This is a genomic window from Corynebacterium spheniscorum, from assembly GCF_900113445.1.
Taxonomy (GTDB): domain Bacteria; phylum Actinomycetota; class Actinomycetes; order Mycobacteriales; family Mycobacteriaceae; genus Corynebacterium; species Corynebacterium spheniscorum.
This window is the reverse complement of record NZ_FOPJ01000001.1, coordinates 173015-230685: the sequence shown is the minus strand read 5'-3', so window position 1 is coordinate 230685 and position 57671 is coordinate 173015. Positions and strand designations below refer to the sequence as shown.

Here is a 57671-nt window from a genome sequence, read left to right as displayed (position 1 = left end):
CTTCTACTACAGCTTCGGCTACAAACCTGATCTCTTTAACCCCGTCGCCACTGATTCCCTCAGCTTCGATCGCTACCAGGAAGCTCTCTCCATCCCGGTGGTCAACGCCCTGATCAACACCTTGGAGATTTCTATCTCCGGAACCCTCGCCTGCCTACTCATTGCACTGCCCTTCGCGTATTGGCTGGCCACCAAGGTTTCCCCGCGGCGCCGCAACCTGCTCTTAGCGCTGGTGATGGTGCCTTTTTGGACTAACTTCTTGGTCCGCACCTTGGGCTGGCAAATTATGCTCGCCCCGGAGGGTTTCCTTTCGGATCTTCTGCTGCACCTACATGTCCTCGAGCAGCCTTTGGGGATTCTTTATAGCCGCGCAGCGGTGCAGCTCGGTGTTATTTATAACTATTTGCCGCTGATGATTTTGCCGCTCTATGTGGCCTTGGAATCAACAGGTTCTCAGCTTCGGGAAGCTTCCCGAGATCTGGGGGCGGGGCGGGTGCGCACCTTCATGGATGTCACTCTTCCGCTGGCTATGCCCGGCGTTATCTCCGGTTGCCTCCTGGTGTTCATTCCCCTCAATGGTGACTATGTCACGGCCAGTGTCTTAGGCGGTGCCCGCGGAACAATGGTCGGGCAGCTCATTGCCCAACAATTCACCACCGCCCAGAACTGGGCTTTGGGTTCAGCTTTAGCTGTGATCCTTATTCTCACCACCGTCTTGGTGGTGTTGCTAGGTGCCGTGTTATTAAAGCTTGCTAGCTGGCTTTATCATCGCTTCAGCGATATTCACTTGGAGGTGTCCGCCTCATGAAATCCTCACTTAGTGATTGGCTTCTGCGTCTCTGGAGCCTGGTGGTGTTTATCTTCCTTTTCGCCCCGATTGCGGTCATCGTGGTGTATTCCTTCAACTCTGGTCGCGTCTTGGCGCATTGGGAGGGCTTCGGGTTTCAGGCCTATATCCAGGCCAGTAATAACACCATCATCAAGCATTCGGTCGTTGTGTCTCTGGAAGTCGCCTTATGTTCCGCGCTGCTGAGTACCTTCTTGGGTACTCTCGGCGGGATCGCGTTGGCGCTTCGCCAACGCGGTTGGGCGATGGCGCTGAGCACCCTTCTAGCTCTCACCATGATCACCCCAGAGATCGTGGACGGCATCGCTTTCCTGCCGTGGTTCGTCACCTTGGGCGTGGATGTCGGTATCACTCCTTTGAATAAGGGTCTGCTGCGTTTAACTTTGGCGCACACCATGTTTTCTTTGGCGGTGGTCACCTTCATTGTGCGGGCCCGCATGGCTGGGGTGGATCGGCGTTTGAATGAGGCTGCCGCTGACTTGGGTGCGCACCCTTGGCAAGTCTTCCGGGATATCACGCTGCCGATCGCGGCTCCTGGAATTGTGGCTGGGGCGCTCATGGCTTTTACTTTGAGCTTGGATAATACGATTCTTTCCAGCTTCGTCCAGCAGCCTGGCTATACCCCCTGGCCGGTCTATATTTTTGCGGCGGTGAAGGTCGCACTGCGCTCCGAGATAGCGGCAATGTCCACGGTGATGTTGATCCTCACCCTCATCGCGATTGCTTTGGTGGGCTTCGTGCTGCGCCGCGCTGGCACCTCCATGATCGATACGTTGACCAAGCATTAATTCGGGTTAATTAGCACAGAAGGGGCCTTGCTTAAATGCAAGGCCCCTTCTTTTGTGAGCGTTTAGCTGATCACGACGATCAGGTCGCCGCCTTCAACCTTGGTCGGTACGACGAACGCCTGGCGTTCAATCTTGCCGTCCTTGGTGGCGGTGATGGTGGCTTCCATCTTCATTGCTTCAATAACTGCAACGGGGTCACCAGCTTTAACTTCTTCACCGGGCTCAGCGGTGATATTCACAACGCCGGAGAAGGGCGCTGCGACGTGGCCATCATTATTCGGATCAGCTTTCTCCGCGGAAGCGAAGGTGGATTCCACGGAGTGGTCGCGGACCTTCATCGGACGGATCTGGCCGTTGACGTTCAGGACAACGCGGCGCATCCCCTTGTCATCCGGTTCACCAACAGCATCCAAACGAACCACCATGGGGGTTTCATTGTTGCCGAAGCGGACCACGTACTCTTCGCCTTCCTTCAGGCCATAGAAGAACACGCTATCGGCCAGGTGCGAGGTGTCGCCGAAGATCCGGAGGTGCTCAGCGAATTCCTCAGCCTGCTTCGGGAAGAGCAGGCGATCCAGGGCCTTGCGGCGCTCCTTGTGGTCCTCAGACTCCAACTTCTCAGCTTCTTCCGCCGGAACTTCCACCAGCGCATGGTTGGATTCCTTACGACCAGCCAGAGCCTTCTCGCGCAGCAGCGGCCAGCCACCGGGAGGAGTACCCAGTTCACCGCGGAGGAAGGAGATCACCGAATCCGGGATGTCATACTTCTGCGGATCATTAGCGAAGTCCTCAGGGCTCACACCGGCACCAACCAGGTGCAGCGCCAGGTCGCCAACCACCTTGGAGCTGGGGGTCACCTTGGTCGGGCGGCCCAGCATTTCGTTAACCGCTGCGTAGTAATCTTCGATGAGTTCAAAGCGATCTGCTAACCCGAGAGCGGCGGCTTGGGTACGCAGGTTCGACAACTGTCCACCCGGGATCTCGTGACGGTACACACGGCCCGTGGGCCCGGGTACGCCAGATTCAAAGGGCGCGTACATTTGACGCACTGCTTCCCAATAAGGCTCAAGGTCACCCACAGCCTGCAGCGACAGGCCAGTGTCGCGTTCCGTGTTAGCGAAGGCCGCAACAATAGCCGAGAGCGAAGGTTGGCTGGTGGTGCCGGCTAGCGGTGCAGAGGCACCATCAACCGCATCAGCACCAGCTTCGGCAGCCGCCAGGTAGGTAGCCAATTGGCCGCCAGCGGTGTCGTGGGTGTGGACGTGGACCGGCAGGTCAAATTCCTTGCGCAGCGCGCTGACCAGCTTGGCAGCAGCAGCCGGACGCAGCAGACCAGCCATATCCTTAATCGCCAGGATATGAGCACCGGTGCCCACGATTTCCTCAGCGAGCTTGAGGTAGTAGTCCAGGGTGTAGAGATCTTCCTTCGGATCCAGCAGGTTGCCGGAGTAGGCCATCGCCACCTCAGCGACCGTGGTGTTGGTTTCCAGCACCGCGTCAATCGCGGGGCGCATCTGCTCGACATCATTTAAGGCATCGAAGATGCGGAAGATATCAATACCGGAATCCGCAGCTTCTTGCACGAATGCGCGGGTCACCGTCTCCGGGTAAGGGGTGTAGCCCACCGTGTTGCGACCACGCAGCAGCATCTGAATGTTCACATTCGGCATGGCGTCGCGCAGGTAGTCCAAACGCTCCCAGGGATCCTCATGGAGGAAGCGCATAGCTACGTCATAGGTGGCGCCGCCCCAGGCCTCAACGGAGAAGAGCTCCGGGGTGAGTCGACCAACGTGGCGAGCAGCCGCGTAGAGAGCAGAGGTACGCACGCGGGTAGCCAGCAGCGACTGGTGAGCATCACGGAAGGTGGTGTCCGTAACTGCGAGGGCCTTTTGTTTACGCAGTTCCTCAGCGAACTTCTTCGGGCCGAGTTCCAACAGCTTATCGCGCGAACCCTTGGGCAGCGGATCATCGCAAAGTGCGGGGAGTTTATCAACGGGGCGCAGATCGGTGGGGCGCTCACCATTGGGCTTATTCACCGTCACATCGGCGATGTAGTTCAGCAGGCGGCCGGGTTCATCATCGGCACCCGGTGCGGCCAGCAACCAGGGGTGGTTGTCGATGAAGGCGGTGGAGATGCGGTTATGGATGAAGTCATCCTCGCGCAGCAGGGCCCGCAGGAAACCGATATTGGTGGCCACACCAGAGACCGTGAATTCCGCTAGCGCACGCTGCGCGCGGGTCACGGCACCTTCGAAGGTCGAGCCACGGCAGGTCATCTTGACCAGCATGGAGTCGAAATTCGGGGAGATTTCACCACCGAGGGTGGCAGCACCATCAAGGCGCACACCAGCGCCGCCCGGCGAACGGTAAGCGGTGATGGTACCGGTATCGGGGCGGAACCCATTTGAGGGATCTTCGGTGGTGATGCGGCACTGCAGCGCAGCACCGAAGCATTCGATGGCGTCCTGGGTAAGACCCAGTTCCTTCAAGGTGGCGCCAGCGGCAATACGCAGCTGAGACTTCACCAGGTCAACCGAGGTGACTTCTTCGGTGACGGTGTGTTCCACCTGGATACGGGGGTTCATCTCGATGAAGACGTGGTTGCCAGCTTCATCAACGAGGAACTCCACGGTGCCAGCACCCTGGTAGCCGATGGAGCGGCAGAACTTCACAGCATCATTACAAATGGTCTCGCGCAGTTCCGGATCCAAATGCTGAGCCGGTGCGATTTCCACAACCTTCTGGTGGCGACGCTGCAGGGAGCAATCACGCTCATAGAGGTGGATGACATCGCCGGTGGCATCACCGAGGATCTGCACCTCAATGTGCTGCGGGTTAATCACGGCACGTTCGATGTAGACATGACCATCACCGAAGGCGGCGGCTGCTTCGCGGGAAGCTTCGGCAGCCAGTTGGCGAACGTCTTCGGGCTTCTCGACGAAACGCATGCCGCGTCCGCCACCACCAGCGACTGCCTTCACGAAGATCGGGAAGGTGAATTCCTTGGATATCTCGGCGAGTTCATCCGGATCATCCGAGGGCTTCGAGTCACCCAGGGTGGGCAGGCCGGCAGCCTTAGCTGCTTCAACCGCGCGGGATTTATCGCCGGTTAGCTCAAGGGTTTCGGGGGTGGGGCCAATGAAAGTGATCCCGGCTTCCGCGCAACGGCGGGCCAGTTCAGCGTTCTCAGAAAGAAAGCCATACCCCGGGTAGATCGCGTCCGCGCCCGACTTTTGGGCTGCCCGGATGATCTCATCGATATCCAGGTAAGCCTTAACCGGGGATCCTTCGGTACCGATGCGCACAGCTTCGGATGCGAAAGAGCGGTGGAACGAGGAGCGGTCCTCTTTGGGGTACACGGCAACGGTCGCGGCGCCGGTTTCATATGCAGCACGGAAAGCCCGTACTGCGATTTCGCCGCGGTTCGCTACTAATACCTTCCGGAAGGCGGGCAGGGACGTAGATTCCACGATGGGTGGGTCCTTTCGGTACGTCGGGAGTCAGCGCGAGAAAAGCTCGCCCGATACCCTCCAATCCTACCCCGCGACCTAAGCGCGAAATGATCTTTGGAATGGGATATCGTGCGAGCTAAACCCTATTTCGGGGGTGAGTTATGACTCACTTCCCTGAAGTTGACCTAGTTCGGGAAATCTGCAGGTCAGATCTTATTCCCGAGGGGCCAAATGACGACCCATCGGGAGGTGGAGGCTGCTTAGTCGATGGACTTTGCGGGTACGGAACGCTCGTCATGACCGTTGTAAGCGGACAGCGGGCGGATGAGAGAGTTGTTCTCGTTCTGCTCGATGATGTGAGCGGTCCAACCGGTGATGCGGGACATCACGAAGATCGGGGTGAAGAACTGAACTTCGAAGCCCAGCAGGTGGTAAGCGGGGCCGGAGGGGAAGTCCAGGTTCGGCATGATCTTGATGGAGGTGTTCTCGTACATGGTCTTGGCCATGATCTCGTACATCTCCACCCACTTCTGACCATCGTGGGCTTCAGCCAGCTCACGGAAAGCAGCTTCCATGGTGGGAACGCGGGAGTCACCCTTCTTGTAGACGCGGTGACCGAAGCCCATGACGAGCTCCTTGTTAGCCAGCTTGTCGAGGATGTACTTCTCAGCGTTCTCCGGCTCACCAGCTTCGATCATCTGGTGCATAACAGCTTCGTTAGCGCCACCGTGGAGGGGGCCCTTCAGAGCGCCGATAGCACCGCAGACTGCGGAGTAGGTGTCGGACATGGTGGAGGTGATCACGCGAGCGGTGAAGGTGGAGGCGTTGAAGGAGTGCTCAGCGTAGAGGATGAGCGACTTGTCGAAGGCCTCGATGTCAGCGCGGTTGTGGATCGGGGAATCTTCGCCGTCTCCGAACACCATGTAGAGGAAGTTCTCGGAGAAGCCCATCTTGGTGGAGGGCTCCTTGTAGCCTTCACCGCGACGACGGCGGATGTCCAGGGCCACGATGGTGGGCAGCTTGGCCATCAGCTCGAGCGAGGTGCGACGGATGTGGTCGGAGTCCTTGGTGTAGGCCTCCGGGTCCTGGGCGCCGATGTAGGAAACGGCGCTGCGAAGGACGTCCATTGGGTGGCAGCTCAGCGGCATGGACTGAACGAGGTCGATCAGACCACGGTCGATGTGGCGGAGAGCCTTCTCACGGACGGAGAAACGGCGGAGTTCATCGCTGGTCGGCAGTTCGCCGTTCCAAAGGAGGTAGGCAACTTCTTCGAAGCTGCAATAGCGGGCAAGCTCCTGGACCGGGTAGCCCCGATAGGTCAGGGAGTTGGACTCCGGCATGACCTTGGAAACACCGGTGTAGTCAGCAACGACACCAGCCAGACCCTTGTAAATCTTCTGCTCAGACATAGGCTTAACTCAGTCCTTTCTAGGATTCGTAATTTTCGCGGGAGTAGGTGAACACCTTCTGATCAAAGGCGTTGTATTCCGCATAACGAAGGAATTCGTAGAGACGGGAACGGTGTTGCATGCGGTCCAACCAGCTGGTTTGGGTACCGGTCTCAGCAATGTCACCGAGGGCGTCTTCCACTTGCCCCATCGCAATGCGCAGCGTGGTCACCGGGTAGATGACGGCGTTGTAGCCGATATCTTCCAGGGTTTGTGCGCTGAGGAGTTCGGTCTTGCCGAACTCAGTCATATTGGCCAGCAGCGGAACATCCGTTGCGGCACGGAACTTCTCGAAGTCCTCCGGCTTGTGGAGAGCTTCGGTGAAGATCAGGTCGGCACCAGCGTCGGCGTAGGCCTTTGCGCGCTCGATAGCTGCGTCAATGCCTTCGACACCGGCGGCGTCAGTACGGGCGCAGATGACGAAGTTCTCATCGCGGCGCTCGTTCACGGCTGCCTTGATTCGGCGCACCATGAGGTCAGTGGGAACGACTTCCTTGCCGTCCAAATGGCCGCAGCGCTTGGGGTTGACTTGGTCTTCGAAGTGACAGCCGGCGATTCCGGCATCTTCGAATTCGCTGACGGTGCGCGCGGCGGACATTGGTTCGCCGAAGCCGGTGTCAGCATCAACCAGCACCGGAAGGTCGGTGGCGCGCGCAATCTGGCGCGAGCGCAGGGCAACCTCGGTGAGCGTAGTCAGGCCGATGTCAGGCAAAGCCAGGTCGGCGGCCACCACGGCTCCGGAGACGTAGACGCCTTCGAAGCCTGCGTCTTGAATCATCCGGGCGACCAAGGGTGAGAAAGCACCGGGGAGGCGGGCGATCTTATTCGAGGTCAGTGCCTCCCGAAGATTCTTGCGGCGTTCGTTCGGGGTGACAGTGGAGGCATATAAGCCGGGCATTACAGGAGTCCCTCCGGGGTTTCGGGGGCCTTCGCGAGGACATCTTCTTCAAGGGTGATGTTCAGCTCGTTCAGGTCGTTCAGGTTGGCGAGGTTCTCGCAGGCTTCGAGGAAGCGGTCCTGTTCCTTCTCGGACACGACGCCCTCAGCCAGGGTGCGGAACTTCTTGATGTACTGTTCGCGGGCGAACGGGCGAGCACCGTAGGGGTGTGCGTCCGCCACAGCGATTTCGTCTTCGATGACCGAGCCGTCCTTCATGGTGATAACAGCGCGGGCGCCGAAGGCCTTCTCCTTGGGGTCGGTGGAGTGGTAACGGCGGGTCCACTCTGGATCCTCGACCGTGGAGATCTTGTGCCAGAGCTCGATGGTCTCCGGACGGTGTGCGCGCTCCGGGGAGTAGGAACGCTCGTGGTGCCACTCGCCATCCTCCAGGGCCACCGCGAAGATATACATGATGGAGTGGTCCAGGGTCTCGCGCGATGCGTCCGGATCGAACTTCTGCGGGTCGTTGGAGCCGGTGCCGATCACATAGTGAGTGTGGTGGCTGGTGTGCAGCACGATGGACTCGATGTCATTGAAGTCCTTGATTTCTTCGCGCATGCGGCGAGCCAGGTCGATCGGGGCCTGGGACTGGTACTCAGCGGAGTGTTCCTTGGTGAAGGTGTCCAGGATGGCGCGCTTTTCTTCACCTTCGGCCGGCAGCGGCACGGTGTAGGTGTGGTCCGGACCGGAGAGCAGCCAAGCAATGACGCCGTCTTCCCCTTCCCAGATCGGGGCCGGAGCACCTTCGCCGCGCATGGCACGGTCGACAGCCTCAATGCCCATTTTGCCGGCGAAGGCCGGGGCGAAGGCCTTCCAGGAGGAAATCTGGCCCTTACGGGACTGGCGGGTGGCGGTGGTGGTGTGCAGCGCCTGGCCAATGGCCTGGTAGATGGTGTCAACGTCGAGTTTCAGCAAGGTGCCGATGCCGGCGGCGACGGAGGGCCCCAGGTGAGCAACGTGGTCGATCTTGTGTTCGTGGAGACAGATGCCGCGAACCAGGTCAACCTGGATTTCATAGCCGGTGGCGATACCGCGGATCAGGTCGTGACCATTGGAGCCCTTGTGTTGGGCAGCCGCCAGGATAGCCGGGATATTATCGCCGGGGTGAGAGTACTCAGCGGCGAGGAAGGTGTCGTGGAAGTCCAGTTCGCGGACAGCGGTGCCGTTGGCCAAAGCAGCCCATTCGGCGGAGAAGCGTCCGGGGATACCGAACACAGCGGCGCCACCCTTGGTGACGGGGTGAGCCTCAGCCTGGCGGCGGGCCACAGTCACGGGACGGCGGAGAACGGAAGCCGCAGACACCGAAGCATTGTCGATGATGCGGTTGATGATCATTTCTTCGGTGTCGGCCGGAACCTCCACCGGGTCAGCGGCGACCCGAGCGATCTTATAGGCGAGGTGCTCCTCGTAGGGGAAGTCCTCGGCAGAACGGTAGGTACGTACCTGATGCTCGATCATGGTGGCTGCGTCACTCCTTGAAGTGGTGGATTGAGTTGGATCTCATATTAAGTGGAAACCTGTGTCCCGAACCACAGTGTAGCATGTGTAAAAATGCGTCCTTATCTATGATTTTCTGTTAAAGTTGTGGAACTGCCAGCTCAGCACGATCAAGTAACGGGGATTAAAGATGAAAAAGCTTTATGCGGGGGCGAGGATTCGCACGCTTCGCAGGTCGCTTTCGCTAACGCAAGTGGAGATGGCCCGCCGAATTGGGGTGTCGACTAGCTACCTCAATCAATTGGAAAATGACCAGCGCCCCATTACCGCTACTGTGCTTATGTCTTTGAGCACCACCTTCGATGTTGATGCTGGTTATTTCTCACCTGAGCATGATGCTCGTACGGTTGCGGCTTTGACGGCTGCTTTTACCTCCGTTGGGCACCCTGATATTCCCACTGCTGAGATTGCGGATTTAGCTGCCCGCTACCCTGACCTATCGCAGGCATTAATCGACATTGCCCATAACCGCACACTCGCGGAACACCCTGAGAGCCCTTATGAGCGTGTCCGTGACTACTTTTATGAAGCCCGCAACCATATACCCGCTCTCGATAATGCAGCAGAAAAGTTTGCTGCTGGGTTGGGAGGACCCCAACTACGCCTGACCAGGATTGCGACCGTGTTGGACCACAACCACGGGGTGTCGGTGCGTTATCGCCGGCACACCCACGGGCCGCGGCGCGTATTTCATGCGGAGAATCGCGAATTGCATTTGCGCACAGATTTATCGGAGGCACAATTGTGCTTCGAATTGTCTTTGCAGCATTGTTTTTTGGCGCACAGGGAGCTCTTGGATCAGCTCTGTGCACCTTTAAGAGATGAGCAGTCCCGCACGATCGCGCGGCTAGGTTTGGCGCAATATTACGCTGCTGCGGTGACGATGCCCTATGGGGAGATTCTGCAGGTCGCAGAGGATACCTCCTATGATATTGACCGAATTGCCGCGCATTTTGGTACGGGTTTCGAAACCACCTGTCACCGCCTGTCGACGCTGCAGCGACCGGGGCATTCTGGGGTGCCCTTCTTCTTTGTGCGCACTGACCGTGCGGGGAATATTTCGAAGCGTCAGTCCGCTACTAGCTTCCACTTCTCGCGCACCGGTGGTTCTTGCCCGCTGTGGGTGATTCACCGTGCCTTTGAAACCCCGGGGCGGGTGACTCGGCAGGTCACTACCATGCCGGATGGGCGGAGTTATTTGTGGGTGGCACGCACGGTGCGCGGCACCTCTCATGGGTTTGGTATTCCCCCGAAGGAATTCGCCATTGGTTTAGGATGCGACTTGGATCAGGCGGAGCGACTGATTTATGCGCGTGGCCTGGATTTAACCCCCGATGCTGCTACCCCGATTGGGCCGGACTGCCACACCTGCCCGCGCGAGCATTGCCCGCAGCGAGCATTCCCCCAGGTGGGGCGTCCGATCCAATTGAACCTCGATGTTACGTCCGAGGAGTCCTACCGCACAGCGCGTTGAAAGCTGCAGGAGCTAGGAGAGGTCGTCGTGATCGACGAGTTGACGAGCGGCTTCGGTGATGGATCCGGAAAGCGATGGATACACAGCGAAGGTGTCAGCAAGATCCGTGACGGTCAGTCCATTAGATACCGCCACTGCGATGGGCAGGATCAACTCGGAGGCTGTCGGTGCCACGATAACGCCACCAATAACCAGACCGGAGTTGGCGCGGCAGAAGAGCTTGACGAAGCCGTGGCGCAGCGAGCGCATCTTGGCGCGCGGGTTGGTTTCCAGTGGCAGGGTGATGGTGCGGGCCGGGAGGTTACGCTCCTCGATCTCTGCTTGGGTGATACCCACGGCAGCAATCTCAGGGCGAGTGAACACGGCGGTAGCAACGGTCTTCAAGCGCAGCGGGGAGACACCTTCGCCGAGTGCGTGATACATAGCGATGCGGCCCTGCATGGCGGCGACGGAAGCCAGCGGGAAGAGGTCGGTGCAGTCACCGGCGGCATAAACGCCACTGATATTGGTGCGGGAAACGCGGTCCACGTGGATATGGCCAGAAGGAGTGGTTTCCACGCCAACAGCCTCCAGGCGCAGATTCTTGGTGTTGGGGATGGAGCCGACCGTCATCAGCGCATGGGAGCCAAATATTTCGCGACCATCGGCGGTCTTCACGCACACGCCACCATCTTCGGTGCGGGTAACGGTGTTCACGCGAGCATGCTTTTCAAGGGATACGCCGCGCTCTGCCAGCACCGTCTCCAGCACATCGGCAGCATCAGCGTCATCGTGCGGAAGAATCCGGTCACGGGAAGCAACCATGGTGACCTTCACGCCCAACTCAGCGAAAGCAGACACGAATTCGGCGCCGGTAACGCCGGAACCTACCACGATCAAATGTTCGGGGAGCTCCTGGAGGTCATAGACCTGCTGCCAGGTGAGAATGCGTTCACCATCGGGCTGTGCGCCCGGCAGAATGCGCGGGGTGGCGCCGGTGGCGATAAGAACTAGGTCACATTCGACGATCTCATCCGGCACATCTTCGTTATGGGAAACACGCACATAGTGGGTGGTCTGCTTGGTCTGATAATCGTCAAATTGGGCGCGCCCGTCGATAATACGCACGCCTTCTTTTTCTAGCCGCGCACGAATATCACCGGACTGTGCGGTGGCCAAGGCCTTCACGCGGGCATTAAGAGCATCGAGGTGCAGCACCGCATCGCCGATGCCCTGTTCGAGGCCCATGTCATCGGCACGGCGGATATCGGTGCGGATACCGGTTCCGGCGATAAAGGACTTCGAGGGCACACAGTCATAAATAACGGCGGAGCCGCCGAGGCCTTGATCTTCCACCAGGGTGATAGTGGCGCCGTATTTTGCTCCAGCAAGGGCTGCTTCATAACCAGCGGGGCCGCCGCCGATAATCAGAATTCTTTTGGTCACAGGAGTGTTCCTTCTATATGGGCTGTGTGTCTTATGGGTGAGTAAATCTCTAGTTCACTGGGGCATGCATAAAGCGCGCTTCAGGCGCATAGAGCATGACCAGTTGCGCACTCAGGGCGCAAGGCATACCCCCCTACCTTATCCCGAGCCGGGCTGCGGAATCTAAGCGCGGGGTGGGCTCTGGGGGCGTTGATGGGGAAGCTTCTAGGAAACTTCTGGCGATGCACCGAACCTATGGGAGCAAAACGTGGTGTTAAGGGGTTTTGCTAGCCGGTGACGTGGGAGAAACGTTCGGCGATGGCACCGAAAAGGCGGATGCCGACCCTGAGGGAACGTTCGTCAATCACCAGGTCAGCTTGGTGGAGGTCGTGCTCAACTCCGTGGCCATCCCAGCACCCCAAGCGGGCCATGGAGCCTGGTACGTGTTCGAGGTACCAGGAAAAGTCTTCGCCACCGGAAGATTGCGGGGCCTGGACTACTGCGTGCGGGTCGATGGTGGCGGCTGATTCGGCAAGTAAGGCGGTGGCCACATCATCATTGACGACCGGGGGCACGCCGCGAAGGTAGTCGAGGCTGACGGTACAGCCGGTGGGGGCAACGATTTCGGAGACTAACTCCTCGATCATGGGTTGAATGATGCGCCAGATCCCAATATCGGCAGTGCGTAGCGTGCCGGAGACACTGCCCTTTTCCGGGATGGCATTAGGGGCGTGCCCGGCATTGATCGTTCCGAAGACCAACACCGTGCCGGTACGTGGATCGACCCGACGCGAGAGCAGCCCCGGTAATTCGGTGACGATCTTGCTTAAGGCATAGACCACATCGGCGCTTAGATGCGGGCGCGAAGTATGCCCACCAGGGCCATTGACATGGATGGTGACGAGGTCTGTTGCTGAGGTGATGGCACCAGCGCGTACGCCAACTAGCCCGACTTTGAGCTTTGGTTCAGCATGTACGGCAAAAAGCGCGCGCACATCTTTCAGGGCACCCCAGGAGATGACTTCACTAGCGCCGCCGTCGAGAACTTCTTCGGCTGGTTGGAAGATAATACGGATGCCGTGGGGCAGGTCGAGTTCATGCAGTGCACAGGCAAGCCCTAAGCCGATGGCGGTGTGCACGTCATGCCCGCAAGCGTGCATGACTCCGGGATGTTTGGAGGCGAACTCTAGCCCGGTGACTTCCGTGATGGGAAGGGCGTCGATGTCGCAACGAAATCCCAGGCGGGGGCCTTGTGGTCCGACATCCACCATCAGCCCGGTGCCGGGGAATCGTTGGGGTTGCAGACCGCGGGAGCTTAATACCTCGCAGAGGTAATCCGTGGTCGCATATTCCATATGCGAGAGTTCCGGATATTGGTGGAGATGGCGTCGCCATGCAATGACGTCGTCATAGTGGCGATTAAGCCAGGCATCAACCCCAGCTGAGATCCCTGCCATGCCTAGCGCCTACCCTTCCCCAATCGGTCTTGTGAAGATGTATGTGATTCTCAGGGAAGTGTAGTCGCCGGCCTTGCGGCTCGGAGTTCAGGGGTTGCTAGGCGGCAAAGATTGGTGACTTTACCGGCACTTGCGTCACCCCCTCTTAAGGCAGCTTCCGCTGGAAGACGCTAGAAGGCTTCCAGCCCAAAGCGCGGATCGAAACGCGGATAGTTCCGCGGGTCGTTGTGCCCCTGCTCCGGGGTATTCGCTTTGCGACGGCGCTCGATCATGTCGGTTAAGCGATCGATCTCTTCGTTGCGAAGGTCCCAGGCATGCATCGGCATGAAGCGTTGGATGAAGTCGGAGGAATCGCCCAGGATCAGCCCAGCGCCGCTGGGGTGATTCCGATCGAAGCGCCGGATGCCCTCCGGGGCCAGAGGCCACAGACCATTCATTCCAATGCCGTGGTCCGTGGCGATCCGTTCGACGAAGAAGTCGACATTCGGGATCAGACCTGCGGGTGGGACCCGCAGGGCCACGGAGAGCCGGTAGATCGTCGAGAGCATCGGGTCCGCTGGGCGCCCCACGTTGCCTTCATTGCGCTCCATGTTAGAGATTGCATTGCGGCTCATATGGCTGCGCTGAGCGAGCTCATCTTGACTGAGGCCGCGGAAGCCTCGAAGTAATTTCAGGTTTCGGGCAAACAAGGCCCCATAACTACGCCACACGATATTGCTCGGATTGAGGAAAATGTCGTCTTCGTTTCCGTACCCACTGTTGGTCATGACAAATATGCTGTCCACTCAGATCATTTTTGTCCGCACACCACAGTGGGCAAAGTTGAGACCTCTCCGAGAATCGCTATAAATCGATGTTTCGTGGGCCGTACAAACGGTCCCCGGCATCGCCTAGACCTGGGACAATATAGGCATCAGCATTCAAACTAGGATCTATCGATGCAGTGATCAATCTCACGGGCAATCCGGAGGCTTTGAGAGCTTCGACCCCCGGTTTTGCGGACACCATGCATACTGCAGTGATGTCTGTGGCTCCCCTTTCGCATAGCAATCGGATGGCATGCAGAAGAGATCCACCGGTAGCCAACATGGGGTCGACAATGAACACGGCTCGCCCGGAGAGGTCTTGAGGCAACGCCTCCAAGTAGGGCACCGGTTCGTGGGTTTCTTCATTACGCGCCAGGCCGATGAAGCCAACTTGAGCGTCTGGGATCATCGAGAGCGCGGGGTCGATCATGCCCAGCCCGGCGCGAATCACCGGCACAATAATCGGCGGGTTTGCCAAGCGGGTGCCCTCCGCGGTGGCCACCGGAGTGACGCAATCAAAATGCTTCACCGGCAGGTCCCGACAGGCTTCATAAATGAGCATGGCGCCCAGGTCAGCCGCAGCAGCCCGAAACGCGGCATTATCGCTGCGCTCGTCCCTCATGAGGGTCAAGCGAGAGGCAACCAATGGGTGGTCGATAACGGTGATTTCCATGGTGTTCATCCTAGCGCCCCGGAACCACCATCGGCCTTGTCAACGTCCAAGCAATTATGAACCTCGAGATTGACCTCACACATGCCCGCCAACTGGCGGCCGACCTTCTGCAGGCTGCGGAATCTGATTGCCGCACGCATTATGCCCAGGGCGATACTCCGGGCACCGAACGCTTCCATGCCGCCTTAGCCGCAGCGATGAGCGCTTGCCAGCAGGGCTCCCGGGAAGTGTTAGAAGCCGCTGCTGGCTTAGCCGATTCTTCTTTGCTGTCGATCGCAGCCATGGAGGAAGCCGATGAGCTATTAGCTAGGGAGTTGCATCGCGCATGACCACAACCTTGCCGAATGTGCATTTACCGCCGCTTCCTGACCTGGGCGCAGCCCGCCCCCTAGCCCACTACTTCGGTGCGAATGCCGAAACTATTTTGGGTTTAGCGGAGGTTGAGAACTTTCGCCGCATAGCTGTCTCACAGCTGGTCAAAGATGCCCAAGGCATTATCGACTCTCACCTCGGTATGCTCGCCGAGGTTGCGCAGGATGTTCTCCAAGTAGCCCGGGGCCTTATGCCACTCCTTCACTCCTTCGCTCCTGGGGTGGCTTCTCTGGCGCATCAATTACTTGATCAGCTCTCAGCTCAGGTCGCGGAGTTTTCTAGTCAAGAACAACACATGCTTGCCGCCAAGCTTGAGCCACTAGCCCGCGAATTGGATGAGCTTTCTGGGGATCACCAGTTCCCAGAGGCAGCTCCGGATGCGTTGTCCACGCAGTTTCCTGGTTCTTCCTCTGGGTCTGCTCAAGGCCAGCAGGCAGTGGCTGCTGCGCTCAGCATGGTCGGCACTCCCTATGTATGGGGCGGCACCGGTGCTGGAGGTTTTGATTGTTCGGGGCTTACCCAGTGGGCGTGGCGCCAAGCAGGGGTGGAGTTACCGCGCTTAGCGGAACACCAAACGGTGGGGCGCGCGGTGTCGGTAGAAGAGCTCCAACCGGGTGATCTGGTGGTCTGGGATGGCCATGTCGCGATGTTCGCTGGGAATGGTCAAATCGTTGAAGCAGGTGATCCGGTGCAAACCAATCCACTGCGCACCTCGAATATGGGGATGGCCTTTAAGGGCTTCTATCGACCAACAGGATGACCCATAGGGTGATCAGGTGAGATAGAATTTGCCGCCATGAGCAACCAAGGCATCCTTCCCGTCAAAATTTCGCTGACCGAAGGCGATTTTTATACCCTCTGGGCACCAAAGTGGAAGGAACATGGCGCCGAATGGCAGGCCTTCCTTGGCGATGGTGAAGGGCTGTGCTGTTTCCGCTCCCCCGCTGATCTCCTGACCTTCTTGGAGTCGGATACCGAGCATGACCTCAAGGACCACCCAAAGTGGGGTGCTTTTAGTGCCCGCAAGGAAGACCGCGTAGTGCCTGATGAGAAGGGCTACTTCGATATCATCGGCGCCCCTGGTTTCCTCGCTGATCGCCCCTCGCATGCAAATGTGAGCGCCTTGGATCGCGTCTTCTCCATTACCCGCAGCTTGGGTGAGGTCACCGGCGCGCAAGCCGTTGCCGTTTTCTTTGCCACGCACTCGGTGCTGAATAACGTCAAGCGCGGCTCCGATCACTACATCGGTGAGCACGGCATGTCCGAGTGGTCTGGGGTTGGCCGCGCGGTGCTTGCCAATTGGCAAAAGATCGTTGACGCCTTGGACCCGCAGGTCCGCATGATTGATGTTGATGAGGCCACATCCAAACGCAATGAGGCCCGTATTGATGAAGCTGTGACCGCTGCCGAAGCTGCCCGGAAGGCAGCAGAGGAACGCCGCGCCAAGGAAGCTGAAGAGGTCGACCCCTACGATGCTTCCGCGTGGGGCCAAGCCGGTATTGACCCCATCAAGATCACCATCGATGGCCGTACCGTCTACACGCTGCGTACCTTCGTTGAAGGCAGCCCGGTGTTCCTGGGACGCTTTGGTGAAATCTTCACCTTCAATAACAAGAAGTCGCTGGTGCGTTGGATGATGTCCAATGACGAGCACGACATGGCCACCCTTGCCACCTGGCCGGACCTGGTAGCTAAGGCCAACGCCGGTGAGCTTGAGGTAACGGTCCACGATGACAACGTTTATTCCTATCGTGGGCTCGCCGAAGACATCGCCAAGGGCCCTGCTGCCGTGGATACCGAACAAATGTCGCGCGGCTATGAGCTCTTCGCAGATGCCGCGGACTGGGCGGCTGATGATTCCTTGAACTCCTTCCTGCTGGCTAATCCGCGCATGCAGGATTACATCTCCTACATGCTGGGCGCTACGGAAACCTCGGGTTATGTTCCCAGCGCCCCCTATACCGACCATGTCAACGGTTGGACCGCTCTCGAGGAGATGCTGACGAAGCGTTTCTCGAAGATTTAGGCTTCGATTTCCGCGCAGCCCCACCCTTAGGCCCAGGCTTCTTCTTAGGAGGCTTGGGCCTCATTTCCATGCGTGTGCGCGTTGATCTCCATTCCCGGCCCCAGCGTGGACGCTTCGCAGGGGCTGCCAGCGGCCCGCAGGGTTGGGTGCTCACCATGCGGCCATTGGGATAGAACCACTGGCAGGTACCGCGGTGATGCATAAATACCCGGATGCGGCCATCACTTTTTTGGTTATGGTGCTTGCGGCATAGGCATTGCAGGTTGCTGGCGGTAGTCACCCCACCGAGGTCATATTCAATGACATGGTCGAGGTCGCACTCTTCTGCTGATACCTGGCATCCCGGCGCGCGGCAGGTGCCATCACGGCCTCGCACATAGGCGGCCTGCTCCGGGGTGGGGTCATAGGCCTCACGCACTGCGCTATCGGCGCCGCGTAGATCCAGGGTGTGGGTGATGCGATCCTTCCACAAAAGCTGGCTGGATTTCTTCATAAACCCAGCGCCATGCAGGTATTCCGGTTCGCCGTGCTGCGGTCCCCACAAGGTGAGCACAATTTTTGCTTTGGTTTGTTTCCGCGCCAGCATCAGCAAAGCTTCTTTGGCGCTTACTTCTTCTTTTCTGGCCACGCTCTGAATAATCTTATGCAGCTCGTGTGCTTCATCATGGGTCAAACTGATATTGATCCGCCCCGAACCATCCGCATTGGCACGAACCCTCACAGCATCAGTTTCCGGCGCCGGCTTTTCCTCCTCCTGCTTCTCCAACACCTCCGGGCACAGGTCCAGCAGCTGAGCGCGAATGAAGTTCTTAATCGCGGTTTCCCCAGGCAACACTTGCCGCTTCTCCGTGGCGGTAAAGAACTCACAGAGCAGCGGATCGAGGCGCTCCAGGATCTCCTTGGGCACCCCAGCTAGCCCGGCATGCACAAAGGAAAGACGCTCCATATTCAGGTGCCCGCGGGCGCGTACCTGGTGCAGTAATTGCGGTAGCTCTTCCAAGGTCGCTGCGGCATGTAAGTATCTGCGCGTGCGCCCCAGGGTTTCCGCAGTCATGGTGGCAGCGATCTGCAGCACGGTGTCGATGTCATTGTCGTCTTTGGGTAAAAGCCCCCGCCACATTTCAAGCGCGGCGAGGTTTATTCCGCGCACATGCTCGGCATAGGGGTTATCTGACCCTAGGCAAGCCCATTCCGGGTGATCTAAAAACTCCCGAATTTCGGCTGCGAGACGATCAAAAGCGGAATAGTCTCGTCTCATAACGTGCACCCCCTCAGGTTCTTATGAGCATTCTTCAACTTCGAACAAGTGCCCACATCTTAAAGCCCGCCACGGGTCACAACCCCACCATAAACCGAACACTTATTCGCTCGCGACTCTTACTTAATCGCCACATACTGCATGAATCTCTCGGGTCGCTGCGCACTTTAAAGCAAGGGTGGCCTACACTGTCGACTCATTATGCGAATCAACGCCACCCGCACCCCACTGCCGGCCACGCTATGCGCTACTGCCCTGCTTGTTAGCGGCACGCCTGCCGTGGCACAGGAAGAAACCACGCCGACTCATCCCGCGGAAGAGACCGCAATCGTGCGTGAGGAAGCCCCCAACACGGATAATTGTCCCAACTCGCTTGAGCCGCCACAGGCGCGGACAACCTCAGAAAACCCGCAACCCGGGCAGGCCTCCCCCGCCCCGCTCCCGATCTCGGATAAAGCTCAGCCTTGCGGAATGTCGATCCCCGCGGGCTTTGAGGTCCCGGAAAATCAGACGGCTTCTGCGTGGCTCATTTTTGATATTGATTCCGGGGAGATTATTGCGCAAAAAGATCCGCATGGGCGTTATCGGCCGGCGAGCATCATTAAGGTTTTATTGGCTACGTTGGCGATCGATGAACTTGATTTAACAAAAACTATTGAAGGCACCGAAGAGGATGCTGCGATTGAAGGTTCCTTGGTGGGGATTGGTCCCGGCGGGAAATACACCAATGAGGAATTGCTTCATGGATTGCTCTTAGCCAGCGGAAATGATGCCGCGCATGCGTTGGCGCGGCAATTGGGAAGCGATGAAGAAGTACTGGCGAAGATTAATGCTTTGGCGAAGGAATTAGGGGCTGAAGATACTCGGGTGGCGTCATATTCGGGGTTGGATAAACCGGGTATGGCGACCTCTGCGCATGATTTAGCGCTGTTTTATCGGCATGCGTGGGAGAAACCCGAGTTCGCGAAAATTGTGAACACGGATCATATTAAGTTCCCAGGGTATGGCGAATATGAAGGTTATGAGGTGTGGAATGATAACCACCTCTTCCTCAATGATCCGGATGGAATTGGTGGGAAAACCGGTTATACCGACGACGCTAATCACACTTTTGTGGGCGCGTTGGATCGCGATGGGCGGCGCCTGGCCGTTGTGTTGCTGGACACCACGGTCGATAAAGCGCGTCCTTGGGAGCAAGCGCAGGCCTTCCTGCATGAGGCATATAAGGTGCCGGCGGGCGCGGGGATCGGGAGCTTGCTGCCGGTCGAGACCGTGACTTCGACGGCACCCACGACGAGCTCTGCGGCGCCCACAACCACGGCTGCCGCGCCGATTCAGCCTGCCCAACGCGAGTCGCGCAAGTGGATCCCTTATGTAATTGTGGCGGCAGTGGTTGCGCTATTTGCCCTGGTGTTGGCGTTGAGCACTAACCTTTCTGGACGACCTCAGCGTCGGCGAAACGGTCGTGGAGGCCGCGGCCGTCGGCGCTAAAGGCCAAAGATAAACCAAGCACCAAAAAGATCGGGCCGGCGAAGAGCGTACCCAGCCACGGGAGCCCAACAATGAAACGCCAGAAATTGCGTTTGAAGGATTCCGCGGGGGTGAGTTTGGCGCCGGTTTCGGCATTTCTTACCTCATAGCCGAAGAAGCGCTTGGCGAGCGTGCCGCCGAAGTACACCTCGCAGCCCACGAAGTATGCCAGCGCAGCTACGGCACCGACTACTGGTTCTGCTGAGCCGGAGGCCACCAATGAGGTGAAAAGCGTGATGAAGAAGATGTCGATCACCAGCATGATGCCGCGCAGTATCAGTGGTGCTGTGGTGCGGTCGCGGGCGGTTTCGAAATTGGTATAGGGCCCAGGACCTGGGATGGGGGCAGGATAAGGTGCCTGATAGCTAGCCGCATAGGGGTTTATGGGGAAGGGATCAGGTTCCTGTTCGGGTTCTTTGAATTGCACCCGCGGGGCGCCTTCCCACTCTGGTTCTTGGGTTGCTTCCATGACGCGGAAAAGGCGCTCGTGGGAGGGGACCTCCCAGTCATTTGGCCAGCGATCGAAATTAGCCAGGTATTCCACCTGGTTCCAGCTATGCGTATGGCCTAAGTGCTGGTCATAAATCGCACGGCGGGACTCATTGGTGAGCACCGAGTTCGCAATATAAAGCTTCTCGCGCATGCCGCCGCGATCTGGGTAGTGGTTGCGGTCTAGGGCAGCATCCATCTCACAGATCAGGGTGCCAAGATCCTTGGATGGGGCATCCTGGGGGACGTCCAGCCAACGATAAAGGTTAAAACCTGCGGCCGATGACATAGCGCGGGCCACGCTCCTTTGGGACTACGCGGTGAGTAAGAAATGTACTTCTAGGCTAAAGAAGGTGCCCGCCAGATACATCAGGATTCACCCTGATTTCTTCCCTTGCAGGGGGCCTCAAGAGGTGCTGTGTTTAACGGCCCGACACCAGGGTCTTAAGATCCTGCACCAAACCGGCCTTCGGGGCGGCGGCGCGCACGCGGATCACAGCTGGTGGCGGTGCCGGCAGCTTGGTCTTCTGCAGGGATTCCTCCGTGGTGGCGGCCCAGGCGGAGCAATACAGCACCACGCGCCACACCAAGTACATGACCACCATCAGCGCAATGATCGGACCGAAGGTCGCGCCGGCGGGGTTGGAAAGGGCGTTGGAAGCGAAGACCGAACCCAGTTGCTTGATGAGCTCGAAGGCAACGGCACCAATCAGTGCGGCCTTGGCGGCGGACTTCAGCGGCACCTTGGTGCGCGGTAAGAACTTAATCAACCAGAACATCACCAGATAGTTGGCCAAAATACCGACGGCGAGGGCCACTAAGAAGGTGATCAAACGGATCCCCGGAACATGATCCAAGCCGACCATCACCAGCAGCTTTTGGGTTAGTCCGGAGGCACCGATGGCGGTAACGGCGAAGGCCACGATCATGGAAAGCAGCAGGCCGATCAGGCCCAGCAGGTCCATGGCCTTCTTCTTTAGGAAGTTGCCTTCGGTGGGGTCTAAACGCCACATCTTGGACACGCCATAGCGCAGGTTATTCATCCACCCTAAGCCAGACCAGAGGGTGGTCAGCGCACCGATACCGGCGACGGCGCTGCGCTGTTCGATGGCGGTATCGAGGACTTCATTAATAACGTCCTGGAGTTTGCCATCAACGCTGCCCGCAATCTGGTCTTGGATGGACTGCAGGGTTTCTGGGCGGGAAGCCAGGAAGAAACCGACGGCGGCGAAGACCAACATAAGGATGGGGAAGATCGCCAACACAGAGAAGTAGGTAATGCCGGCAGCGTATTGGTTGCCGCCCATGGTGCTATAGCGTTCCTGCATCAGCATCACATGGTCGAACCATCCCCACTTGTCGCGGAGCTTATCCACGAATCCGGGATCATCAGCAGTGGTGCGCTCAATCCCGTATTCGTCGGTGCGTTTGCGGTCAGATTGGGTACTGGTGGCCACGAGGGGCGCCTACCTTTCTGCGTGGTGATGAGGGAGGTCGCGAAGATTCCCCGAATAATCCCCGGGGAAAATAGATTCCCAGGGATTATGTCATATTTTTTATGAATAGGTGGGTTTAGCGCTTGCGCGGCAAGAAGCCAACCAGATCATAAACGCGGGCCAGGGTCGCCTCCGCGATCTCGGAGGCACGGTCCGCGCCGAGGCTAAGAACGCGTTCCAGCTCGGCCCGATCAGACATATAGTCCTGATAGCGGGCGCGCAGCGGGGTGGTGAAAGCCTCTAGAGCTTCGGCGGTGTCATTCTTTAATGCGCCATAGCCTTGGCCGGCGTAGCCAGCAACCAGCTCCTCGATTGGGGTGCCGCTGAAGGCCGATTGGATGACCAGGAGGTTGGAGACGCCAGGCTTGTTTTCTGGGTCATAGCGAATTTCGCCATCATTATCGGTCACGGCGCTGCGGATGCGCTTGGCGGACACCTTCGGGTCATCTAGCAGGTTGATCAAACCCTTGGGATTATCGCCAGATTTACTCATCTTGGCGGTGGGGTTTTGAAGATCATAGATCTTCGAAGCGCCTTCTGGAATGAAACCTTCGGGCACCACGAAGGTCTTACCGAAGCGTTTATTAAAGCGCTCTGCCAAGGTGCGGGTGAGTTCGAGGTGCTGACGTTGATCGGCACCAACGGGAACCAGCTGCGGGCGGTAGAGCAAAATATCGGCGGCCATCAACATGGGGTAGCCGAAGAGGCCAGCGGAGGTGCGGTCGGCGCCTTGCTTAGCGGACTTGTCTTTAAATTGGGTCATCCGCGAGGCTTCACCAAAGCCGGTGAGGCAGGTGAGAACCCAGGTGAGTTCAGCGTGTGCGGGGACCTGAGACTGCACAAAGAGCGTGGACTTTTCTGGGTCGATGCCCAGGGCCAGGAGCTGCGCGGCACCGGCGAGGGTGCGGGCACGCAGCGCTTTCGGGTCCTGCTCGACGGTAATGGCGTGCAGGTCCGGGATGAAATAGAAGGCCTCGTAGTTGTCCTGCAGCGCGATCCATTGCTTCAAGGCACCCAGGTAGTTACCCAGGTGATAGGAATCAGCGGTGGGTTGGATGCCAGAGAGTACGCGCTGTCGATCGCGCTGTGATGCGGAAGCAGAATCTTGAGCAGTCATGTAGGACAGTCTAGAACTCTGCTAGCGGTTGAGTTTGCGGGAGGTCGGGGAGAAGTCGTCCAAGAGGTGGGCGATGCCCCACACAATCAGACCGCCGCCGACACCCATTCCGATGCCTCCAACCACGGCCATAATGTTATGTTCGCCGGCGATCCAGAAGCTCAGGGCGAAGATAACGACGCCGAGGATGAAGAAGAGTGCAGTTCGCAACATGTGGAATCAGGGGTGCTTTCTAGGTACGTGCTAGGGGGTCAGCGCTTAGTGCGCCCCTAAACCCTAGCAGTGTGTTTTCCTCCACGAACCAAAATTCTTGCACTCCCTCCCCCACTTCACCCCCCATAGGTCACATTTAACGGGGCATGGTCGGACCAACGTTCCTCCACACTGGGGGCTCGATCCACCCAAGTTTTTTGGGCGCGAGCCAGCATGCCCTTGGTGGCAGCTTGGTAGTCGATCCGCCAACCGGCGTTGTTATTAAAGGCTTGGCCTCGGTAGGTCCACCAGGTATAGGGGCCATCTTCTTCTGGATGCAGTCGGCGGGCCACATCGAACCACTGTGGCTCGGTGGTGGCTTGGCGGGGTGATCCGCCGGGGTAATCCACCGCGCCAAACCATTCCCCTACTCGTTCATCGAGTTGAGTTTCGGCGTCCGGGAAGGTGCCAAAAATGGAATCCATGAATGCCCGCTCATCGGGGAGGAATCCGGACTTCTTTTGGTTGGTTTTCCAATTCTTAATGTCTTGTTGGCGGTGGCAGATATTCCAATCCCCACCAATCACCATGTATTCGCGCTGAGCTGCCTCATTGAGCACCTCGGTGAATTCATCCAAGAAGCGATACTTTTCATCTTGCTTTTCGGTTCCAGCGGAGCCGGAAGGCAAATATAAAGAAGCTACGCGAACCCCGTCGTAGGTTCCTTCAATCCAGCGCCCTGAATCCTGGAAATTTCCGAAACCAATGGTCACATCCTCCAAGGGTTTGCGCGAAAGAATGCCGACCCCGGCGCGCCCCTTAGCCGCCGCGGGGGCTCCCACATAGTGCCATTGCTTCTCGAGAGCGGGGGCTAGGGCTTCGAGGGTTTGGTCCAAGGTGGCGCGAACTTCCTGCAGCAACACCACATCGCTGGGGGTCTGGTCTAGCCAGGCCAGCATGCCGGGGTTGTGTTCATTGCGCTCTTTAACGGCGGCGCGGATGCCATTGACGTTAACGGAAGTAATAGTCAGGGTCATGGGGCCCTAGCGTAGCAAGCGCGCTGGGATCCAGATGAGGATTGCGGCCAGAGCCAAACACGCACCTACCACCGCTGGGGCGGCATAGCCATAACCGGCGGCGATGACCGCGCCACCCAACGCCGCACCGCTGGCGTTGGCGATATTTAAAGCAGAGTGGTTCAAGGCGCCGGCTAGTGTCTTGGCTTCACCCGCGGCATCGATAAGCCGCACCTGTAGCGCGGGGACCAGTGCAGCGCCGAATACACCTAGTAGTGCGAAGAAAAAAATGGCGGTGGGTGCGGCCTTGGAGGCCAGGGTGAATCCCCCCAGAATGACTGCCAAAGCCGACAGGATTCCCAGGATCCCGAAATCGACGCTGAGATCCGCTAAGCGTCCGCCCAGCCAGTTGCCGAACACCGAGCACACCCCATAAATGCCCAACACCAGGGCCAAGGAGCTTTCCGGTACCCCGGCGCGGTCGGTCATGACCCAAGAGATATAGGTAAAGACAGCGAAGACACCACCGAAACCAATGGCGCCCATGGCAAGGGTGAACCAGACTTGTTTGCGTTTGAGGGCACCGATTTCTTGGCGCGGATCAGTTAACACCATCTGGGACATATGCGGCATGACCAACCAGAGCGCGGTCATGGTGCTCGCAGCGATGATGGAAACCAGGCCAAAAGCCACTGGCCATCCGAGATGGTGGCCCACTGCCTGGGTGACAGGTGTGCCGATAACTCGGGATATGGCATTACCTGCTGACACCATGGCGACTGCTCGTCCGCGGTGTTCCGGGGGTGCGATGGCAGCGGCACATAGTGCGGCGACTGCGTAGTAAGCACCGTGTGGGAAGCCGGCGAGGAAGCGACCGAGAACAATGGCCAGGTAGGACTGCGAGAGTCCGGCCACCAGGGACAAGATATCCCCTAAAGCGAGGGCACCCATCAATAAAATGAGGAGCTTTCGCCGTGGCATTCCGCCACTAAAGATGGTGATCAGCGGAGCGCCGATGACCACCCCCAAAGCGTATGCAGAGACGATCCGTCCGGCGGACTGTTCACTAATAAGGAGGGAGTCCGAGATCTCATTAAGTAAGCCGACCGGAAGAGATTCTGTTGTGCCGATACTGAAACCTCCGCAGGCTAGGACAATCATGACCAGCAGGCGGCGGCGTGAATCTAGAGCAGTTTGATCTGGAATGTGAAGCTTTCCCACGCTACGGAACCATAGTTCAATCAATAGAAATTTATGAGTTTTGCCAGGATCACCAAACATAACGGGGGTAACGGATTTCCTTTGGCGGTATCCTGGATAGCTGAACACATAAGCGCTACAACAGGAGTTATCTTGGCTAAAATTATCTGGACTCGTACCGACGAGGCCCCGCTACTCGCGACCTATTCCTTCAAGCCGATCGTTGAGGCCTTTGCCTCCACCGCTGGTATTGATGTGGAAACCCGCGATATTTCCCTCGCCGGTCGTATCCTGGCTCAGTTCCCGGAGAAGCTGAGCGATGAACAGCGTGTCGATGATGCCCTCGCTGAACTGGGCGAGCTGGCCAAGACGCCGGAAGCAAATATCATCAAGCTGCCGAATATCTCCGCTTCGGTGCCACAGCTGAAGGCCGCCGTCAAGGAATTGCAGGCCGCCGGCTATGACATCCCGGATTACCCGGATTCCCCGGAAACGGATGAAGAAAAGGATGCCCGTGCCCGCTTTGATGCGGTGAAAGGCTCCGCCGTGAACCCGGTGCTGCGTGAAGGCAACTCTGATCGCCGTGCTCCCGTTGCGGTGAAGAACTTCGCCAAGGCTCACCCGCACTCCATGGGTGAATGGACCAAGGATTCCAAGACCAATGTCGCCACCATGGATGACAACGACTTCCGCCACAATGAGAAGTCCGTCATCATGCCGGCTGCCGACACCTTGACTATTAAGCACATTGCTGCTGATGGCAGCGAAACTGTTCTCAAGGACGGTCTGAAGGTTCTGGAAGGCGAAGTTATCGACGGCACCGTTATGCGTGCCGCCGCACTGAAGTCCTTCCTGGCTGAGCAGGTTAAGCGCGCCAAGGAAGAAGGCGTGCTCTTCTCTGTTCACCTCAAAGCCACCATGATGAAGGTCTCCGACCCCATCATGTTCGGTTATGTGGTGCGCACCTACTTCGCTGATGTCTTTGAGAAGTACGGCGAAGAACTCGAAGCTGCTGGCCTGAATGGCGAGAACGGCCTCGGCGCTATTTACGCTGGCCTGGATGACCTGGACAATGGCGAAGAAATTCGCGCTGCCTTCGACAAGGCCCTGGAAGAGGGCCCGGATCTGGCTATGGTCAACTCCGACAAGGGAATCACCAACCTACATGTGCCTTCCGACGTCATCGTCGACGCCTCCATGCCGGCCATGATTCGTACCTCTGGCCACATGTGGAATGCCGCTGGCGAAGAGCAAGACACCCTGGCAGTGCTGCCGGATTCCTCCTACGCCGGTGTTTACCAGGCAGTTATTGAAGACTGTAAGGAAAATGGCGCCTTCGATCCGACCACCATGGGCACCGTCCCGAATGTTGGCCTGATGGCTCAGAAGGCTGAGGAGTACGGCTCCCACGACAAGACCTTCAAGATCGCTGCCGATGGCAAGGTCCAGGTTGTTAACTCTGCCGGCGATGTGCTGATCGAGCACGAGGTATCTGAAGGCGATATCTGGCGCGCTTGCCAGGCCAAGGACGCCCCGATCCGCGACTGGATCAAGCTGGCCGTTACCCGTTCGCGTCTCTCCGGCATGCCGGCCGTCTTCTGGCTGGATCCGGAGCGTGCACACGACCGCAACCTGATGAAGCTGGTCGAGAAGTACCTGCCGGAGTTCGACACCGAGGGCCTGGACATCCGTGTCATGTCCCCGATCGAAGCCACCAAGTTCTCCATCGACCGCATCCGTCGCGGCGAGGACACCATCTCGGTGACTGGGAACGTGCTGCGTGACTACCTGACCGACCTCTTCCCCATCCTGGAACTGGGCACCTCCGCAAAGATGCTCTCCGTCGTTCCGCTGATGGCTGGTGGCGGCCTCTTCGAAACCGGTGCCGGTGGCTCCGCTCCGAAGCACGTCCAGCAGCTTGAAACCGAGAACCACCTGCGTTGGGATTCCCTGGGTGAGTTCCTGGCTCTGGCTGAGTCGCTGCGTCACTTCGCCAACAATGATGGCAACCAGAAGGCTGCTGTCCTAGCTGATGCTCTGGATAAGGCCACCGAGCGTCTACTCAACGATGGCAAGTCTCCTTCCCGCAAGGTTGGCGAAATCGACAACCGCGGTTCCCACTTCTTCCTGGCCACCTACTGGGCCGAAGAATTAGCCAAGCAGACCGAGGATGAGGAGCTGGGCAAGCTCTTCGCCGAAGCCGCTAAGGACCTGGCTGCTAACGCCGAAGAGATCAACCAGACCCTGATCGATGTTCAGGGCAAATCGGTTGACCTGGGCGGCTACTACCTGCCTGATGATGAGAAGACCAGCGCAGTGATGCGCCCGAGCGAGACCTTCAACAAGATCATCGCCACGCTGACCAAGTAAGTCTGCAGCAGCCCCTAGCTGCTTAAAGACTGGCTTAGTTTCAACCCCCGATCGCAGTTTCCGCGGTCGGGGGTTTTGCTATGTTTAGACTGCTCAGTCTGTTCCAGGTCATTTTAATTCATCGACCACTACCTGCTGCTATATAGAAAACTAGACCAAGTTGTTTGTTAAGTGTACGGGTGCCCTATTAGGTTGTCAGCAATCCCTTTTCACATCACTTCGAATACAAAACAAAGGAAGACGCAATGACCACTCGCTATGACAACTCCGCAGCCAACACCTGGGGCCTGGCCACTCGCGCTATCCACGCCGGACAGCAGGTTGACTCGGATACTTCCTCCCGCAACCAACCGATTTATCTCTCCAGCTCCTTCGTTTTCAACTCCGCTGAGCACGCGAAGCAGCGCTTCGCACTTGAAGATCTTGGCCCGGTCTACTCCCGTCTGACTAACCCCACCCTGGACGCCTTGGAGAACCGTCTAGCTTCCCTCGAAGGCGGCGTACACGCGGTAGCTTTCGCCTCCGGTCAGGCTGCCGAAACGGCTGCCATCTTGAACTTGGCTAGCGCAGGTGACCACATTGTCAGCTCCCCGCGTCTTTATGGCGGTACCGAAACGCTCTTCCTGGCTACGCTTGCCCGCCTTGGCATTGAGGTCAGCTTCGTAGAAAACCCCGACGACCCCGAATCCTGGCAGGCTGCGGTGAAGGAAAACACCAAGGCCTTCTATGGCGAAACCTTCGCCAACCCTCAAGCCGATGTGCTGGATATCCCGGCTATTGCAGAAGTCGCACACCGCAATAGTGTTCCGCTGATTGTTGATAACACCGTCGCCACCGCTGCACTGGTCCGCCCCCTAGAACTAGGTGCGGATATCGTGGTTGCTTCGCTGACCAAGTTCTATACCGGCAATGGCTCAGGCTTGGGCGGTGTCCTCGTAGATGGCGGCAGCTTCGATTGGACGGTAGAAAAAGACGGCAAGCCGGTCTTCCCGCACTTTGTTACCCCGGATCCTGCCTACCACGGTCTGCGCTATGCCGACCTGGGCGAAGCAGCCTTCGGATTGAAGGCCCGCGTTGGTTTGCTGCGCGATACCGGCGCCACCCTCTCCCCCTTCAATGCCTGGGTCACCCTGCAGGGCCTGGACACCTTGTTGCTGCGAGTGAATAAGCACAATGAGAATGCCGAGAAGGTTGCCCGCTTCCTTAAGGAACAACCACAGGTCACCCGTGTGAACTATGCCGGGCTGGAGGACTCCCCCTGGTATGAGGTGAAGCAGAAGCTAGGCCTGAAGTACACCGGCTCGGTTATCTCCTTCGACCTCGAAGGCGGCCGCGAACAAGCATGGGCTTTCATTGATGCCTTGAAGTTGCACTCCAACCTCGCCAATATTGGTGATGTCCGTTCCCTGGTAGTGCACCCAGCTTCCACTACTCACTCGCAATCCGATGAGAAAGGCTTGGCACGCGCCGGGGTCAGCCAATCCACCATTCGCCTTTCGGTTGGCATTGAGGATATCGAGGATATTCTCGCTGACCTGAAGTCCGGATTCGAAGCGATCTCCTAAACAAACACCATGATCACCGACGGCAGCCTGGTCCATGTTCCCATCGGCACCCTGCGCACTGAAGCAGGTGCCGAAATCCCGGAGGCAACTATTGCCTACCGCGCATGGGGCGACTTCCACGGAAAGAACCTACTTATCGTGGAACACGCGCTCACCGGCGACACTGACGCACGTAGTTGGTGGGATGGGCTCATTGGGCCAGGCAAAGCCCTCGACACCGATACTTGGTGCGTACTGTGCTCAAATGTCATCGGTGGCTGCGCCGGCTCCACCGGGCCATCAAGCCCACACCCTAAAGACGATAAGCCGTGGGGCTCACGCTTCCCTGCGATCTCGATTAGGGACCAAGTAACCGCGGAATACCGCTTATTAGAAGAACTTGGGGTCAGAGAAGTTCAGGCCATCTTGGGTGGCTCCATGGGAGGCGCCCGAACCCTGGAGTGGACACTCATGTACCCGGAGATGGTCCGCAGCGCCGCGGTTATCGCTGTCTCCGCACGAGCAAGTGCCTGGCAGATTGGTATTCAATCAGCTCAGATCGACGCGATTGAACAGGATCCGCACTGGCATGGCGGCGATTATTACCAAACCGATGAGGTCCCGGCAGCTGGCCTGGGAACTGCCCGCCGGATTGCTCACCTTACTTACCGCGGTGAGCAGGAAATTGATGAGCGCTTCGGCGTCATGCCCCAACCCGGGGAGAATCCACTTGGGCCTTACCGCGATCCAGCGCAGCGCTTCGCGGTAGAAAGCTACCTCGACTATCAAGCCACCAAACTGGTAGAACGCTTTGATGCCGGCAGCTATGTCATGCTCACCGATGCTCTTAACCGCCACGATATTGGCCGTGACCGCGGTGGGTTGAATAAGGCATTAGCGTCGATCACTGTGCCGACCATGATTGTTGGTGTGGATACCGATATTTTGTATCCCTACCACCAGCAAGAACACCTTTCCCGGAATATCGGGAAGCTCATGGCGATGGCAAAGATTGTGTCCCCCGTGGGCCACGATGCTTTCCTCACCGAGACCCGACAAATGGATCGGATTTTAAGGCGCTTCCTGGTTCTTAGCTGCCAAGGGAATCCACCGACGCCGCCAGAAAAGCCATAACCCCACCAATCGCGGCGCAAAAAGCAGAGTCGAAGCGCCGCGAACGTACCGCAAAAACACCCAGCACTTGGGAATCGCAAATCCACCGCAATGCGGAGAGGAAAAGCAAACATACTCCCAGTGCGAAGGTGGCGCGCCGCCAATGCTCACCGAGGGCAAAAACAGTGGCGGCGACCAAACCCAAAAGGAAGGTCCACACCAGTAGGCGCTGCACAATCCTGGGTAGGGGCGAAGGCCGCACATGAATATCATGTGGGTTCGCTAGAGGGTTATTAAGCATTGAGCTTTTCGGCACGTTCCACCACGTTGCGTACTAAGAAAGCACGGGTGAGTGGACCAACACCACCGGGATTCGGCGAGACTGCGCCGGCGACCTCCCACACATCTGGGTGCACGTCGCCAGCCAGCTTGCCATCCACGCGGGAGACTCCCACGTCCAATACCGCAGCCCCGGGCTTAACCATGTCCTTGGTGAGCATGTGAGCTTTACCTGCAGCGGCAATAATGATGTCCGCTTCGCGGGTCTCCGCAGCCAAATCACGGGTACCGGTGTGGCACAAGGTGACGGTAGCGTTTTCGCTGCGGCGCGTCAGGATCAAACCAATGGGACGGCCAACGGTCACACCACGGCCAATAACAACGACCTTGGCGCCATCGGTAGGAATATCGAAGCGCTTCAGCAGGTGAATGGCTCCATTCGGGGTGCATGGAAGCGGTGCCGGCTCATTGAGCACCAATTTGCCTAGGTTCACCGGGTGCAGGCCATCGGCATCTTTGTCCGGGTCGATGCGCTCAAGCACCGCGTTTTCATCCAGGTGCTTCGGCAATGGCAGCTGCACGATATATCCGGTGCAGGCGTCATCGGCATTGAGTTCATCAATGACTGCGTTGAGTTCTTCTTGGGTGACATCTGCCGGCAGATCCTTTCGGATCGAGCGGATGCCAATCTGTTCGCAGTCGCGGTGCTTCATTTTCACATAGGAGTGGCTAGCGGGATCATCACCAACTAGCACTGTTGCCAACCCCGGGGTGATGCCGCGGGCTTTTAATGCGGCCACCCTTTCACCAAGGTCGGCAAAAATCTCGTCGCGGTAGAGCTGTCCATCTAATTTGATCGCAGTCACATGGCCCATTATGCCTTGGACGTAGACTAAAGCGCATGCTGCATGTGGTCTTTGAACACCCCGTTATCCCACCTAATACTGGCAACGCCATCCGGATGTGTGCCGGTACGGGCGCCCACCTGCACCTTATTGAGCCTTTAGGGTTCGACCTCAGCGAAAAGCACCTGCGTCGTGCCGGGCTGGATTACCACGATCTGGCGAAACTAACCATCCACAAGGACTTCGAGGACCTCGTATCCCAGCTTCCAGGCAACCGCATTTTTGCCTTCACCACGCAGGCCACGGATTTCCATACCTCGATTGAGTACCGAGAAGATGATGTTTTGCTTTTTGGTACCGAACCCACCGGATTAGAGGCGAAAACCCTGCAGCATCCGCGTATTACCCAGGAGGTGCGCATCCCCATGTTGCCGGGTCGACGCTCTATGAATCTTTCTAATTGTGCCGCTGTTGCCACCTATGAGGCGTGGCGCCAATTAGGTTTCCGCGAAGGCATCTAAGAGCACGGTTCTGCTTTCGGAAGAGTGTGGTGCCCGGCGCTTCCCCGTATCCTATGGGAGCGTAGTACTTAACCACTCCCCGCCCGCCACCTTTTATAGGTTCACATAGATGACGATCCTAAGCATTAATAACCTGCTCTACGACGTTTTCGCACTCACCTTCATTGCCTTCGCTGCGGTGATGGTGTGGCGTTTCTTCCGCCACTAGTCGAAGACGCGAAGGGGCAACCCCCAGCAAAACCCACAAACACAGACCACACAAACAAACCCCCAAACACCCCCTAGGCTTCCTCAACCTTCACGGTGATCAGCTCCAGGTCTTCTGCATCCAGGGACATGCTTTGCCCTAAGGGGGTGCGGAAATTATGGGCGCAATCGCAGCGCGCTTCCTCCACAATCAATTGGCTGCCGGGGCACACCTGGTAGCGCGCCAGCTTCCTTAATAACCCTGCGTTGGAATCATGGATGCGCAGAACGATCACCTTATCGCCTACTTCCGCCATCCCCAGGTGCACAGTACCTAGATCATCAATCTGCCCGCGCGCATCCGGGATGGGATCCCCATGCGGGTCGCGGGTGGGATTGCCTAGATACGTGTCAATGCGGTGCAGCAGGCGGTCCGATACCGCGTGCTCCAACATATCGGCTTCGGCATGCACCTCATCCCAGCGGTAGTCCAGCACCTCCACCAGGAACATTTCTACCAGCCGATGCCGGCGCACCATTTCCATAGCAACGGCTCGCCCAGCATCAGTGAGCGTGGCCCCGGTATAAGGCTCGTGAATAACTAATCCACGAGAAGCCAACCGTTTAATAGCCTCCGAAGTGGTGGAAGCTTTCTGTCCTAATGCAGCCGCAATCAGCCCTAGGCTGACGGGATGTTCGCCGTGGGGGTCACCGCGGCGTTCGCTGATGTCCCAGATGACCTTGAGGTGGTCTTGGCTTTTGTCTGGGAGTTCCATGGCATGCATGAGACCGACCTTACTAAACTACAAGCGACATAGAATAGGCCCGCGATCACAGCAATCGTGCCACCGGCTGACAAACTAATCTTCACTGCCAGCCATAGGCCCAAAAGCCCAATTCCCACACCAGCGATGGGGGCCAGAATCAGCAATGCCTTGGTGGAGCGCACTAACTTAATCAGCCCAGCACCAGGTGCCACCAACAAAGCGATAGACAAGATGGTGCCAATGGCGGGGATCACCACCACCACGGTCGCGCAGATCAGCGTCAGCGTAATGGTTTCGGCAATCGCCCCGGGCAGACCGGCTGCACGGAAGCCAATGCGGTCGAAGTAATAGAAGATAAGCTGAGGTCCCCACAGCGCCAACACGATGAGTGTCAGCAGCAGCATCACACCGGCGCCAATAATGTCGACGCGGTTGACGTTGAGGAGCGAACCAGCCAGGAAGGTTTCCACGCGCACCGGCAGTGGTTGGAACCAGCGCAGCAAGAAATAACCAGAGGCAAAACCGAGGGTCAGCACAATACCGGCGGCTGCCTCCGGGCTCATGCCTTCAGTTTTGGCAATGCGGTGCATGATCCAGCTCAATGGCACACAGATCAGCAGGCCACCAGCAAAAAGCGTCCAGGTGACATTCATGCCAAAGAGGTTGCCGATCACCACACCCAATACCGCACCAGGGAAGGTGCCGTGGGAGAGCGACTCGGTGAAGAAGACGCGGCGGCCGAGCACCGCCAGGGTGCCAACCAGCCCAGAAAGGGCGCCGACCAGGATAATTTCGATGGTGGGGAGGGTAAGAATGCCGAGTTCAAACATTAGACTTTCAGCCTCCCGCTCGTGCCTTCGGTGGCATCATCGGACAAGGCAGCACCCAGGCCACGCACGCCACCAGAAACGCCACCAGAAACGCCACCAGCACCACCAACACGCGAACCGCCACCAGCAGCACCGGCACCAGCAGCAGCATTATCCGCAGCGGTCTTAGCCTCGGCCTGTTCAATACGCTTACCGCGGCTAATCGCCGGGCCATGCCCCGTTGCCTTCATAATGTTGCGAACAATCGCAGCCAGCAGGTACATCGCCACAATCGACAGGGCAACAGCTGCCTGCGGGGAAATCTGCCGCGGGGTATCCCAGTTCATCACCCACATGCCGCACACCCCACCGGCCACACCGATGAGCATCGCGACAGCGACCATCCCCTTCACAGTGCGGCACACCAAACGCGCCGCTGCACCGGGGATCACAAAATAACCAATGACCAGCAACACACCCACCGCAGTAGAAGCCGCCACCACCACCGCTGCAATCGCAGCGTTAATGGCAATATCTACAGCCAATACGGGGATGCCGGTCGCGCGCGCCGCCACGCGGTCAAAGGCGAAGAACACTTGTTCTTTCCAGGTCGCGGTGACCAGAACCAAAGCGACCAGGCAAATCAGAATTGATTGCATTAAACGCTCATCGGTGACTTCCAGCAGGCGCCCGAACATCAGGGCTTCTAACTGGCCAGACATATCACCCTTATACAGGGAGATCACAATACCGATGGCATAGAAGCTCGTCAGCACCACTGCGGTGCCAGCTTCCGAAGATTTCTTTCTTCCCACCACGGTCAACGCGATCGCCGCAATAATTGCCACGACCGACGCGCCCGGGATGATGAAGTCGACGCCTTTATATACGGCGCCAGCAACGATGCCAGGGAACACTGCGTGAACCAGTGCCTCAGCATTAAATTCCAATGCGCGAAGATTAACCAGCACCCCCACCACGCCCGAGACGATGCCCAACACAATGAGCATGATCAGCGGGCGCAGTAAGTAGGGGGCTAAGCCGGTGATCTCAGAGAGACTAGAGAGCATGTTCCGCGAGGACCTCCTGCGTCGGGCCGAAAGCGACCAGACGACCGTCTAGGACGGCAGTGAGTTCACAGACCTCCCGGGCCAAGATCTCATCGTGAGTGGACACAACCATGGCAACGCCCTCCGCTTTGAGTTCGTCAATAATGCGCAGCAGCGCACCGCGGCTGGTCTGGTCGAGCCCGTTGAAGGGCTCGTCCAAGAGGATGAGCTTGGGATCAGCAACAATGGCGCGAGCCACCATCACTCGTTGGCGCTGACCACCAGAAAGATCACCGAAGCGGTAATCAATGCGATCAGCTAATCCCACGCGTTCCAGCGCATGCTTCACGGCACCATGGTCGCGAAAGCGGCGCAGGAATCCTAGCTTGGCGTAGCACCCCATGGACACCACCTGGCGCACGCTCACCGGGAAGCTCAGGTCAATATCGGCGCTCTGCGGAACATATCCAATGCTTCCGCGGCCTTCAACGACCTCGTATTTCCCATCCACGCGGACCATCCCAAGGATGCCGCGCATAAGCGTGGTTTTACCGGAACCATTGGAACCGACCAGGGCTAATGCCTGCCCGGGTTCCAGGCTCAGGGTAATGCCGGTGAGGGCTGGGGGCCCACCGTAGCTAAAGGATGCATCCTCAAAGGAGACAACACTCACTTAAGTTCCTCCGGAAGGGGCTGGACAGTGCCGCCCCAGGCTTCGACAAGATTGGTGATGTTGTGGATGGTGGCCTTGATATAGGTTTCGCCATCCGTGCCTTCCGGGCCAAGGGAGTCGCCGTAGAGGGCGTCATCACCGATCACAGCCTTCACACCAGCCGCACGAGCAATAGCTTCGATGGACTTGGAGTTATTGGAGTTTTCGGCGAAGAGGGCGTTCGCTCCCGATTCCTTGACCTGTTCAACGGCCTTATTGATGTGCTCAGCCGTCGCATCCTGCTGACCCGAGAAGTCAGAGAGTGCGGAGCCGATGAACTTGATGCCATAGCGCTCAGAGAGGTAGCCGAAGGCATCATGCGAGGTGAACAGCGTGCGGTGCTCGGGATCCACGGTGTTGAAGGAGTCTTCAGCCCACTTATCCAGGGCCTTCAGCTTCTTCTCATAGCTCTCAGCATGCTTCTTGAACACCTCTTTTTCAGAGGGAGCAGCTTCACCCAACGCATGGCCAATATTCTTGACCTGAATAGCTGCGCGGCTGGGATCGGTCCAAATATGCGGATCCTTCACGAACTCCGGTGCATCACCGGGGTTCTCCGGCGGGAAAGGCCAGTCATTCAGCTTGACCTTCTCCACACCCTCATCAATCTTGAACTTGGTGTCCTTCGGCTTTTCGCCGCTGGTGAGGGTACCGGAGGAAACAACCATGGTGCCCTTGAAGCCACTGGAATCAACAGCGTTGGCCAGGAAGTGCTCCAGGTCCACGCCCGACACCAGGAAGAGGTCGGCATCGCCGAGCGCCTTCATCTGCTGCGGGGTCATTTCATGCTCGTGTGCGGAGGCATTTGGCGCCAGCAAGCAGGTCAGTTCCAGCTTGGTCTTGCCACTGCCGGTCGTGGTCTCCTTGCCTTGCGAGTCCGTCTTGACAAAGGTCAAGTCATCACCACCATCAGCCAACTGAGTGACATAGTCACAAATCTGGGTGGTCGTAGCAACGGCCTTGACGGAATCGTCCTTGGCGTCCGACTTAGCAGCATCGGAAGAATCCGAGCCACCGCAGGCGCTCATGCTAAGGGCCACTGCGCCAACAGCAGCCAGGGTCAATGTGCGCTTCATAGGGTTACTCCTTGAAAATTCCCCCGCTCTCGGGGGATGGGACAGGTCCACCTGATACCAAAGTTCCCGCTCAGAGAACAACGGTAACGATTATCAAGTAAAGCACACCTAAACCTGGATGTTCAAGCTATTGAACTCTTGGTGAAGCCAGCCTCGGAAGCTTGCGCTGACGCAGTCGATCTAGCAGTTCATCGGCATCTTCCCGCGCGAGCTGCGGCGCAGTCATCAAAATCCCCGGAACCAAATTCAACTGCACATCCGCCAACCCCAATGCCCCACTTACCGGCCCGCGCACCAGCGTTAATTCCTGAATGTGCTCCGCCTGAATCAACTTCACTCGACGTCGAATACGTCCAACGTGTAACGCAATTACCGGTTCCCCAAGCTCACGACGTGGCACAAAAGTCACAGCTTGCTTCTCGAGATCGAGGGGGCTGAGCAGGCGTGCACGCTGCGGGCTGCGATATAAGACACGTTTGCCGTACGCGGTGGGATCGCCATCGCGGAATAGTGCTTCTGGATCCACGTCCAGCATTACCGCTGCCAACCAGATGGCTAACCCCTTCTCCCCCACGGGCAGCACCACAGTGGTGCCCACCTCGGAAGTACTCTTCTCCAGGTTCATCCCATATCCAGCAATAGAGATGCGCACCTGCCACCAACCTAAAAAGCGCCACAAGGTGGGCTGCATAATCTCCACAGCGTGCACCCGCCCTAGTGGGATGGATTGGCGGCGACGATTCAACCAGCCATAGTGAATCTCAATGAGTTCATCTTTTAGCTCCGCACGAAACTGATAGGACCTATCCACCGTCCTAAAAAGCCAGGGCACAGAGCCCGCGAGCCAGGGCACCAGCAGTGGCCACAATAAGGGGAATGCCGCTACAAAAATAAACGCCAACACAGTAATAGCGGTGGAACCATGGATAGCCGCGGCCACCAAGCTGCGCTGCACGGGGACAGTAGGCACCAGCTCCACCCCAGGGGCCTGGACTTCTTCTACTTCAGCCGTGTGACCGCGGTGAATAGCAATGATTTCGCTACGTAGTGCTGCAGCCACCTTCTTTTCTAGGTAGGCGATCTCCAACACGGAATCAGAACCACCAGCGGTTTCCACCCGCACCGAAGCTAGGCCGAATAACCTGGGCAACCAATCTTCATGCACATCCACCGCTTGGATGCGGTCATAGCGTGCGGTGCGCAGAGTTTTTGAGATCACCCCATATTCCAGGCGGATTTCTTCTTCCTCTAGCGAGTAGCCCATGGCTTTCCACCAGATATAGGAAGAAAACCACACCACCACAAACATCAGCACCAACACCGCCAGCACAATCAGCACCAGCGCCAGCCCGGAATGAATGGGCAGGTATGTAGAAACTTTCTCGGCTATTTCTTTGAGGTTGCTGCCAATGAAATTAAATAAGGTGGCCCCGATACCCACCAGCACCGCCAAAAGGGTGGACCAGGCTTTGAGGATGGGGGTGAGGCGATGAACGCGTTTCACAGCCCGCTCATCCTCTCGCGAGCTTGCACCGCTAGGCGATCGCGCAGCGCATCCGCTTCCGTTGCCACCAGCCCAGAGATAGAGGAATCCGAACTTGCAGAAGCGGTATGCAATTCCACGCTTTTGAGCCCAAATATGCGCTCAATCGGCCCAGCGGTCACATCAACGAATTGGATCCGCCCGTAGGGCACCACGGTGTAGGTATGGAAAACTTTGCCGCGGCTAAGCAGCAGTTCATCGGCGGTTTCTTTCCACCCCAGTTTTTTCACCTGCGCTGGGATCAACCACAGCAACCAGATCATTAACCCCGCAAAAATTCCGGCCCCGACATAAGCGCCGATCCTGACGAGTTTTGGTTCCTCATCGAGGACGATGCCCGCGATGAGGAAACCCACCGCGGGCAGAATCACCCAAGGTAAAACCGATAAATAACGGACAATCACCAGCTTGGGGGAAACGGGGTTCATGCGTCCCAGCATAGATCAACGGAAGTCCCGGGAACGCCCATGTAAATAGTCTCCGGCTACAAAAGGATCTAAGCGATCCGCGCGAACACTAATTGCGCCTTCAGTATTTTGCACGGTTCCGCGAATAATGAGGGCACGCGCACTGGCTGCTAACCGGCGGTATCGCTGCCACAACCCAGGGGAAACTACCACGTTATATAAGCCTGTTTCATCTTCCATTCCAAAGAAGATGACACCCGATGCAGTAGCTGGGCGCTGACGATGCGTGATCACCCCAGCGATCCGTACGCTACTGCCATCTGGGACGTGTCTTAGTTCCTCGGCGCTTAAGACCCCGGCGCGACGTAGGTCTTCGCGCAGAATCTCGATGGGTTGGCGGGTAGCGGTTACCCCAGTGCTGGCAATATCGGCTGCCAGCAGCTCAAATTCGCTCATCCCGGGAAGCGCTGGGGGTGCGCTAATCCCAGAGGTTCCCGGCAGCATCGCCGGGGTTTCCGCTACCCCGGCTTCCCAGAGTGCTTCGCGGCGCGAGAGCTGGAAACAGTCCAACGCCCCGGCTTTAGCGAGTGCTTCGACTTCCTTCACAGTCAATTCAGCTTTACGGGATAAATCCGCCACCGAGGCATAGGGCGCATGCTGGGCGATGCGTTGACCGGCTTTTTCTCTGAGGCCTTTGATGAGGTTTAAACCCAGGCGAATTGCGCGGGGAGTTTCATGCACAATTGTGGCTTCCCATCGTGAGTGGTTGACACTAATCGGAAGAATCGGCACATCATGCCGGCGAGCATCACTAATGAGTGATTGTGGGGAATAAAAACCCATTGGTTGGGCTCTTAATAACCCCACACAAAAGTGCGCTGGGTAGTGGTATTTAAACCAGGCAGAGAAATACACCAAAGAGGCGAAACTCTGGGCATGGGATTCTGGGAAACCATAGGCGGCGAAGGCAAGCACCTTTTGCCAGAGACTTTCGGCCACCTCCCCACGAATCCCGGAGGTTTTCTCCAGGCCAGTGAAGAAACGAGATTTCAATGCCGCCATTTTTTCCGGTGAGCGCTTCGCCCCCATGGCTCGCCGCAGCGAGTCAGCTTCTGCTGCGCTAAAGCCAGCGGCATCCACCGCCATTTGCATGAGTTGTTCTTGAAATAGCGGGATCCCAAGAGTTTTGGCCAAGGATTTTTTCAGCACCGGGTGCTCGTAGATCACCTCTTCTTCGCCATTGCGGCGGCGCAGGTAGGGGTGCACGGATCCACCTTGGATGGGGCCGGGCCGAATGAGGGCTACTTCCACCACAAGGTCGAAGAAGCAGCGTGGCCGCAGCCTCGGCAAGGTGGATAGCTGCGCGCGGGATTCCACTTGGAAAACCCCTACTGCATCAGCACGGCAGAGCATCTCATAGACCTCTGGTTCATCAACCGGGATTTCCCAGAGTTGGATGCTGCGGCCTGCGGGGTCTTCGGCTACGAGGTCCATCATGTGGTGGATGGCTTCTAGCATGCCAAGGCCAAGGAGATCGAATTTGACGAGCCCTACCCCGGCGCAATCATCTTTATCCCATTGCACCACGGAGCGGTTTTCTTTGCGGGCCCATTCGGTGGGTACTACCTGGGCGATGGGGCGATCGCAGATGACCATGCCGCCGGAGTGGATGCCAAGGTGGCGGGGTTGCCCGATGAAGGCTTCGGCGAGTTCGGCTACCGCTGGGTCGCTGGCGGGTAGGTCAAGTGCGCGGGCGGCGTCTTTAAGGGCGCTGCGGCGACGGTAGGTGATGACATTGGCGACTTGGGCGGCATTGTCGCGCCCATAGCGGCGGTATACGTATTGAATGACTTCTTCGCGGCGGGTGGATTCAAAGTCAATGTCGATATCTGGTGGGCCATCGCGTTCGGGTGAGAGGAAGCGTTCAAAAAGAAGCCCTGCTCCGATGGGTTCGACATTGGTGATGCCGAGGGCGTAGCAGACCACGGAGTTGGCGGCAGAGCCGCGGCCTTGGCACAAAATATTGGCGCTGCGGGCGAAGTCGACCAGGTCGGTGACGATGAGGAAGTATCCGGGGAAGCCGAGTTTTTCGATGAGGTCTAGCTCGTAGTCGATTTGTTGGCGGGCTTTGGTGCGTAAGTCTTCGCTGGCTTGGCCGTAGCGCAGGATTGCGCGGGTATAGGTGAGCTCGCGTAGGGTCTGCATCTCATCTTCAGCCAAAACGGGGAGGTTGGGGGCGATGAGGTTCAGACCGAAGGCGCATTCCTCGGCGATCTCGCAGGTGGTGGCCAGAAGTTCAGGGCGACCGGGAAGCAGCTGGGCGACTTCTTCACCGGAACGCAGCCAGGAAGCACCGGTGGGTTGCGTGCTGGAAAGCTCGTGGTGGAGCAGGTGTTTGGCGGCGGCAAGGGGTGCGTCTTTAATGCTGGCGGCAGCAGGGGTGGCGCTGATGATGCGGCGGATGCCGTCGTAGTGATCGAGTTGGAGGTGCGCATCGGCGTCTTCGGGGCGTTGGGTGACCCCATATTCCAAGAGCAGATCTTGAGGTGAGAAAGCAGCAATGATCTGCGGGGCGAAGCTTAATTGGTTGGTGCCGATTAAGGCGATGCAGGAGTGATCAAGGCGCGTAGCGATATCGGCGAGTGGTGGGTAATTGGGTTGGTCTTTGGTGCCGCTCATATGTGCATCACAGATGAGCTGGGAGAGGTGTTCATAGCCTTTAGGACCGCGGCAGATAAACGGGAGGACCCCTTCGGGTAGGTGTAATTCGGAGCCGAAAACGGTGGGTAAACCATATTCGGCGGCAGCTTCGGCGAAGCGAACGACCCCATAGAATCCATCTGCGTCCATGAGACAAAGGGCTGTGAGGCCTAGTTCGACCGCTTTTTTAGCTAGCTCCTCGGGCTCGGAAGCACCGGTGTGGAAACTGTAGCTACTGCGAACGTGTAATTCAGCAAACCGCGGGGAACGTTCTCGATAAGAGCAATTTTCCGCGGCATCTTCGGGCGGATCTATGAGCGCGGCTTCGATGGCTGGGTGGGGCTTGCCGGAGAGCACGCGCTCGAGCCGTGACCAGCTCAACCTTTCGCCGCCGTGGAACCTCATAGCCAGTCACTATAGCGCGATTTTAGAATAACTGTTCCCATGGAGATTGAGGCCAAGTAGACCAAGCGGTTCATAAGCTGCTAAGCTCACTCCCCAACCGCAGCGATAGCGCCTTAGTTAAGGCGTGAATACCTGCGGAAATAATCGATAAACCGAAACAGACCGTGCGGTTCACTGTCTGTGAGGCAACAGAAGGAAGAGACGGAAGTTATGAGCACCAAGAAGATCATCGCGGCACTGCTATCCACCGCCCTGCTGGGTGGGCTGAGCGCCTGCTCGGGTAGCGATAGCAAGGACGCGGAAGGCGAAAAGATCCGCATCGGCAGCACCGATAGCTCCAAGAAGGCCTGGCAGGTATTCCAAGATAAGGCCAAAGAAGCTGGCCTGCCGCTGGAGGTTGTGGATTTCTCGGACTACTCCACCCCGAACCAGGCGCTGGATCAGGGCCAGCTGGATGTGAACCAATTCCAGCACCTGAAGTTCCTGGCCTCCTATAACTCCAGCGCGAATGCCACCTTGACCCCGATCGGCTCCACCGAGATCGTGCCGCTGGCGCTCTTCTGGAAGGATCATGACTCCCTGGATGGCATTGAGGGCCAAGAAGTGGTGATCCCGAATGATCCCACCAACCAGGGGCGTGCCATCAATGTGCTGGTGCAGGCCAAGCTGCTGGAGCTGCGCACCCCCGGCCTGGTGACCCCCACCCCGGCGGATGTGGATACCGATAAGTCCAAGGTGAAGATCACCCCGGTGGATGCCGCTCAGACCACTGCCGCCTATGGCGAGGGCAAGCCGGCGATCATCAATAACTCCTTCTTGGATCGCGCGCAGATTGATCCGAAGTCCGCGGTCTTTGCTGATGACCCGAGCTCCACGGAAGCTGAGCCCTATATCAACGTCTTTGTGACCCGCGCCGAAGATAAGGACAACGAGCGCTATAAGAAGCTCGTTGAGATCTGGCACGACCAGGCGGTGCAGGATGCGGTCGCCGAGGATTCTCGCGGCACCTCCGTGCCGGTGGATCGTCCAGCGGAGGATCTGCAGAAGATCCTGGATCGCTTGGAAGCGGATCTGAAGAAGTAGCAGCACCGAAGAAGGCGCGGGGATCAGGCGATGCTTCCCGCGCTTTTTCTACTTAATTAATGTCCCAACACAGGAAGCGAAGCTATTACTGTGAGCACACCGGAAAACTCGGCTGGCGTGGATGCCTCTGGCGTGGATGCCTCTGGCGTGGATGCCTCTGGCATTGCTAGGTCGGCGGCTGGTACTGGTACGCGGGTGGAGTTCCGCGAGGTGACGAAGTCCTTCGGGCCGACGACCGCCGTTGACCACGTCAGCTTGACCGTCGAACCCGGCGAGATCCTTGGCGTTATTGGTTACTCTGGCGCCGGCAAATCCACCCTCGTTCGACTGATCAATGGGCTAGATACCATTAGCTCCGGGGAATTATTGCTGGACGGCACGAATATTGTGGGCATGTCGGAAGCAAAGCTGCGGCAATTGCGCCGCAAAATCGGCATGATCTTCCAACAATTCAACCTCTTCCGCTCGCGCACGGCGGCGGGGAATATTGAATACCCCTTAAAGCTGGCGGGTCTGCCTAAAGAGCAGCGCGCTAAGCGGGTGAAGGAACTCCTCGAGTTCGTTGGTTTAGCCGACCGCGGGGATCACTACCCGGAGCAGCTATCGGGTGGTCAAAAACAGCGTGTGGGTATTGCCCGCGCCTTGGCGACGAACCCTTCGCTACTACTGGCGGATGAGGCGACCTCGGCGCTGGACCCCGAAACCACCCATGAGGTGCTGCATCTTTTGCGGGAAGTCAATCGCGAGTTTGGCATCACCATTGTGGTGATTACGCACGAAATGGATGTGGTGCGTTCCATCGCCGATAAGGTCGCCGTGATGGAGGCCGGCAAGGTGGTGGAATATGGCAGCGTTTATGAGGTGTTCTCGGACCCGAAGACCCCCGTGGCGCAACGCTTTGTGGCCACCAGTTTGCGCAATACCCCGGACTTGGTGGAAGCCGATGATCTGCTTGCCCACGAAGGACGGCTATTCACCATTGACCTGACCGAAGAATCTGGGTTCTTTGCTGCCGCTGCCGCTGCCCGCGAGGCTGGGGTGTCCATTGCCATCGTGCATGGTGGTGTGACGACTTTGCAGCGACGTTCCTTCGGCAAGATCACCGTGCGTCTCACCGGCCCGGATGAGGCGATCCAAGCTTTTTATGATCGCTTGGATAACACCACCGATATTCAGGAGATCACCCGATGACAACCACTGCTTCGACTTTGTTATTGGCCTCCGATTGGGTACTGGCTTCTGATTGGGAGCGCTTAGGGCCAACCTTCACCAAGGCCATCTGGGACACCCTCATCATGGTTTCCGTGACCATGCTGATCGGTGGTTTCCTGGGCCTGGTGCTGGGCATTTTGCTGTACACCACCCGCCAGGGCGGGATCTTGAAGAGCCGCGGGGTGTACTCCGTGCTCAACGTGCTGGTGAACTTTATTCGCCCGATCCCCTTCCTGATCATGATTACGGCCTTCGGCCCGCTGACCTTGATGGTGGTGGGGACAACCATTGGCCGCCAAGCGGCAATGTTCATTATGAGTATTGCGGCGACCTTCGCGGTGGCGCGCATTGTGGAACAAAACCTGGTCAGTATTGACCCCGGTGTGATTGAAGCTGCCCGCGCGATGGGTGCCACGCCCTGGAAGATCATCACCACGGTGATCATTCCGGAAGCACTGGGTCCGCTGGTGTTGGGCTATACCTTCATCTTCATTGCGGTGGTGGATATGTCCGCGATGGCTGGTTATATCGGTGGCGGCGGTTTGGGTGACTTTGCCATCGTCTATGGTTATCGCGCCTATGACTGGGAGGTCACCTATGTGGCCACCTTGACCATCATTGTGATCGTGCAGTGCGCGCAGCTCTTCGGCAACTGGTTGTCGAAGAAGATTATGCGGCGTTAGTTGTGGTGCGGGGCTAGTTCTCGTGCACCTCGGTGGCGACCCAGACCTTGGATGTCTTGGGGTCGTCACCACAGGAAGATAGGATCCCATCCACTTCACGCTGCTCCATGGACACAGTGAAACTACGGGCCGCCCTCGGATAATGGACCTTCCATACCGTGGGGTGGTCCGTTTCTTCTGGCATGAGCTCACTAAAGCGGAGATAAGCACCCTCACGTTGGAGACGTTCGGCAACCGCTACTTCCGCTACCTGGCCTTGGGGCGACCAGAGGCCACGACCGCGATTGCCAGGGGCAAAATATTCACCACGTCGGGCAGCGCACATGAGGCCATCGCCCGCCTCGATACCTAAGCGACCGAAGCTATAGCCCCAGGGCAAGAGAATGATCGAAGGCGCGAAGCGGTGGCCTTTAGTATGCGAAGATTCCCACACCTCATCGCCGGGATAGCGTTTGGATAATTCCCCGGCCATGGGGCGGCCCTTAATGGAGCAACAAACATCGCGTTTGCCGTGAGTGCACACCAAAAGCACCGGGTGTGCGACCCGGCGCGCACCGGGGTTCTTCCAGGGGCCGCTGAGATCTAATGTGAGGATATCTTCGGGAGCATTGAGCTCGAGAGTTTCCATAATGCCTTCTTCGGTGAAGGCGAGAAATACTTTGTAGCTGCCATGAGCTTTATGGCCGGCGCGGCCGGGGCGGCGCATTAATTGCAAGCCCGCGGAATTATCGGCCATGAATTTCTTTAAAGTCTTGCTGAGCTCGGGGTCGAAGGTACCCCCATCTAGGACATCGTGACTCCACCCGCCGGGCCATTCGAAGGCCACATAAACCTTTTTCTTTTGCCCAGTTCCGGGCATGGGTTCATGCTGGATATCGGAGCAACGTGGGGAGTCAGTCATGCCTCTAAGGATAGACTCCTCACACTTGAGACCGATAGGGGTGGTGCGGTTAGGGTGCTGCGGCTGCAAGCTCAACAGATAGTGCTGGATGTATGGCGCGGGTCGAGTTGGGGGTGAACAGGCTGGTGCGGCTGAGGAACTCTTGTGGGGGTAACGATCTGCCAACAATCTGCCCCGAAAGCGGAATTCTATGGTGAGATCGCTGCCCAATCCGTTTACGGTGGTAGTTATGAAACAAAAACTTCGGGCCTCCTGGTTGGCAGTCGCGCTCCTGAGCATGGGTGCGCTGACTGCCTGCTCCACTGACTCCGATTCCCAAGCTGCGGGTGCTTCCGGCACCGCCACGGTGACGACGACTCAGACAGTGACGCAAGCCCCCGGATCTGAAGGTGGTGCTGCTGCCAGCACTGTGAATGATGCTGAAAACAACGGCAGCACCGATACCAGCCCTGTGAGCGCTCCCCCGACTCCGACGAATGCTGGGATCTCTCCCCTGGGTACCGCTGATCCGGCGATGAAGACCCAGCATCCGGAACCTGCTACCTCTTTGGTGGTGAAGAATGTTCGTTTAGGCAGCCACAATGGTTTTGACCGGGTGGTCTTTGACCTTGAAGGAGAAGGTGAGCCGGGCTGGTGGATCGACTACGCCGAAACTCCTACCCATCAGGCTTCTGGCAAGGCCATTAACTATCACGGATCGATGGCCTTGAATGTCAATATTGATGGCACCACTTTTGTAGGCGATGATCCAGTTACCAAGACCTACCCCGGCACCGGTAATGTTACTGAGGTCATTGGGGTCGGTTTATTTGAAGGTCGAACCCAGTACATTATTGGGTTGAAGGCTGGTCGTACACCTTATTCCGTACAGACCCTGGAAAACCCAAAGCGATTGGTGATTGATATTCTTCAATCCCAAGGGCATTAATCTTGCCCCAGAGATCTTCCCCGAAGTTCTTCTCCAAAGATCCTTCCCAGACTGTGAGTATGGTGAGTTAGCGATGGCGCCCCAGGTAGGGGCGCCTCGGGGAGTTGGCGCGTGAGAGCTAGGAATAATCCGCTTCCACGCGCCAACTATTTTTTACCCATACCAAAAGCCAACCGTGGTTATCCGTACTAATGCACTGCAAGCGCGCTAAATACACCCCGCCGCGGGTCAGCCCGGAAGCAATGCCTTCGACTGGCCATGGCCCAGCCCACCCAGCTAACTGATAACGCTTATTGGCGCGAATAAGTTCATGTGGAACCCCGCTGAGCAAGGCTTGTTCATTAATCCTGATGGCTTGTCCGTGTTGATCCACCAAGCTCACGCGACTGGCGGGGTGCACAATCCTGGTGGGCAAGGGACCGGGAATCCGGCCAGGCCATAAGCCCTGATCATCTTTACGGTCTTCACCGTAGGACACGAAGCCAACTCTTTCCGCTACCCCACGGCCAGCTTGAAGTTGAGGTTGCACCACTGCATCTATCCCCAAGGTGGATTGCACTCGTGCGATCGCGCGCCGGGCTTGTGCGTCTTCCTCTTCGCCCCATAAGGAACGGGAATCTGGGATGGCTACTTCTATCGGCTCAATAATGATGAGCTCAATGCCCGCTGGGGCTTCGTCTGCGGTTTCACGTTCATGTTCTTCCGCATTAAGTCGTACCCAGCTATCGAGCTGCCAGCGAACACGATCCATGGTGGCGTCTTCACTCAACGGCTCACGGGTCCGCCATATTCTTTGCATTACCCGCCCGTGGGAGTCCTCAGCGCTAATCCTTAAGCGCAAGCACACTTTGCCGGCCGCTTTTAAGGTTTCGTGCAATTGCGCGGCAAGTTGCCGGGCTATGAACGCTGCTCGATCCACTCGATCAATGGGTGGTTCGGCAACAAAAGAAATGCTCAGGTCTTCTGTGGGCACGCTGCCGCTGCCATGTGCTTGTTCTTTCCCAGCGGCGATCTCCCAGCAGTGCATTCCTGCTGCCCCGAAGCGGGCCATGATGTCTGGGGCTGGCAGCTTAAGGAGGTCGGCGAAGGTGCGGACCCCGATATCCATGAGGGTGTCGACTACCTCGGCATCGATATCTAGGCAGGGTTCCACTTTCAAAGCTGATAGTGGCAGTGTCTTTAAAAAGTCTTGTGACTTTCCGGGTGGTACAACGAAGGGAACTCGCGCGGCCAGCACTGCGGTGACTAGCTCATCGGCTATTCCGACGTTGACATCCACGCTGAAATCTAGTGCGGAGGTCGCGGCGTCGATGAGCAATTGGACGGCTTTTTCTTCGCTGCCGTAGTAGCGGGTGGCGGCATCTGCTTGGATAACTACTAACCCTGGTCGCATGATCTCAATGCCGATAGCGTTATCTGCCAGGGCGTGGAGCACGTGCTCAAATACCTGCGCGTCCCGCGCCGGAGAGTAGACCATCAGTTCGATCTGAGGTAGAAGCGATACTGCGTGCCGAACGGGCATTCCGCGACGTATTCCTACTGCTCGACATTGGGCATCCGCAAGCATAATTTTCCCCGCTAAGAGCGCGCCGCGATCTTTTTTCTCATCGACCGTATCGCCACCGGGAACTGATACCAACGCCAAGGCGCGATTGCTATGCCGTGCTACCTGGATTGGCCAATCTGGGAACCATAATGCGAGCGTCCGCATATTAAACCACGCGAAGTTGAGGTCCGGCAGTGTCCCCTATAGCTACGGTTGTTCGACGCTCTTGAGCATTGCCGTAGTTCACTTGCACTGCAAGGTCGATACCGCGAATGCGACCTACGCCGGGGCCGATCCCATAAAAAGCATTGATCTTCGGTTGAAGGGCTAGGGTTGCTGGGATCTGGTGTGAGCTGGCGTTAAGCACCCCTGCTTTACCTTTGCGGACTTTCGCCATAAATGCCCGTGAACTGCCAAGATTCATCTGGATTGGGGTGTTGACAATGACCAGATCAATCCCTTCGCACAATAGGGCAGCAATCTGCCAAGGGTCTTGGCCGGGGTCCGGGATAGCCACAATACGTTCTAAATGTTCAATATCGGCGAAGGATAATTCTGGCCAACCCACCACTGCCACTAAGGAACCGGCTTGGGTGGCATGCTCGATGAGCACGCTTGCCAACAGTGAGGAGGTGGATATATTCACCACTGCACGACGTGGCAGCCCACCGCCACGTAATGCCTGCGCAAGACCAGGATGCGTAGCGATTGGGCTAAGGCTTGGGTCGCTATAGTCCGCCTGTTTTAGGCCCGACGCTGTCCCCGCGCGGGGGTCTATGGTGACCATATGTTCTTTGAGCGCAGCGATACGCTCAGCCCGGCTCAGGCCTGCGACCTCCACACTTCTTAGAACATGAGTTTGCACCATGTGGAAAATTATGGATCGCTCAGATGTTCTACGTCAAGCTGCCTGGTAATCTGGGCAAGCATGATGAACGCCTACGCCAATCTTCGTTCCCACCGCACCCCTATTCCCACACCTGTGGTGGTGCGTAGCGTGGCCTCGATTTTGGTTGGCGCGGCCATTGCGGTGGTCTCCACGGACCTTAATGTTGGTGTGCGAATGGCGGTCATGATCATTGCCATCGGGGCAGCCTTTTTATTGACCTTCTCGCACCCCTATCGCAAGGAGATGCTGGCGTATACCCAACGCAAAAAAGCGGATCCCCCGAAGCTGCGTTCCCAGCAACTACTGACCTTATTCCCCGCGTGGTTAGCACTTATGACGGTGCCAGTATTTGCACCCGTACCGGTTGTCGTGAGTGTGGTGATTTGGGTGCTATCAGCTGCCTATATGTTCTGGATTTTCCCACATTTCGATGGCAGCCGGGCTCTCGCGTTTATCTAATGAGCTAATTATCGGCGCGGCTTCTTGCGCGGCACGGTTCGTGGTCCACGCATCTTATTGGCTTCCTTTGCGCGAGCTTCTTCAGCCAATATTTCTTTTTGCTTCTGCCCATGCTCGGCAATCAGGTTATTGAGATAGATATAGATCTGGTGACCCAGGAAGAAGAGGCCGAACACCCCGAGGAATACTGGCACCCACCAGATCGATTCGAGATTCGCTTGCCAGCACACCAAGAAGGTGAAGAGCAAGGAGAAAAGAATAACGCGGAGTGGTTGGAACTCGAAGCGTTTCACGGTGCGGTGGGCTTCCTTTCAGGCTGCTGGTTCCTAGCCGCTGAGCAAACTATGAGCCACCAGGCTATCGGGGGGCAAGAAAATAAGTTAAGGACCCGAAGGGGTCCCTGCCTCACCTATTTTCAAATAATGAACTTCATTGTAGTGGAGATCCAGAAAGCACCCTTCCTGGATCGCTGCTTCACCAGCACTGTGCTGCCTAGGGGTGCGAAAGCCTGGACGAGCGGTGGTGCTTACTGCGGCTAGTGCGGCGCTAAAGGTTCCTGCGAGGGTTAGGGCTTAATCAAGGTCGCGGGATTGGGCCCAGCGGGTTAATGCATGGCGGTTGGATTGCTGGGTTTTACGCAGAATATTTGAGGCGTGAGTTTCAACGGTCTTGATGGAGATGAAAAGCTTTTTACCGATCTCACGGTAGGTGTAGCCACGGGCTAGAAGACGCAGCACCTCTAGTTCACGACGGGTGAGACTATCGACCACCGGATCTTCTTCAGCTGCCGGTTCAGCACCAGCGAAAGCATCTAAGACGAAGCCCGCTAGTCGAGGTGAGAAGTAGGCGTCGCCGGAGTTCACACGCTTGACGGCTTCGATAAGTTCTGGCCCGGAAATGGATTTGGTGACATATCCTCGGGCCCCGGCGCGAATAACGGAGATAACATCCTCAGCTGCGTCAGAAACACTTAAAGCGAGGAAAGTGGTTTCTACGGTGACGCCTTCAATAACCGCAACTCCCCCGCCATCTGGCATGTGAACGTCTAGGAGAACAACATCAGGCTCGGTGCGGTTAATGCCGGAAATTGCCTGCGCAACGCTACCAGCGTCGCCGACGATATCTACTGCACTACTTAATTCTGCGCGGACTCCGGATCGGAATACGGAGTGATCATCGACGAGGAATACTTTCACCATATTCATCAGGATACCGGTACTCGGATTTCCACTTCGCTCCCCTCGCCCGGAGCAGAATGAATTTCTACCGTCCCGCCGACTTTCTCGACTCGTTCGTACACGGAATCACGCAGACCATGCCGATCATCCGGAATATCCTCCGGATCAAAACCGCAGCCACGATCGCGCACATAAATGCCGAATTCCCCGGCCAGGATTTCGGCATAAACATCTGCACTATCCACCCCGGCATGTTTGGCAACATTCATCATTGCTTCCCGGGCAGCCAAGATTGCTGCCTGCGTATTTTCGGTAATTAACGTATCCGTGCCAACAGTGACCGGGGTGAGCCCTAAGCCAGTGAGTTCTTCTACCTCAGCACAGGCTTGTTCCACGGTGCCAAAGATAGTGTTGCGGTGTTTTTCTTCAGGTTCGAAGAGCCATTGTCTTAATTCGCGTTCTTGGCTGCGGGCCAAGCGCACAACTTCGCGTTGATCTTCGGAGCGTTTTTGGATGAGCGTGAGGGTTTGGAGCACTGAATCATGCAGATGTGATGCGATTTCTGCCCGTTCATCTGCTGCCGCTTTAGCTGCCTGTTCTTCGGCGAAAGAATCTCGCATACGTAGTGCCGGGGGAATCGCAACCAAAGCAACGCCCACGACAGAGAGCAAAACTACGCTCAACGACACCAGGACGCCGTGAACCCCAGGCCCATACCAAGGCGCCGAGAATAGAACGACACTACCCATAATGGCGCTGAGGCCACCGAATAGCAGAGCATTCTTGGTGAGCTTGTCACGAGTGCCATGCATGTCATAAGCCGACCATGCCGCCCACGCGCCTGCTGCTAAGAGCACCAGTGGTGTAATCCCAAAGCGGGTCAACCCCTGAGTCGCACCGATGAATAAGTTTCCGACTCCTAGTGCACCTACACCTAGCGCCAGCCATGCCAAGCGCTTTCCGTAACTGAGGTGGTTCCTTTCTGGTACCAGAACGGCAGGCTCTAGCGGCTGAACTTCTTGGCCCAGGCCGGTGGGTTCAGCAACATCCGGGCGTCCTGGGAGCTGAGCTTGCGCTGGTGCCTGGATTAGGGATTTCCTGGTGTTTTCGTGCTCGTAGTTGAAGGGCTTCGGCGGAGTCATCATCCACAGCAATGCGTAGAGCGGGAGACCAATACCGCCAAGGAGTACCGAGAGCACAATACCCATGCGCACTACACGGGTGCCTAAGTGGAAATGATCAGCTAATCCACCAGCTACTCCCGCTAGAACTTTATTCGAGCGGGAGCGGTATAGACGTGGATATGGTTCCACGCGTTGAAGAGCATAGGGCTGGAGGGCACTCATAGTCCCTATAGTGACATAAGTGCAGTTCAAGGCACATCGGGGTTCACCCTGAAACTAAAAATCAGGGTGATTCCCTATGGTTATTGTGACGCTGGTGGATCATGCTGGAAACCATGAGTTACCTGCCACCTTCTCCCCCGAATCCTAAGTCCCCGGATTTTAAATCCATGTGGGCGACCCGACCGGTCCGCATTCCCCGTGAAATGGGACATCGCGCCAAATTAGCTGGCGTATGCGAAGGCATCGGTGTTCGCTATCAGGTTGATCCCACCATAGTGCGGGTTGTTTTCATCGCCGCCACGATTTTTGCTGGCGCAGGCCTCCCCGCTTATCTCTTAGCTTGGGCTTGTATGCCGCGCTATGGTTCAGCCCGCAGCCCCTTTGAGCAGCTATTCAACATGAATGCGAAGACCACGTGGTCTCCCATCGCTGAGAAAGATGAGCGTTTCTCTGCAGTATTGTTGATATTCCTCATTTTCTTCACCAGCGGTAGTGGTTCGCTTGGTACCGGACTGACCTGGATCGGCCTTATCTTCTTGTTGGGCGGTTGGTGGTTATTGCATGCGGCACGCCCCGTGGCTCCAATGAATTTGTTGGTTCCTACTAAAGACAATGCCGCTTTTATTACTGGCGAGCCAGTTGATTTAAGCGCCTATGGGGTTTTCGATCCGCGCGTGAACCAAAGCTATGGCCCCAAGCATGATGTCTATCAGCCTAGTAATTTCGCTGACTTTTCCGAGCAGCCGATTATGTCCACTGGGGCTCCGCGTGATCCTCGCACTCCCCCGGCTTGGGATCCACTCGGGGCCGCACCTTTCGCCTGGGATCTACCGGAACCAGGCCCTGCACCTTCGCAATCCACCGCTAAAGAAAAAAGCAAGATCTGGCCTTGGGTGGTAGGTGGCGCTCTCTTCACTGGCACCGTTCTGACAGTTGCAGCAGCTGCGAGCTGGCCAACGTACTGGACCTTTGCTCAGGGCGATGAAGATCAAAGTAGCTACGAGGCTGAGTACAGTTCAGAGAATGAGCCAGAGGGCGATGGCAGTGATGTCGTACTCGACAATGAGGATTTCAGCAGCGCCACCAAAATTAAGGTGAATGAAAGCGTAAATCTTGGCGGCGAATATGTCACTGGTTCTCGCGGTTTAGTTTTGGATCTTTCCCAGCTCGACATGCCTAAAGAAGACCAGTATGTACAGGTCAAAGGTGGGACGGGGCCCACTCGTGTGATTCTTCCTAAGAGCGCACCGGTCTCGGTCAGCTGTCTAAATATGAATTACCCAAGCTACGCACATCGCTGTGAGGATGGGGACTTCAATCTCCCAGCTCATGGTCAGGGCCCGAGGATCCATATTGAGGCAGCGGCCGACTACGGCGTCTACGATGTCATCAGCGCTGAGAAGGCAGAGCTATTGATGCAGCAGTCCCCTCAGAGCTATCCGGCCGATGCACCCGAGCATGCTCCCGCCGGAGATCCTGCCGAAGATCCCGCTAATGCTCTAGAGGATGTACAGGAGGATGAGCCGGTGCACGTCGGCTAGACCACAAGGTCGGCTAGACCACAAGGTCGGCTAGTCCGCGGCACCACTTCGCCACAACTTTGGGTAGCTCATAGCAAATCCCCGAGAACCTCATGGAGGTCTCGGGGATTTTTCTATATCTCTATTCCCATTCGATGGTTGCCGGTGGCTTGCTGGTTACATCCAGCACCACGCGGTTAATATGCGGCACCTCATTGGTGATCCGGGTGGAGATCTTCTCCAAAACCTCATAAGGAATGCGTACCCAGTCCGCAGTCATGGCATCTTCAGAGGCTACCGGGCGCAGGACGATGGGGTGTCCATAGGTGCGGACATCGCCTTGAACGCCCACTGAACGAACATCAGCTAGGAGCACCACCGGGCACTGCCAGATCTGTTCATCAAGTCCAGCTGCGGTCAGCTCAGTTCGAGCAATCAGATCTGCAGCACGCAGGGTATCGAGACGCTCCTGGGTGACTTCGCCGATGATGCGAATGCCCAAGCCAGGGCCCGGGAAGGGTTGGCGGTTAACGATTTCTTCCGGCAAGCCCAATTCCCGGCCAACGGCACGGACTTCATCCTTGAATAGAAGGCGGAGCGGTTCGACGAGCTCGAATTCAACATCGTCAGGCAGGCCACCAACATTATGGTGGCTCTTAATGTTTGCGGTGCCAGCGCCGCCACCGGATTCCACTACGTCCGGGTACAAGGTGCCTTGCACCAGGAAGTCGACCTGCTCGCCTTCTAATACGCTGGCGACAGCACGCTCAAAGGAACGGATGAACTCCGCGCCAATAGCTTTGCGCTTAGCTTCCGGCTCAGAGATTCCCGCCAACTTGTTGAGGAAGGCTTCGCGTTCATCAACGGTGACGAGTTTTGCGCCAGTTGCAGCAACGAAGTCCTTTTGAACTTGTTCACGTTCCCCGGCGCGCAGCAGACCATGGTCAACGAAGACACAGGTCAGGCGATCACCGATGGCGCGCTGCACCAGTGCTGCGGCCACGGCGGAGTCCACGCCACCGGAAAGCCCACAGATGGCATGCCCAGAGTCGCCGATTTGTTGGCGTACCGCATCAATCAGTTGTTCTGCGATATTGGCTGGGGTCCAGCTTTGTTCCAGGCCGGCAACCTCAGTTAGGAAGCGTTCGAGAACTAGCTGGCCGTGCGGGGAGTGCAAAACCTCAGGGTGGTATTGCACGCCGGCCATGCGCTTATCCACATTTTCGAAAGCTGCGACCGGTGCGCCAGCGGAACGAGCAGTGACTTCGAAACCGGCGGGGGCTTCGGAGACTGCATCGCCGTGGCTCATCCAAACCTTGTGGATGCTTTCGAGGTCTTTGTGGAGTACCCCACCGCAAATTTCCATGTCCGTGCGACCGTATTCGCGTTTGCCGGTATTAGCGACGGTGCCGCCGAGGGCATGGGTCATGGCTTGGAAGCCATAGCAAATGCCGAAGACCGGGACCCCGAGTTCGAGAACTGCGGGGTCGAGGTTCGGAGCACCTTCGGCATAGACGGAAGCCGGGCCACCGGAGAGGATCAAGGCGGCCGGGTTCTTGGCCTTGATGTCCTCCGCGCTGGCGGTGTGCGGCATTACTTCGGAATAAATGCGGGCCTCGCGTACCCGGCGGGCAATCAACTGGGCGTATTGGGCGCCGAAGTCGATGACGATTACCGGGCGCGGGGTGCTGGTGGTGGTGTTTTGGTTCGCTGCGCTGTCCTTGTTGGTCACACGCAGCACTTTACCCGATGGCTCAGCTAGCTCACGTAGATCGTCGGGCGTCGGCGCTCATCCTTAACTCCGCGGCGCAACATCTCTCTAGTTACCGTGGCATTTTGCCCACGACCAGTGAAAATAAAGCGCACCATATCGCGTAGCGGACTGCCCGGTGCCCACTCGAAATAGATATCGGGGGTAATGCAGGTGAGCTTTTGGATCTCCAAGGAAATTACCGCCACTGCATTAGGAATACTCGCTGCAGTCACCCGCAAGATGGAGCCACCATCGGGGCCGCTGGCAGCACCCTTGACGTGTAGGGGAACCCGGAACATGCTCGGGTCTCGTAAGGAGATCTCCAAGAATACAAAGGAGTCTGCGCTGAGCCGGTGAGATTGGCGGATGCGCCTTTCCTTTGCTTCCAGGTCGCGCCCCGGGGCCGTGGGAACAATGATGAAGCGACTGCCGGTGGCATTAGTGCGGATGATGTGTTCGGCGCGGGAATCGAAGGTCACCGGATTTTTGCGCATCTCAAAGGATCGCCAGGTTCGAGAGGCGAAGGAGAGCGCAATGATGGCGAGGATGAAGAAGGAGGCAACCTTCAGGCCATCGGGGCGTTCAATGATATTCGCGAAAAGCGTCAGGCTCAGGATCAAAGCAGTCAGCCCATAAGCCCAGCGTGCAAAGTGTTGCGACATGAGTGTCACAGAGATGGCTCCGGAGGCCAGCACCACCAACACACCAGTGGCATAGGCCCCTGATTGGCGTTCTACATCGGCATGGAACACCAGGGTCACCACAATGGCGATAAGCGAGAGCACCGCCACCATCGGGCGGTATTTGCTCGCCCATTCTGGTGCCATGCCGAAACGCGGAAGATAACGCGGGATCAGCGCCAAAATACCGGCCATAGCTGAGGCACCAGCGAACCAGAGGATGCCGATGGTAACCAGGTCATAGGCGGCACCAAAGATAGGCCCTAGGTCGTGGTGTGCCAACCAGGCAAGTGCTCGGCCGCTAGCGGTACCACCGGGGCCAAATTCAGCAGCGGGAATGAGCATCGTCACCACCACCGAGGAAATGATCAAAAACAGCGACATGATGCTTGCCGAGGTAATGATCAATCGCCGTCCATTTTTCACCGCATCTCCGCGGATCAAGGGCATCACGCTCACACCGGTTTCAAAACCCGAAAGCCCCAGTGCCAGTTTGGGGAACACAATGATCGCCAGCGCTAGCATCATCATGGGTGAGGCGTGTTCTTGCCCCAGCCGAGTTGTCCACGCTTCGAAGTGTCCTGGTTCCGTGGCAAGCCGGTAGAGGCCTTCTACAACCACCACGCTGGTCAGCGTCAAAAAGACCCCGACAAGCACCATCGCTACTGATACGGCTTCGCGGAATCCGCGGAAGAATACGGCGGTAAGCGCCAGGATCATGGCGAGAGTAACGCTGATCTGCCAAGGCGATTCATCTGTGCGCAACACGTGCGCTGCTGCGTCCGCTGAAGATAGCGTGATGGTGATGAGGAAGTCCGTGGCGGCAAACCCCAGCAACACCAAGATCATGAGTTTTCCGGTCCAGCCGCTGGTGAGTTTTTCTGCCAAGGCGATGGAACCAAAACCATTGGGGGATAGTGCCGCTACGCGGCGATACACCGGAACCGCACCAAGCAGGGTCACTGCCACCAAGATGATGGTGGCGATGGGGGCGAGCACCCCGGCGGCAATCACGGCGATGCCAGGCTGGTACCCCAACGTGGAGAAATAATCCACGCCGGATAGGCACATCACTTGCCACCAGGGGTGTTTCTTTTCGCGTTTCTCCGCGGACTTCGGCCCAGCTTTCGGCTCAGCGCCAGCCTTAGGCTCGGACCCAGCTTTGGGCTCAACCGGTTCTGCCGCCTTCGCGGTGTCGGGGGCTTCGCAGTTTAGTGCTGTGTTTTGAGTAGTGGTCGGATGTTTGGGTGTGTGTTCCTGCGCGGGAGTCAGAGCCTGCGCGGACTGAAGAGCCCTATTCACGCGCGTAAAATTACGCTCGAAACCACAATTTTTGCGAGCCTTGAGCAAAAAGCGTGATTTATCAGACACATTCGGGCAAAAAACTCAAGGTCGTAGATCACAATTTGCTCTCGGCTTTCCTGCCGAATAACTGCAACCTACGACCTTTTGACGCCTCAAATAAGGCGCCCGCGCGCCAAGCGCCTAAGCGCTAAACATCCGAGCGCCAAACGCCTAAGCACTAAACACCCAAGCACCTAAGCACCAAGCAATCGGCCTAGTACCCGATCGCCAGCCCCACCTTTTGGAAGCGCTTCAAGTCGGTATAACCGCACTTCGCCATGGAATGCCGCAACCCGCCCACAATATTCTGCGCGCCGGTGGGATCAGTGGAAGGACCATTAA

General features: G+C 57.5%; 50 protein-coding genes and 2 pseudogenes (2 of these 52 running past the window's edge). 17 read left to right on the top strand and 35 right to left on the bottom strand.

All coding sequences use genetic code 11. The annotated features are described in order from the left end of the window. Positions 1-808 carry the 3' portion of an ABC transporter permease gene (locus BMZ01_RS01050; RefSeq protein ID WP_092283514.1) on the top strand. Its footprint begins 122 nt before the window's first position, so 808 of the gene's 930 nt are visible here — the last part of the coding sequence; its start codon lies off the left edge, out of view; it ends in the stop codon at positions 806-808. Continuing rightward, positions 805-1635 (top strand): ABC transporter permease, encoded by an 831-nt coding sequence (locus BMZ01_RS01045; RefSeq protein ID WP_092283512.1) that lies wholly within the window; start codon positions 805-807, stop codon positions 1633-1635. The genes BMZ01_RS01050 and BMZ01_RS01045 overlap by 4 nt, the downstream gene beginning before the upstream one ends. 62 nt (positions 1636-1697) lie before the next feature. On the opposite strand, the gene BMZ01_RS01040 is transcribed toward BMZ01_RS01045, so the two are convergent. From BMZ01_RS01040 to prpD, 4 genes are all read right to left on the bottom strand, one after another. Continuing rightward, a complete protein-coding gene (locus BMZ01_RS01040) occupies positions 1698-5105 on the bottom strand; it encodes a pyruvate carboxylase (RefSeq protein WP_218140924.1) in 3408 nt (1135 codons plus the stop codon). 242 nt (positions 5106-5347) lie between these two features. Next, positions 5348-6496 (bottom strand): bifunctional 2-methylcitrate synthase/citrate synthase, encoded by a 1149-nt coding sequence (locus BMZ01_RS01035; RefSeq protein ID WP_092283508.1) that lies wholly within the window; start codon positions 6494-6496, stop codon positions 5348-5350. A 19-nt stretch (positions 6497-6515) separates the two neighbouring features. Continuing rightward, positions 6516-7433, bottom strand: a complete 918-nt coding sequence (gene prpB, locus BMZ01_RS01030) for a methylisocitrate lyase (protein WP_092283506.1) — start codon at positions 7431-7433, stop codon at positions 6516-6518. Continuing rightward, positions 7433-8932: a 2-methylcitrate dehydratase PrpD gene (gene prpD / locus BMZ01_RS01025; RefSeq protein ID WP_092283504.1), complete on the bottom strand. Its 1500-nt coding sequence runs from the start codon at positions 8930-8932 to the stop codon at positions 7433-7435. The genes prpB and prpD overlap by 1 nt, the downstream gene beginning before the upstream one ends. 169 nt (positions 8933-9101) lie before the next feature. Between prpD and BMZ01_RS01020 the strand changes: the two genes are divergently transcribed. Then, positions 9102-10445 carry a short-chain fatty acyl-CoA regulator family protein gene (locus BMZ01_RS01020; protein ID WP_092283502.1) on the top strand — a complete coding sequence of 448 codons (1344 nt, stop codon included), beginning with the start codon at positions 9102-9104 and terminating at the stop codon, positions 10443-10445. A gap of 12 nt (positions 10446-10457) precedes the next feature. Here BMZ01_RS01020 and BMZ01_RS01015 read toward each other — a convergent pair whose 3' ends face one another. The 4 genes from BMZ01_RS01015 to upp all read right to left on the bottom strand — a co-directional run bounded on the left by BMZ01_RS01015 (position 10458) and on the right by upp (position 14785). Continuing rightward, positions 10458-11870, bottom strand: a complete 1413-nt coding sequence (locus BMZ01_RS01015) for an NAD(P)H-quinone dehydrogenase (RefSeq protein ID WP_092283500.1) — start codon at positions 11868-11870, stop codon at positions 10458-10460. Positions 11871-12136: 266 nt separating this feature from the next. Continuing rightward, positions 12137-13306: an amidohydrolase gene (locus tag BMZ01_RS01010; protein WP_092283498.1), complete on the bottom strand. Its 1170-nt coding sequence runs from the start codon at positions 13304-13306 to the stop codon at positions 12137-12139. A gap of 170 nt (positions 13307-13476) precedes the next feature. Further along, positions 13477-14073 carry a helix-turn-helix domain-containing protein gene (locus BMZ01_RS01005; RefSeq protein ID WP_092283496.1) on the bottom strand — a complete coding sequence of 199 codons (597 nt, stop codon included), beginning with the start codon at positions 14071-14073 and terminating at the stop codon, positions 13477-13479. Positions 14074-14149: 76 nt separating this feature from the next. Then, on the bottom strand, positions 14150-14785 hold the full coding sequence (gene upp / locus BMZ01_RS01000; RefSeq protein WP_092283494.1) for a uracil phosphoribosyltransferase: 636 nt from the start codon (positions 14783-14785) through the stop codon (positions 14150-14152). Positions 14786-14841: 56 nt separating this feature from the next. Between upp and BMZ01_RS00995 the strand changes: the two genes are divergently transcribed. From BMZ01_RS00995 to BMZ01_RS00985, 3 genes are read left to right on the top strand one after another with little or no spacing between them, the layout of a single operon-like run. After that, positions 14842-15114: a hypothetical protein gene (locus tag BMZ01_RS00995; protein ID WP_092283492.1), complete on the top strand. Its 273-nt coding sequence runs from the start codon at positions 14842-14844 to the stop codon at positions 15112-15114. Beyond that, entirely contained in the window at positions 15111-15917 is an 807-nt protein-coding gene (locus BMZ01_RS00990; RefSeq protein ID WP_092283490.1) for a C40 family peptidase, read from the top strand. The genes BMZ01_RS00995 and BMZ01_RS00990 overlap by 4 nt, the downstream gene beginning before the upstream one ends. 36 nt (positions 15918-15953) lie before the next feature. After that, on the top strand, positions 15954-17183 hold the full coding sequence (locus BMZ01_RS00985) for a hypothetical protein (protein ID WP_092283488.1): 1230 nt from the start codon (positions 15954-15956) through the stop codon (positions 17181-17183). Here the strand turns inward: BMZ01_RS00985 and BMZ01_RS00980 are convergent. Then, positions 17128-18441 carry an HNH endonuclease signature motif containing protein gene (locus tag BMZ01_RS00980; RefSeq protein WP_092283486.1) on the bottom strand — a complete coding sequence of 438 codons (1314 nt, stop codon included), beginning with the start codon at positions 18439-18441 and terminating at the stop codon, positions 17128-17130. The genes BMZ01_RS00985 and BMZ01_RS00980 overlap by 56 nt on opposite strands. Positions 18442-18642: 201 nt before the next feature. On the opposite strand from BMZ01_RS00980, the gene BMZ01_RS00975 reads away from it, so the two are divergent. Then, positions 18643-19932, top strand: coding sequence for a D-alanyl-D-alanine carboxypeptidase family protein (locus BMZ01_RS00975; RefSeq protein WP_092283484.1), 1290 nt, complete (start codon positions 18643-18645; stop codon positions 19930-19932). Here the strand turns inward: BMZ01_RS00975 and BMZ01_RS00970 are convergent. The 6 genes from BMZ01_RS00970 to BMZ01_RS00945 all read right to left on the bottom strand — a co-directional run bounded on the left by BMZ01_RS00970 (position 19868) and on the right by BMZ01_RS00945 (position 25502). Then, a complete protein-coding gene (locus BMZ01_RS00970) occupies positions 19868-20749 on the bottom strand; it encodes an RDD family protein (protein ID WP_092283482.1) in 882 nt (293 codons plus the stop codon). The two genes, BMZ01_RS00975 and BMZ01_RS00970, sit on opposite strands and share 65 nt — an antisense overlap. 133 nt (positions 20750-20882) lie before the next feature. Next, entirely contained in the window at positions 20883-21917 is a 1035-nt protein-coding gene (locus BMZ01_RS00965) for a YhjD/YihY/BrkB family envelope integrity protein (protein WP_092283480.1), read from the bottom strand. 115 nt (positions 21918-22032) lie between these two features. After that, positions 22033-23073 (bottom strand): tryptophan--tRNA ligase, encoded by a 1041-nt coding sequence (trpS, locus tag BMZ01_RS00960; RefSeq protein WP_092283478.1) that lies wholly within the window; start codon positions 23071-23073, stop codon positions 22033-22035. Between the two features lie 21 nt (positions 23074-23094). Next, the gene (locus BMZ01_RS00955; RefSeq protein ID WP_092283476.1) at positions 23095-23286 is read right to left on the bottom strand and encodes a hypothetical protein; all 192 of its coding nucleotides are present in this window, start codon (positions 23284-23286) and stop codon (positions 23095-23097) included. Positions 23287-23402: 116 nt separating this feature from the next. Then, on the bottom strand, positions 23403-24302 hold the full coding sequence (locus tag BMZ01_RS00950) for an exodeoxyribonuclease III (RefSeq protein ID WP_092283474.1): 900 nt from the start codon (positions 24300-24302) through the stop codon (positions 23403-23405). A 6-nt stretch (positions 24303-24308) separates the two neighbouring features. Next, the gene (locus BMZ01_RS00945) at positions 24309-25502 is read right to left on the bottom strand and encodes an MFS transporter (RefSeq protein ID WP_223845842.1); all 1194 of its coding nucleotides are present in this window, start codon (positions 25500-25502) and stop codon (positions 24309-24311) included. A gap of 132 nt (positions 25503-25634) precedes the next feature. Between BMZ01_RS00945 and BMZ01_RS00940 the strand changes: the two genes are divergently transcribed. From BMZ01_RS00940 to metX, 3 genes are all read left to right on the top strand, one after another. Next, positions 25635-27851, top strand: coding sequence for an NADP-dependent isocitrate dehydrogenase (locus BMZ01_RS00940; RefSeq protein ID WP_092283470.1), 2217 nt, complete (start codon positions 25635-25637; stop codon positions 27849-27851). Positions 27852-28096: 245 nt separating this feature from the next. Next, positions 28097-29416 carry an O-acetylhomoserine/O-acetylserine sulfhydrylase gene (locus BMZ01_RS00935; RefSeq protein ID WP_092283468.1) on the top strand — a complete coding sequence of 440 codons (1320 nt, stop codon included), beginning with the start codon at positions 28097-28099 and terminating at the stop codon, positions 29414-29416. Between the two features lie 9 nt (positions 29417-29425). Further along, entirely contained in the window at positions 29426-30529 is a 1104-nt protein-coding gene (gene metX / locus BMZ01_RS00930; RefSeq protein WP_092283466.1) for a homoserine O-acetyltransferase MetX, read from the top strand. Here metX and BMZ01_RS00925 read toward each other — a convergent pair. Both BMZ01_RS00925 and BMZ01_RS00920 read right to left on the bottom strand, forming a co-directional pair. Then, positions 30486-30809 carry a DUF3017 domain-containing protein gene (locus BMZ01_RS00925; protein WP_092283464.1) on the bottom strand — a complete coding sequence of 108 codons (324 nt, stop codon included), beginning with the start codon at positions 30807-30809 and terminating at the stop codon, positions 30486-30488. The two genes, metX and BMZ01_RS00925, sit on opposite strands and share 44 nt — an antisense overlap. Further along, positions 30802-31653, bottom strand: coding sequence for a bifunctional methylenetetrahydrofolate dehydrogenase/methenyltetrahydrofolate cyclohydrolase (locus BMZ01_RS00920; protein ID WP_092283756.1), 852 nt, complete (start codon positions 31651-31653; stop codon positions 30802-30804). Before BMZ01_RS00920 ends, BMZ01_RS00925 begins: the two co-directional genes overlap by 8 nt. Before the next feature lie 35 nt (positions 31654-31688). On the opposite strand from BMZ01_RS00920, the gene BMZ01_RS00915 reads away from it, so the two are divergent. Then, positions 31689-32153 carry a tRNA (cytidine(34)-2'-O)-methyltransferase gene (locus BMZ01_RS00915; RefSeq protein WP_092283462.1) on the top strand — a complete coding sequence of 155 codons (465 nt, stop codon included), beginning with the start codon at positions 31689-31691 and terminating at the stop codon, positions 32151-32153. 281 nt (positions 32154-32434) lie between these two features. On the opposite strand, the gene BMZ01_RS11435 is transcribed toward BMZ01_RS00915, so the two are convergent. From BMZ01_RS11435 to BMZ01_RS00875, 9 genes and pseudogenes are all read right to left on the bottom strand, one after another. Further along, positions 32435-32959: a metal-dependent transcriptional regulator gene (locus BMZ01_RS11435; protein ID WP_280513516.1), complete on the bottom strand. Its 525-nt coding sequence runs from the start codon at positions 32957-32959 to the stop codon at positions 32435-32437. 15 nt (positions 32960-32974) lie between these two features. Beyond that, positions 32975-33049 (bottom strand): annotated as a pseudogene (locus BMZ01_RS11430) (hypothetical protein); the annotation flags it as partial. After that, positions 33019-33936 carry a metal ABC transporter permease gene (locus BMZ01_RS00905; protein WP_092283458.1) on the bottom strand — a complete coding sequence of 306 codons (918 nt, stop codon included), beginning with the start codon at positions 33934-33936 and terminating at the stop codon, positions 33019-33021. The gene BMZ01_RS00905 and the pseudogene BMZ01_RS11430, both read right to left, overlap by 31 nt. 215 nt (positions 33937-34151) lie before the next feature. Further along, positions 34152-34985 (bottom strand): annotated as a pseudogene (locus BMZ01_RS00900) (metal ABC transporter permease); the annotation flags it as partial. Continuing rightward, a complete protein-coding gene (locus BMZ01_RS00895; RefSeq protein ID WP_092283456.1) occupies positions 34975-35637 on the bottom strand; it encodes a metal ABC transporter ATP-binding protein in 663 nt (220 codons plus the stop codon). The pseudogene BMZ01_RS00900 and the gene BMZ01_RS00895, both read right to left, overlap by 11 nt. Continuing rightward, entirely contained in the window at positions 35634-36752 is a 1119-nt protein-coding gene (locus BMZ01_RS00890; protein ID WP_092283454.1) for a metal ABC transporter substrate-binding protein, read from the bottom strand. The genes BMZ01_RS00895 and BMZ01_RS00890 overlap by 4 nt, the downstream gene beginning before the upstream one ends. 127 nt (positions 36753-36879) lie before the next feature. After that, a complete protein-coding gene (locus tag BMZ01_RS00885) occupies positions 36880-38256 on the bottom strand; it encodes a PH domain-containing protein (RefSeq protein ID WP_092283452.1) in 1377 nt (458 codons plus the stop codon). Beyond that, entirely contained in the window at positions 38253-38723 is a 471-nt protein-coding gene (locus tag BMZ01_RS00880; protein WP_092283754.1) for a PH domain-containing protein, read from the bottom strand. Before BMZ01_RS00880 ends, BMZ01_RS00885 begins: the two co-directional genes overlap by 4 nt. 15 nt (positions 38724-38738) lie before the next feature. Further along, the gene (locus tag BMZ01_RS00875) at positions 38739-41807 is read right to left on the bottom strand and encodes a helix-hairpin-helix domain-containing protein (RefSeq protein WP_092283450.1); all 3069 of its coding nucleotides are present in this window, start codon (positions 41805-41807) and stop codon (positions 38739-38741) included. 210 nt (positions 41808-42017) lie between these two features. Between BMZ01_RS00875 and BMZ01_RS00870 the strand changes: the two genes are divergently transcribed. The 3 genes from BMZ01_RS00870 (at position 42018) to BMZ01_RS00860 (ending at position 44785) form a co-directional block, all read left to right on the top strand. Continuing rightward, the gene (locus BMZ01_RS00870; RefSeq protein WP_092283448.1) at positions 42018-42890 is read left to right on the top strand and encodes a MetQ/NlpA family ABC transporter substrate-binding protein; all 873 of its coding nucleotides are present in this window, start codon (positions 42018-42020) and stop codon (positions 42888-42890) included. Between the two features lie 162 nt (positions 42891-43052). Next, positions 43053-44081 carry a methionine ABC transporter ATP-binding protein gene (locus BMZ01_RS00865; protein ID WP_092283752.1) on the top strand — a complete coding sequence of 343 codons (1029 nt, stop codon included), beginning with the start codon at positions 43053-43055 and terminating at the stop codon, positions 44079-44081. Next, the gene (locus BMZ01_RS00860; RefSeq protein ID WP_092283446.1) at positions 44078-44785 is read left to right on the top strand and encodes a methionine ABC transporter permease; all 708 of its coding nucleotides are present in this window, start codon (positions 44078-44080) and stop codon (positions 44783-44785) included. Before BMZ01_RS00865 ends, BMZ01_RS00860 begins: the two co-directional genes overlap by 4 nt. A 13-nt stretch (positions 44786-44798) precedes the next feature. On the opposite strand, the gene BMZ01_RS00855 is transcribed toward BMZ01_RS00860, so the two are convergent. Further along, the gene (locus BMZ01_RS00855) at positions 44799-45686 is read right to left on the bottom strand and encodes a ferredoxin family protein (RefSeq protein ID WP_092283444.1); all 888 of its coding nucleotides are present in this window, start codon (positions 45684-45686) and stop codon (positions 44799-44801) included. A gap of 229 nt (positions 45687-45915) precedes the next feature. On the opposite strand from BMZ01_RS00855, the gene BMZ01_RS00850 reads away from it, so the two are divergent. Then, entirely contained in the window at positions 45916-46614 is a 699-nt protein-coding gene (locus BMZ01_RS00850) for an AMIN-like domain-containing (lipo)protein (protein WP_223845841.1), read from the top strand. Positions 46615-46732: 118 nt separating this feature from the next. Here BMZ01_RS00850 and BMZ01_RS00845 read toward each other — a convergent pair whose 3' ends face one another. Both BMZ01_RS00845 and BMZ01_RS00840 read right to left on the bottom strand, forming a co-directional pair. Then, a complete protein-coding gene (locus tag BMZ01_RS00845) occupies positions 46733-48325 on the bottom strand; it encodes a Y-family DNA polymerase (protein WP_092283442.1) in 1593 nt (530 codons plus the stop codon). A gap of 1 nt (position 48326) precedes the next feature. Beyond that, positions 48327-49028: a hypothetical protein gene (locus tag BMZ01_RS00840; protein WP_143067416.1), complete on the bottom strand. Its 702-nt coding sequence runs from the start codon at positions 49026-49028 to the stop codon at positions 48327-48329. A 60-nt stretch (positions 49029-49088) separates the two neighbouring features. Here BMZ01_RS00840 and BMZ01_RS00835 point away from each other — a divergent pair, with 60 nt between their 5' ends. Further along, positions 49089-49508 (top strand): hypothetical protein, encoded by a 420-nt coding sequence (locus BMZ01_RS00835; protein WP_223845840.1) that lies wholly within the window; start codon positions 49089-49091, stop codon positions 49506-49508. An 8-nt stretch (positions 49509-49516) separates the two neighbouring features. On the opposite strand, the gene BMZ01_RS00830 is transcribed toward BMZ01_RS00835, so the two are convergent. The 3 genes from BMZ01_RS00830 to BMZ01_RS00815 all read right to left on the bottom strand — a co-directional run bounded on the left by BMZ01_RS00830 (position 49517) and on the right by BMZ01_RS00815 (position 52032). Continuing rightward, positions 49517-49801 carry a hypothetical protein gene (locus BMZ01_RS00830; protein ID WP_092283436.1) on the bottom strand — a complete coding sequence of 95 codons (285 nt, stop codon included), beginning with the start codon at positions 49799-49801 and terminating at the stop codon, positions 49517-49519. A 279-nt stretch (positions 49802-50080) separates the two neighbouring features. Further along, positions 50081-50707 carry a response regulator gene (locus BMZ01_RS00820; protein WP_092283748.1) on the bottom strand — a complete coding sequence of 209 codons (627 nt, stop codon included), beginning with the start codon at positions 50705-50707 and terminating at the stop codon, positions 50081-50083. A gap of 5 nt (positions 50708-50712) precedes the next feature. Continuing rightward, on the bottom strand, positions 50713-52032 hold the full coding sequence (locus BMZ01_RS00815) for an ATP-binding protein (protein ID WP_092283432.1): 1320 nt from the start codon (positions 52030-52032) through the stop codon (positions 50713-50715). A gap of 113 nt (positions 52033-52145) precedes the next feature. Between BMZ01_RS00815 and BMZ01_RS00810 the strand changes: the two genes are divergently transcribed. Then, positions 52146-53573, top strand: a complete 1428-nt coding sequence (locus BMZ01_RS00810; protein WP_177180002.1) for a PspC domain-containing protein — start codon at positions 52146-52148, stop codon at positions 53571-53573. A gap of 121 nt (positions 53574-53694) precedes the next feature. Here the strand turns inward: BMZ01_RS00810 and guaA are convergent, their stop codons facing one another. The 3 genes from guaA to BMZ01_RS00795 all read right to left on the bottom strand — a co-directional run. After that, positions 53695-55284 carry a glutamine-hydrolyzing GMP synthase gene (gene guaA, locus BMZ01_RS00805; RefSeq protein ID WP_092283428.1) on the bottom strand — a complete coding sequence of 530 codons (1590 nt, stop codon included), beginning with the start codon at positions 55282-55284 and terminating at the stop codon, positions 53695-53697. A gap of 26 nt (positions 55285-55310) precedes the next feature. Continuing rightward, positions 55311-57287 (bottom strand): APC family permease, encoded by a 1977-nt coding sequence (locus BMZ01_RS00800; protein ID WP_425304770.1) that lies wholly within the window; start codon positions 57285-57287, stop codon positions 55311-55313. A 256-nt stretch (positions 57288-57543) separates the two neighbouring features. Next, positions 57544-57671, bottom strand: the 3' end of a protein-coding gene (locus BMZ01_RS00795; protein ID WP_092283426.1) for a GuaB3 family IMP dehydrogenase-related protein. The gene runs 994 nt beyond the window's last position; the window shows 128 of its 1122 coding nt (coding positions 995-1122); its start codon lies off the right edge, out of view — the gene reads right to left on this strand; it ends in the stop codon at positions 57544-57546.

What these genes read in the sequence shown, in the direction of transcription:
- BMZ01_RS00975 (WP_092283484.1), top strand. Translation starts at nt 18,643, where the DNA reads ATGCGAATCAACGCCACCCGCACCCCACTGCCGGCCACGCTATGCGCT.
- BMZ01_RS00835 (WP_223845840.1), top strand. Translation starts at nt 49,089, where the DNA reads ATGATGAACGCCTACGCCAATCTTCGTTCCCACCGCACCCCTATTCCC.
- BMZ01_RS00890 (WP_092283454.1), bottom strand. Translation starts at nt 36,752, where the DNA reads ATGAAGCGCACATTGACCCTGGCTGCTGTTGGCGCAGTGGCCCTTAGC.
- BMZ01_RS00985 (WP_092283488.1), top strand. Translation starts at nt 15,954, where the DNA reads ATGAGCAACCAAGGCATCCTTCCCGTCAAAATTTCGCTGACCGAAGGC.
- BMZ01_RS00925 (WP_092283464.1), bottom strand. Translation starts at nt 30,809, where the DNA reads ATGCTTAATAACCCTCTAGCGAACCCACATGATATTCATGTGCGGCCT.
- BMZ01_RS00990 (WP_092283490.1), top strand. Translation starts at nt 15,111, where the DNA reads ATGACCACAACCTTGCCGAATGTGCATTTACCGCCGCTTCCTGACCTG.
- BMZ01_RS00820 (WP_092283748.1), bottom strand. Translation starts at nt 50,707, where the DNA reads ATGGTGAAAGTATTCCTCGTCGATGATCACTCCGTATTCCGATCCGGA.
- BMZ01_RS00995 (WP_092283492.1), top strand. Translation starts at nt 14,842, where the DNA reads ATGAACCTCGAGATTGACCTCACACATGCCCGCCAACTGGCGGCCGAC.
- BMZ01_RS00870 (WP_092283448.1), top strand. Translation starts at nt 42,018, where the DNA reads ATGAGCACCAAGAAGATCATCGCGGCACTGCTATCCACCGCCCTGCTG.
- prpB (WP_092283506.1), bottom strand. Translation starts at nt 7,433, where the DNA reads ATGCCCGGCTTATATGCCTCCACTGTCACCCCGAACGAACGCCGCAAG.
- BMZ01_RS00935 (WP_092283468.1), top strand. Translation starts at nt 28,097, where the DNA reads ATGACCACTCGCTATGACAACTCCGCAGCCAACACCTGGGGCCTGGCC.
- BMZ01_RS00810 (WP_177180002.1), top strand. Translation starts at nt 52,146, where the DNA reads ATGAGTTACCTGCCACCTTCTCCCCCGAATCCTAAGTCCCCGGATTTT.
- BMZ01_RS00815 (WP_092283432.1), bottom strand. Translation starts at nt 52,032, where the DNA reads ATGAGTGCCCTCCAGCCCTATGCTCTTCAACGCGTGGAACCATATCCA.
- BMZ01_RS00850 (WP_223845841.1), top strand. Translation starts at nt 45,916, where the DNA reads ATGAAACAAAAACTTCGGGCCTCCTGGTTGGCAGTCGCGCTCCTGAGC.
- BMZ01_RS01035 (WP_092283508.1), bottom strand. Translation starts at nt 6,496, where the DNA reads ATGTCTGAGCAGAAGATTTACAAGGGTCTGGCTGGTGTCGTTGCTGAC.
- BMZ01_RS00880 (WP_092283754.1), bottom strand. Translation starts at nt 38,723, where the DNA reads ATGAACCCCGTTTCCCCCAAGCTGGTGATTGTCCGTTATTTATCGGTT.
- BMZ01_RS00950 (WP_092283474.1), bottom strand. Translation starts at nt 24,302, where the DNA reads ATGACCCTGACTATTACTTCCGTTAACGTCAATGGCATCCGCGCCGCC.
- BMZ01_RS00955 (WP_092283476.1), bottom strand. Translation starts at nt 23,286, where the DNA reads ATGTTGCGAACTGCACTCTTCTTCATCCTCGGCGTCGTTATCTTCGCC.
- BMZ01_RS00905 (WP_092283458.1), bottom strand. Translation starts at nt 33,936, where the DNA reads ATGTTTGAACTCGGCATTCTTACCCTCCCCACCATCGAAATTATCCTG.
- BMZ01_RS01045 (WP_092283512.1), top strand. Translation starts at nt 805, where the DNA reads ATGAAATCCTCACTTAGTGATTGGCTTCTGCGTCTCTGGAGCCTGGTG.
- BMZ01_RS01005 (WP_092283496.1), bottom strand. Translation starts at nt 14,073, where the DNA reads ATGACCAACAGTGGGTACGGAAACGAAGACGACATTTTCCTCAATCCG.
- upp (WP_092283494.1), bottom strand. Translation starts at nt 14,785, where the DNA reads ATGGAAATCACCGTTATCGACCACCCATTGGTTGCCTCTCGCTTGACC.
- BMZ01_RS00980 (WP_092283486.1), bottom strand. Translation starts at nt 18,441, where the DNA reads ATGAGACGAGACTATTCCGCTTTTGATCGTCTCGCAGCCGAAATTCGG.
- BMZ01_RS01010 (WP_092283498.1), bottom strand. Translation starts at nt 13,306, where the DNA reads ATGGCAGGGATCTCAGCTGGGGTTGATGCCTGGCTTAATCGCCACTAT.
- BMZ01_RS00915 (WP_092283462.1), top strand. Translation starts at nt 31,689, where the DNA reads ATGCTGCATGTGGTCTTTGAACACCCCGTTATCCCACCTAATACTGGC.
- BMZ01_RS00970 (WP_092283482.1), bottom strand. Translation starts at nt 20,749, where the DNA reads ATGTCATCGGCCGCAGGTTTTAACCTTTATCGTTGGCTGGACGTCCCC.
- prpD (WP_092283504.1), bottom strand. Translation starts at nt 8,932, where the DNA reads ATGATCGAGCATCAGGTACGTACCTACCGTTCTGCCGAGGACTTCCCC.
- BMZ01_RS00845 (WP_092283442.1), bottom strand. Translation starts at nt 48,325, where the DNA reads ATGCGGACGCTCGCATTATGGTTCCCAGATTGGCCAATCCAGGTAGCA.
- metX (WP_092283466.1), top strand. Translation starts at nt 29,426, where the DNA reads ATGATCACCGACGGCAGCCTGGTCCATGTTCCCATCGGCACCCTGCGC.
- BMZ01_RS00840 (WP_143067416.1), bottom strand. Translation starts at nt 49,028, where the DNA reads ATGGTGCAAACTCATGTTCTAAGAAGTGTGGAGGTCGCAGGCCTGAGC.
- BMZ01_RS00855 (WP_092283444.1), bottom strand. Translation starts at nt 45,686, where the DNA reads ATGACTGACTCCCCACGTTGCTCCGATATCCAGCATGAACCCATGCCC.
- BMZ01_RS00860 (WP_092283446.1), top strand. Translation starts at nt 44,078, where the DNA reads ATGACAACCACTGCTTCGACTTTGTTATTGGCCTCCGATTGGGTACTG.
- BMZ01_RS00875 (WP_092283450.1), bottom strand. Translation starts at nt 41,807, where the DNA reads ATGAGGTTCCACGGCGGCGAAAGGTTGAGCTGGTCACGGCTCGAGCGC.
- BMZ01_RS01020 (WP_092283502.1), top strand. Translation starts at nt 9,102, where the DNA reads ATGAAAAAGCTTTATGCGGGGGCGAGGATTCGCACGCTTCGCAGGTCG.
- trpS (WP_092283478.1), bottom strand. Translation starts at nt 23,073, where the DNA reads ATGACTGCTCAAGATTCTGCTTCCGCATCACAGCGCGATCGACAGCGC.